Annotated in this window: 62 protein-coding genes, 1 other RNA gene and 2 pseudogenes (1 of these 65 running past the window's edge); 14 read left to right on the top strand and 51 right to left on the bottom strand. The window is 29.0% G+C overall.

Annotated elements, in window-relative coordinates:
* Both feoB and B3630_RS17010 read left to right on the top strand, forming a co-directional pair.
* On the top strand, nt 1-394 hold the 3' portion of the coding sequence (gene feoB / locus B3630_RS17015) for a ferrous iron transport protein B (RefSeq protein WP_346900244.1). The gene continues 1,631 nt to the left of window position 1, outside the view; only the last 394 of its 2,025 coding nucleotides appear in the window; the start codon falls outside the window, past its left edge; its stop codon occupies nt 392-394.
* 13 nt (nt 395-407) lie between these two features.
* Nucleotides 408-548 carry a FeoB-associated Cys-rich membrane protein gene (locus B3630_RS17010; protein WP_346884983.1) on the top strand — a complete coding sequence of 47 codons (141 nt, stop codon included), beginning with the start codon at nt 408-410 and terminating at the stop codon, nt 546-548.
* 37 nt (nt 549-585) lie between these two features.
* Here B3630_RS17010 and brxC read toward each other — a convergent pair whose 3' ends face one another.
* Complete coding sequence (gene brxC / locus B3630_RS17005; RefSeq protein WP_346900242.1) at nt 586-4,116, bottom strand: BREX system P-loop protein BrxC; 3,531 nt, start codon at nt 4,114-4,116, stop codon at nt 586-588.
* A gap of 285 nt (nt 4,117-4,401) precedes the next feature.
* Here brxC and B3630_RS17000 point away from each other — a divergent pair, with 285 nt between their 5' ends.
* Nucleotides 4,402-4,968: a hypothetical protein gene (locus B3630_RS17000; RefSeq protein WP_346900240.1), complete on the top strand. Its 567-nt coding sequence runs from the start codon at nt 4,402-4,404 to the stop codon at nt 4,966-4,968.
* A gap of 68 nt (nt 4,969-5,036) precedes the next feature.
* Here the strand turns inward: B3630_RS17000 and B3630_RS16995 are convergent, their stop codons facing one another.
* On the bottom strand, nt 5,037-6,032 hold the full coding sequence (locus tag B3630_RS16995; RefSeq protein WP_346900238.1) for a type II CAAX endopeptidase family protein: 996 nt from the start codon (nt 6,030-6,032) through the stop codon (nt 5,037-5,039).
* A 310-nt stretch (nt 6,033-6,342) separates the two neighbouring features.
* Here B3630_RS16995 and ssrS point away from each other — a divergent pair.
* A non-coding RNA gene (gene ssrS / locus B3630_RS16990) (6S RNA) lies at nt 6,343-6,535 on the top strand.
* A 170-nt stretch (nt 6,536-6,705) separates the two neighbouring features.
* On the opposite strand, the pseudogene abc-f reads toward ssrS, so the two are convergent.
* The 13 genes and pseudogenes from abc-f to B3630_RS16925 all read right to left on the bottom strand — a co-directional run bounded on the left by abc-f (nt 6,706) and on the right by B3630_RS16925 (nt 19,298).
* A pseudogene (gene abc-f / locus B3630_RS16985) lies at nt 6,706-8,682 on the bottom strand (ribosomal protection-like ABC-F family protein).
* Nucleotides 8,683-9,206: 524 nt separating this feature from the next.
* The gene (locus B3630_RS16980; protein WP_346900236.1) at nt 9,207-9,782 is read right to left on the bottom strand and encodes a GNAT family protein; all 576 of its coding nucleotides are present in this window, start codon (nt 9,780-9,782) and stop codon (nt 9,207-9,209) included.
* A 113-nt stretch (nt 9,783-9,895) separates the two neighbouring features.
* On the bottom strand, nt 9,896-10,354 hold the full coding sequence (locus B3630_RS16975) for a GNAT family N-acetyltransferase (protein ID WP_346900234.1): 459 nt from the start codon (nt 10,352-10,354) through the stop codon (nt 9,896-9,898).
* A gap of 143 nt (nt 10,355-10,497) precedes the next feature.
* Entirely contained in the window at nt 10,498-10,968 is a 471-nt protein-coding gene (locus tag B3630_RS16970) for a GNAT family N-acetyltransferase (RefSeq protein WP_346900232.1), read from the bottom strand.
* Between the two features lie 260 nt (nt 10,969-11,228).
* Nucleotides 11,229-11,822 carry a hypothetical protein gene (locus B3630_RS16965; RefSeq protein WP_346900230.1) on the bottom strand — a complete coding sequence of 198 codons (594 nt, stop codon included), beginning with the start codon at nt 11,820-11,822 and terminating at the stop codon, nt 11,229-11,231.
* Nucleotides 11,823-11,920: 98 nt separating this feature from the next.
* Nucleotides 11,921-12,076 (bottom strand): hypothetical protein, encoded by a 156-nt coding sequence (locus tag B3630_RS16960; protein ID WP_346900228.1) that lies wholly within the window; start codon nt 12,074-12,076, stop codon nt 11,921-11,923.
* Nucleotides 12,077-12,133: 57 nt separating this feature from the next.
* Nucleotides 12,134-12,874 carry a phosphotransferase enzyme family protein gene (locus tag B3630_RS16955; RefSeq protein WP_346900226.1) on the bottom strand — a complete coding sequence of 247 codons (741 nt, stop codon included), beginning with the start codon at nt 12,872-12,874 and terminating at the stop codon, nt 12,134-12,136.
* Between the two features lie 71 nt (nt 12,875-12,945).
* Nucleotides 12,946-13,401: an HAD family hydrolase gene (locus B3630_RS16950; RefSeq protein WP_346900224.1), complete on the bottom strand. Its 456-nt coding sequence runs from the start codon at nt 13,399-13,401 to the stop codon at nt 12,946-12,948.
* Between the two features lie 560 nt (nt 13,402-13,961).
* Nucleotides 13,962-16,394: pseudogene (locus tag B3630_RS16945) on the bottom strand (heavy metal translocating P-type ATPase).
* 107 nt (nt 16,395-16,501) lie between these two features.
* Nucleotides 16,502-16,870, bottom strand: coding sequence for a metalloregulator ArsR/SmtB family transcription factor (locus B3630_RS16940; RefSeq protein WP_346846881.1), 369 nt, complete (start codon nt 16,868-16,870; stop codon nt 16,502-16,504).
* Nucleotides 16,871-17,176: 306 nt separating this feature from the next.
* On the bottom strand, nt 17,177-18,091 hold the full coding sequence (locus B3630_RS16935) for a metallophosphoesterase family protein (RefSeq protein WP_346900222.1): 915 nt from the start codon (nt 18,089-18,091) through the stop codon (nt 17,177-17,179).
* Nucleotides 18,092-18,190: 99 nt separating this feature from the next.
* Complete coding sequence (locus B3630_RS16930) at nt 18,191-18,760, bottom strand: hypothetical protein (RefSeq protein WP_346900220.1); 570 nt, start codon at nt 18,758-18,760, stop codon at nt 18,191-18,193.
* A gap of 247 nt (nt 18,761-19,007) precedes the next feature.
* Nucleotides 19,008-19,298, bottom strand: a complete 291-nt coding sequence (locus B3630_RS16925) for a cytochrome b5 domain-containing protein (RefSeq protein WP_346900218.1) — start codon at nt 19,296-19,298, stop codon at nt 19,008-19,010.
* A 147-nt stretch (nt 19,299-19,445) separates the two neighbouring features.
* On the opposite strand from B3630_RS16925, the gene B3630_RS16920 reads away from it, so the two are divergent.
* Complete coding sequence (locus B3630_RS16920) at nt 19,446-19,793, top strand: four-helix bundle copper-binding protein (RefSeq protein ID WP_346900216.1); 348 nt, start codon at nt 19,446-19,448, stop codon at nt 19,791-19,793.
* Nucleotides 19,794-19,971: 178 nt separating this feature from the next.
* On the opposite strand, the gene B3630_RS16915 is transcribed toward B3630_RS16920, so the two are convergent.
* The 4 genes from B3630_RS16915 to B3630_RS16900 form a co-directional block, all read right to left on the bottom strand.
* Nucleotides 19,972-20,523 (bottom strand): AAA family ATPase, encoded by a 552-nt coding sequence (locus B3630_RS16915; protein WP_346900214.1) that lies wholly within the window; start codon nt 20,521-20,523, stop codon nt 19,972-19,974.
* A gap of 41 nt (nt 20,524-20,564) precedes the next feature.
* Nucleotides 20,565-20,768 carry a hypothetical protein gene (locus tag B3630_RS16910; RefSeq protein WP_346900212.1) on the bottom strand — a complete coding sequence of 68 codons (204 nt, stop codon included), beginning with the start codon at nt 20,766-20,768 and terminating at the stop codon, nt 20,565-20,567.
* Between the two features lie 38 nt (nt 20,769-20,806).
* Entirely contained in the window at nt 20,807-21,298 is a 492-nt protein-coding gene (locus tag B3630_RS16905; protein ID WP_346900210.1) for a GNAT family N-acetyltransferase, read from the bottom strand.
* Nucleotides 21,299-21,439: 141 nt separating this feature from the next.
* Nucleotides 21,440-21,640, bottom strand: a complete 201-nt coding sequence (locus B3630_RS16900; protein ID WP_346900208.1) for a hypothetical protein — start codon at nt 21,638-21,640, stop codon at nt 21,440-21,442.
* 296 nt (nt 21,641-21,936) lie between these two features.
* Between B3630_RS16900 and B3630_RS16895 the strand changes: the two genes are divergently transcribed.
* Nucleotides 21,937-22,263: a hypothetical protein gene (locus B3630_RS16895; protein ID WP_346900206.1), complete on the top strand. Its 327-nt coding sequence runs from the start codon at nt 21,937-21,939 to the stop codon at nt 22,261-22,263.
* A gap of 55 nt (nt 22,264-22,318) precedes the next feature.
* Here B3630_RS16895 and B3630_RS16890 read toward each other — a convergent pair whose 3' ends face one another.
* From B3630_RS16890 to B3630_RS16860, 7 genes are all read right to left on the bottom strand, one after another.
* Nucleotides 22,319-22,783 (bottom strand): hypothetical protein, encoded by a 465-nt coding sequence (locus B3630_RS16890; RefSeq protein ID WP_346900204.1) that lies wholly within the window; start codon nt 22,781-22,783, stop codon nt 22,319-22,321.
* Between the two features lie 149 nt (nt 22,784-22,932).
* Nucleotides 22,933-23,664, bottom strand: a complete 732-nt coding sequence (locus B3630_RS16885) for a class I SAM-dependent methyltransferase (RefSeq protein WP_346900202.1) — start codon at nt 23,662-23,664, stop codon at nt 22,933-22,935.
* Between the two features lie 262 nt (nt 23,665-23,926).
* Complete coding sequence (locus B3630_RS16880; RefSeq protein WP_346900200.1) at nt 23,927-24,847, bottom strand: phosphotransferase enzyme family protein; 921 nt, start codon at nt 24,845-24,847, stop codon at nt 23,927-23,929.
* 104 nt (nt 24,848-24,951) lie between these two features.
* Nucleotides 24,952-25,806, bottom strand: a complete 855-nt coding sequence (locus B3630_RS16875; protein ID WP_346900198.1) for a hypothetical protein — start codon at nt 25,804-25,806, stop codon at nt 24,952-24,954.
* A gap of 129 nt (nt 25,807-25,935) precedes the next feature.
* On the bottom strand, nt 25,936-26,682 hold the full coding sequence (locus B3630_RS16870) for a GNAT family N-acetyltransferase (RefSeq protein ID WP_346900196.1): 747 nt from the start codon (nt 26,680-26,682) through the stop codon (nt 25,936-25,938).
* Between the two features lie 75 nt (nt 26,683-26,757).
* On the bottom strand, nt 26,758-27,318 hold the full coding sequence (locus tag B3630_RS16865; RefSeq protein ID WP_346900194.1) for a GNAT family protein: 561 nt from the start codon (nt 27,316-27,318) through the stop codon (nt 26,758-26,760).
* Between the two features lie 64 nt (nt 27,319-27,382).
* Entirely contained in the window at nt 27,383-27,883 is a 501-nt protein-coding gene (locus B3630_RS16860; RefSeq protein WP_346900192.1) for a GNAT family N-acetyltransferase, read from the bottom strand.
* A gap of 444 nt (nt 27,884-28,327) precedes the next feature.
* On the opposite strand from B3630_RS16860, the gene B3630_RS16855 reads away from it, so the two are divergent.
* A complete protein-coding gene (locus B3630_RS16855) occupies nt 28,328-28,771 on the top strand; it encodes a hypothetical protein (protein ID WP_346900190.1) in 444 nt (147 codons plus the stop codon).
* 212 nt (nt 28,772-28,983) lie between these two features.
* On the opposite strand, the gene B3630_RS16850 is transcribed toward B3630_RS16855, so the two are convergent.
* The 12 genes from B3630_RS16850 to B3630_RS16795 all read right to left on the bottom strand — a co-directional run bounded on the left by B3630_RS16850 (nt 28,984) and on the right by B3630_RS16795 (nt 37,429).
* Nucleotides 28,984-29,106, bottom strand: a complete 123-nt coding sequence (locus tag B3630_RS16850) for a hypothetical protein (RefSeq protein WP_346900188.1) — start codon at nt 29,104-29,106, stop codon at nt 28,984-28,986.
* Nucleotides 29,107-29,598: 492 nt separating this feature from the next.
* Entirely contained in the window at nt 29,599-30,111 is a 513-nt protein-coding gene (locus B3630_RS16845; protein WP_346900186.1) for a GNAT family N-acetyltransferase, read from the bottom strand.
* 164 nt (nt 30,112-30,275) lie between these two features.
* Nucleotides 30,276-30,743: a DUF4829 domain-containing protein gene (locus B3630_RS16840; protein WP_346900184.1), complete on the bottom strand. Its 468-nt coding sequence runs from the start codon at nt 30,741-30,743 to the stop codon at nt 30,276-30,278.
* Between the two features lie 135 nt (nt 30,744-30,878).
* Nucleotides 30,879-31,370: a hypothetical protein gene (locus B3630_RS16835; protein ID WP_346900182.1), complete on the bottom strand. Its 492-nt coding sequence runs from the start codon at nt 31,368-31,370 to the stop codon at nt 30,879-30,881.
* Between the two features lie 77 nt (nt 31,371-31,447).
* On the bottom strand, nt 31,448-31,876 hold the full coding sequence (locus B3630_RS16830; protein ID WP_346900180.1) for an N-acetyltransferase: 429 nt from the start codon (nt 31,874-31,876) through the stop codon (nt 31,448-31,450).
* Between the two features lie 217 nt (nt 31,877-32,093).
* Nucleotides 32,094-32,555: a GNAT family N-acetyltransferase gene (locus B3630_RS16825; RefSeq protein WP_346900178.1), complete on the bottom strand. Its 462-nt coding sequence runs from the start codon at nt 32,553-32,555 to the stop codon at nt 32,094-32,096.
* Between the two features lie 137 nt (nt 32,556-32,692).
* On the bottom strand, nt 32,693-33,172 hold the full coding sequence (locus B3630_RS16820) for a GNAT family N-acetyltransferase (protein WP_346900176.1): 480 nt from the start codon (nt 33,170-33,172) through the stop codon (nt 32,693-32,695).
* Between the two features lie 245 nt (nt 33,173-33,417).
* A complete protein-coding gene (locus B3630_RS16815; RefSeq protein WP_346900174.1) occupies nt 33,418-33,804 on the bottom strand; it encodes an OsmC family protein in 387 nt (128 codons plus the stop codon).
* Between the two features lie 136 nt (nt 33,805-33,940).
* On the bottom strand, nt 33,941-34,741 hold the full coding sequence (locus tag B3630_RS16810; RefSeq protein ID WP_346900172.1) for a class I SAM-dependent methyltransferase: 801 nt from the start codon (nt 34,739-34,741) through the stop codon (nt 33,941-33,943).
* 50 nt (nt 34,742-34,791) lie between these two features.
* Nucleotides 34,792-35,322, bottom strand: coding sequence for a dihydrofolate reductase family protein (locus B3630_RS16805; protein ID WP_346900171.1), 531 nt, complete (start codon nt 35,320-35,322; stop codon nt 34,792-34,794).
* A 370-nt stretch (nt 35,323-35,692) separates the two neighbouring features.
* Nucleotides 35,693-36,808 carry a DUF4037 domain-containing protein gene (locus B3630_RS16800; protein ID WP_346900169.1) on the bottom strand — a complete coding sequence of 372 codons (1,116 nt, stop codon included), beginning with the start codon at nt 36,806-36,808 and terminating at the stop codon, nt 35,693-35,695.
* A gap of 150 nt (nt 36,809-36,958) precedes the next feature.
* Nucleotides 36,959-37,429, bottom strand: a complete 471-nt coding sequence (locus tag B3630_RS16795) for an NUDIX domain-containing protein (RefSeq protein ID WP_346900167.1) — start codon at nt 37,427-37,429, stop codon at nt 36,959-36,961.
* 189 nt (nt 37,430-37,618) lie between these two features.
* On the opposite strand from B3630_RS16795, the gene B3630_RS16790 reads away from it, so the two are divergent.
* Nucleotides 37,619-37,948, top strand: coding sequence for a hypothetical protein (locus tag B3630_RS16790; RefSeq protein WP_346900165.1), 330 nt, complete (start codon nt 37,619-37,621; stop codon nt 37,946-37,948).
* A gap of 727 nt (nt 37,949-38,675) precedes the next feature.
* Here the strand turns inward: B3630_RS16790 and B3630_RS16785 are convergent.
* The 12 genes from B3630_RS16785 to B3630_RS16730 form a co-directional block, all read right to left on the bottom strand.
* Complete coding sequence (locus tag B3630_RS16785; protein WP_346900163.1) at nt 38,676-39,002, bottom strand: hypothetical protein; 327 nt, start codon at nt 39,000-39,002, stop codon at nt 38,676-38,678.
* A gap of 248 nt (nt 39,003-39,250) precedes the next feature.
* Entirely contained in the window at nt 39,251-39,694 is a 444-nt protein-coding gene (locus B3630_RS16780; protein ID WP_346900161.1) for a GNAT family N-acetyltransferase, read from the bottom strand.
* Nucleotides 39,695-39,799: 105 nt separating this feature from the next.
* Nucleotides 39,800-40,282: a GNAT family N-acetyltransferase gene (locus tag B3630_RS16775; RefSeq protein WP_346900159.1), complete on the bottom strand. Its 483-nt coding sequence runs from the start codon at nt 40,280-40,282 to the stop codon at nt 39,800-39,802.
* A gap of 188 nt (nt 40,283-40,470) precedes the next feature.
* Nucleotides 40,471-40,770, bottom strand: coding sequence for a hypothetical protein (locus B3630_RS16770; protein WP_346870544.1), 300 nt, complete (start codon nt 40,768-40,770; stop codon nt 40,471-40,473).
* A 158-nt stretch (nt 40,771-40,928) separates the two neighbouring features.
* Nucleotides 40,929-41,483, bottom strand: coding sequence for a sigma factor (locus tag B3630_RS16765; protein WP_346900157.1), 555 nt, complete (start codon nt 41,481-41,483; stop codon nt 40,929-40,931).
* A gap of 1,199 nt (nt 41,484-42,682) precedes the next feature.
* Nucleotides 42,683-43,423 (bottom strand): sulfite exporter TauE/SafE family protein, encoded by a 741-nt coding sequence (locus B3630_RS16760; protein ID WP_346900155.1) that lies wholly within the window; start codon nt 43,421-43,423, stop codon nt 42,683-42,685.
* Nucleotides 43,424-43,804: 381 nt separating this feature from the next.
* Entirely contained in the window at nt 43,805-44,608 is an 804-nt protein-coding gene (locus B3630_RS16755; protein ID WP_346879384.1) for a RelA/SpoT domain-containing protein, read from the bottom strand.
* A 214-nt stretch (nt 44,609-44,822) separates the two neighbouring features.
* The gene (locus tag B3630_RS16750) at nt 44,823-46,061 is read right to left on the bottom strand and encodes an MFS transporter (RefSeq protein ID WP_346900153.1); all 1,239 of its coding nucleotides are present in this window, start codon (nt 46,059-46,061) and stop codon (nt 44,823-44,825) included.
* A gap of 1 nt (nt 46,062) precedes the next feature.
* Nucleotides 46,063-46,812 (bottom strand): ABC transporter permease, encoded by a 750-nt coding sequence (locus tag B3630_RS16745; protein WP_346900151.1) that lies wholly within the window; start codon nt 46,810-46,812, stop codon nt 46,063-46,065.
* Nucleotides 46,812-47,534 (bottom strand): ABC transporter ATP-binding protein, encoded by a 723-nt coding sequence (locus B3630_RS16740; protein ID WP_346900149.1) that lies wholly within the window; start codon nt 47,532-47,534, stop codon nt 46,812-46,814. The genes B3630_RS16745 and B3630_RS16740 overlap by 1 nt, the downstream gene beginning before the upstream one ends.
* A gap of 79 nt (nt 47,535-47,613) precedes the next feature.
* The gene (locus B3630_RS16735) at nt 47,614-48,261 is read right to left on the bottom strand and encodes a TetR/AcrR family transcriptional regulator (protein ID WP_346900147.1); all 648 of its coding nucleotides are present in this window, start codon (nt 48,259-48,261) and stop codon (nt 47,614-47,616) included.
* 155 nt (nt 48,262-48,416) lie between these two features.
* Nucleotides 48,417-50,588 (bottom strand): peptidase domain-containing ABC transporter, encoded by a 2,172-nt coding sequence (locus tag B3630_RS16730; RefSeq protein WP_346900145.1) that lies wholly within the window; start codon nt 50,586-50,588, stop codon nt 48,417-48,419.
* Between the two features lie 425 nt (nt 50,589-51,013).
* Here B3630_RS16730 and B3630_RS16725 point away from each other — a divergent pair, with 425 nt between their 5' ends.
* From B3630_RS16725 to B3630_RS16705, 5 genes are all read left to right on the top strand, one after another.
* Entirely contained in the window at nt 51,014-51,235 is a 222-nt protein-coding gene (locus tag B3630_RS16725; protein ID WP_346870534.1) for a lichenicidin A2 family type 2 lantibiotic, read from the top strand.
* Nucleotides 51,236-51,256: 21 nt separating this feature from the next.
* Complete coding sequence (locus B3630_RS16720) at nt 51,257-51,445, top strand: lichenicidin A2 family type 2 lantibiotic (protein WP_346846774.1); 189 nt, start codon at nt 51,257-51,259, stop codon at nt 51,443-51,445.
* Nucleotides 51,446-51,602: 157 nt separating this feature from the next.
* Nucleotides 51,603-54,656, top strand: a complete 3,054-nt coding sequence (gene lanM, locus B3630_RS16715) for a type 2 lanthipeptide synthetase LanM (RefSeq protein ID WP_346900143.1) — start codon at nt 51,603-51,605, stop codon at nt 54,654-54,656.
* 14 nt (nt 54,657-54,670) lie between these two features.
* On the top strand, nt 54,671-55,387 hold the full coding sequence (locus B3630_RS16710; protein ID WP_346900141.1) for a flavodoxin family protein: 717 nt from the start codon (nt 54,671-54,673) through the stop codon (nt 55,385-55,387).
* Nucleotides 55,380-56,348, top strand: coding sequence for a site-2 protease family protein (locus tag B3630_RS16705; RefSeq protein ID WP_346900139.1), 969 nt, complete (start codon nt 55,380-55,382; stop codon nt 56,346-56,348). Before B3630_RS16710 ends, B3630_RS16705 begins: the two co-directional genes overlap by 8 nt.
* Nucleotides 56,349-56,596: 248 nt before the next feature.
* On the opposite strand, the gene B3630_RS16700 is transcribed toward B3630_RS16705, so the two are convergent.
* Nucleotides 56,597-56,848 (bottom strand): DUF4351 domain-containing protein, encoded by a 252-nt coding sequence (locus tag B3630_RS16700; RefSeq protein WP_346900137.1) that lies wholly within the window; start codon nt 56,846-56,848, stop codon nt 56,597-56,599.
* A gap of 631 nt (nt 56,849-57,479) precedes the next feature.
* Here B3630_RS16700 and B3630_RS16695 point away from each other — a divergent pair.
* Complete coding sequence (locus tag B3630_RS16695) at nt 57,480-57,653, top strand: hypothetical protein (RefSeq protein WP_346900135.1); 174 nt, start codon at nt 57,480-57,482, stop codon at nt 57,651-57,653.
* The last annotated feature ends 18 nt before the right edge of the window (nt 57,654-57,671 follow it).

The raw sequence follows: 57,671 nt of genomic DNA, 5'->3' as shown, positions 1-57,671 counted from the left end.
AGATAGTATATTAGCTTCCATTGGAAACGTAATAGCTCCTATATTTGCACCTCTAGGCTTTGGTAACTGGCAATCTGCCGTTGCTACTGTAACAGGATTCTTAGCTAAAGAAAATGTAGTTGCTACCTTTGGTGTCCTATTTGGATTAGGTGCTGAACTAACAGAAAGTGATCCTAACCTAGTTTCAACTATGGGACAACTATTTAATGTAGTTAGTGCTTACTCTTTCATGGCATTCACCCTACTAGCTGCTCCATGCTTTGCTGCTATAGGCGCTATTAAACGTGAAATGGGCTCTTGGAAATGGACATTTATTGCTATAGGATATCAAACAGGTTTAGCCTATGTGGTTTCCTTAATCATTTATCAAGTTGGACGCTTAATCTTTTTATAAAGGAGGTGTTACTATGGCAACATTTTTAATCGGTGCTGTAGTTATAGGTGCTATGATATTAGTATCAGTAAAACAATTTAAGAAACAATCTCAAGGTGACGGTTGTGGCTGCGGTTGCTCAGGCTGCTCCCAGGCTAGCAAGTGTCATAGATAAAATAAAGCTGAGGAAATTTCCTCAGCTTTTCTTATGTTTAAACTAATCTTATTGTTGTATCTTCCTTCAACTCTTCTTTTAATCGCTTTCTTAAGTTTTCTAATAATAATTCTATGTCCTCATGATTTTTTATAGCCTTTTGATCCTTAACCAACTCCCTAACACTAAGTACTTTAGCAATGTTTCCTCTTCCAGTTTCTTTAATAATTTCATTTAACCACCTTAACTTTAGTTTATCTCCTAGGTTATACATAGATAAGATAACTGGAAAACTCTTTGAACATAGAGTTTTCTTAATGAGGTTTTCAAAGTCTTCCTTAATTTTACTTTCAAATTTATTATAGAAATCATAGCCTTTCAAGTTTTCTATAACTTCATCCTTACAAGCTTTAATAAACTCTATTGCTGGAGTTATATCTTTATTTAATAGGTCTAACACTCTATTATTATACTTTTCTATCAGTAGTGGTAGCTGAGGAATCCTGTTATAAGGCTCTTTCATCCTTAAAATATCATATAGCTCTTCTACTAGTCCTTCTACTTCACAATCATATATAAATTCCTTATTTTCTTTAAATGAATTAAGGATGTCTGTAGCAGCATCAAAGATTATTCTCTGTTCTCCCCTTTCGTTTAAGTCAACTGTATTGTTTTCTTTTCTATAAAAAAATCCCTTTATATTATCAATATAATCTATATAGTCAAGGAATTCTTCTTCTAAATCATAGAGATACTTAAAAAATTCTTGGATATCATATATATTAACTAGACCTTGAAATAACTTTTTACCTAGAAATACTATTTCATTTCCAGGATAATCTTTATTTATTGAATAATTAAAAGTCATATCCTTAATATTCTTTAGTTCTTCTTTTCCTAAATCTTTGAAATACTTCATTATAAGTTCTTCATCATTAGGTATAGATCTTCCTCCAAAGAGTTCTTTAATTAACTCCCTAGCTGCATCTATATATTTACTAGGTACCTTTTCTCTACTAATTACTATAACCTTTTCTTCATACTCTACCTTAACTAGGTAATCTATTATATCCTTGTTATTAGAAGACACTACCTCATTAGTATATATAATACTTATATATTGCTTTTTAAATAGCTTAATGAGTATACCTTGAATATCTAGGTCCTTCCACCCATATGGTGGACTTGAAAATTTAGTTAATATACTTTTTACCGTTAATTTAATATTTCTCATGGTACTAGTTAATATATAATTATTTACCTCCTCCAAGGCTAATTTATTTGCCTCATTATCTTCTATAGTTCTTTGGCTAATATCAGCTTCCACTATATTATATAGTTCTCTAATATTATCTATAAACTCTGTAATGTAGTTTATTTTGTTAAACCTTGAATCTACAAGGGTTCTTAGTCCCTCATTGATTCTACTCACCAAACCTTTTACCTTAATATTTAAGAGGGAGCCACTTACATATATATCTGACCACCTTAAAGCTTCCTCTATTAAGAATTTAGCCCTTTTTAACCTAATTTCTCTTTCCTTAGTTTTTTTAATCTTAATATCCTCCATGTGAATAGTTGATATTAGGGTACCTTTAAGCCGCAAAAAACCATCTATTTTAAGTATATTTTCAATTTCCTCTATATAATTATCCTGGTTTGATATATCAATTATCACATTATTTTCTCTATCAGATAATTCCTTAAGATAACTTTTACTAACTCCTTCTACTGAATTATAATTAGCAGTTATAATCTTAATTCCTATAGGATTTTTTTTAGACACTCTTATACTTTCATCTATTAACTTATTAAAACTAAAAGAATAAATTTTAGAATAGGCAAACTTAGAACTTTCATATATATGCTCAAAAACTATCTCACCTATCCTTTGAGCAATCTCTCCATTATCAATTGTAATATTTTTTATCTCTTTATTTATCTGTTGTTCCTGAGTTGTTAAAAATACAAATTCATCACCATTTTTTTCAACCAAAGTTTCTATGATAAGTTTACTTAATGACTCTTGTATATGCTCCTTAACTTCTTTCTTTGAGGCGTCTATATTATCTATTAAAAGAGTAGATAAGTTCTCAATATTGCTCTTTATTCCCCCAGTATATTTTATAAGGAATAATAATTTAAAGACTTTAACATCATAGCTATTTAGCTTTTCATTATTTTCAGCATAATCAATAACTGTTCTAATAGAAGGGCCTAAAAAAGTCTCTATAGTACTATAAAAAGCTGAGAATGGAACTAAAGTGCCTATGTTTTTATTCTTATACTCCACTGCCACCTGCTTATACGCTCCAAGTAAACTTCTCTCTCCTTTAGACAAACTTCTTCCAGCTACTCCGTGGCTTCTTATGCCATTAAAAACATGTTGTAATAAATTAAATTGATAAGGTACAAAGGGGTAAACCTGTGCAAAATTATCCATATCCTTATATAATTTCATGTCCACAGTATCTTTTGTGAAGGTTAAAAGATTTTTAATAAAAGATTCTCTATCATCATATAGACTTTGTAGCATCTCCATTGCCTGAGTTTTTTTTCTCAAAATACGTTTTCTAATCACTTCATCCACATTAGCAGAAGATAATGACAATCTTGTATTAAACCTTCCTTGAACCTTAGAAAAGTCATTGCCTTTACCTAAAGTAAACACATCTAAATCCTCTTGAGATGTAACTATAACCCAGCATCTACCTTCACACTTGCTACCTAAATCCTCCACCACTGTCTGAAGATTTAGCATAAGTTGAGTATCTTCTCCTAAATATTGACCAATTTCATCTATTAAAAATACCACATGATGATTATTTCCCTTTAAATCACAATACTCCCTAACCCTAGAAGAAAACTTATCTATATTTAAGGAATAATTTTCTTCACATTTACTATACCAATTTCTTGCAGCATCTTCACTCATCTTAGTAGCCTTTGATAAAGCCTCTATTAATGCATCCTCTTCATAATAAAAATCTTCCCTACCCTGAGTCCAAGGTTTTCCTGATATATGATGAAACACTTCTTTAAAATCTTCATATACCCCATCTTTAGTCATCTGTCTTTCCATATCAGCAATCCAAGGCATAGATCCACAAAAACCCTGCATTTCATTGAAAACCCTATTAAGTACATTGACAATAGCATCTCTATGGGATTCTGAAGTCTGGTCAGACTTAGAATCTATATTAAAAAGGATAGTATCTGTAGATAGGTTATTTATAAGCTCCATATTCCTTAGGGTAGAATCCTGTAGTTCCTTACTATAAAAATAATCTAAAGCACTTTTATTTCCTATGGTTTTATTAGATAAAACATATGATAAAATCTTTAAAAAATGAGATTTACCGCTACCAAAAAATCCTGAAATCCATACTCCAATCCTATCAGTACTATCTAATATGCCTGTGCTATATGCTTCAAAAAACTCATTAAAATGGCGCCCTAGCTCATCAGTAACCACATATTCTTCAAGTTCCTGCTTTATATTCTCCTGGTCACATTGACCTACCTTAATTACGTCTTTTATATCTCTATTAATTTCTTTCTCAAATAAATCCTTTAACTTCATGTTCATTATGTTCCCCCTGGTTACTATTAACTTATTCCTAGACCTAGGTTATAAATAGGCTTTTTATTTAAGCCTTATGTAAACTTGCTTTAATATTATACCATATTACAACTAGCTGTAGACATTAATATAAAGCATAAATGAATTATATGGTTAACAATGTCATTTAAAATATTATTTACATAATATATTACATATGATTTAATATAAGTATGAGAATATTTCCATATAACTTATGGAAAAAAGAAGGGTATTGGTATAGTCTATAAAAAATAAGAAGAGGTGAATAAAATGATAGAGAATGGATTTAATAAATTATCTTGGGGCTTCTTATTTATCGTGCTAGACTTTAAAATTTGTGGCTTTGATATTTTTCCTGATGTAATTGGATTTATATTATTTGCTATGGCATTTAGTCAGCTTAAAGAGCATAGCCAGCATTTTTCAAAGGCTTCAACATTAAATATATTTACATTATTACTATCTATTTTTTCAATATATAAAGTTCAAAGTAGCAATAGTAGCATTATAAACTATGGAATTTTAGGATCATTCAGTATTTTCGTTGGAATACCTTACTTTATATTAACTTTATTAGTTATATATAATCTATTAATGGGAATGAAAGAAATGCTTATAAGTAATAATAAGAATAGCTTAGCTATGGAAGCAGATGAAAGATGGACTAGATTTATAACATTAATTATTGCTAGTATATTAGGTGGTTTATTATTATTTATTCCTGTTTTAGGAGTTATATATATACTGGGTTTATTAATTTTCAGCATAGTTTTCTTAGTAAAAACCATGCAATATTTTAGTAGTTGTAAAAAAAGCTTTAATGGATATAATTATTAAAAATTTAAAGCCAATGCTCAATAATGTTAAGCATTGGCTTCTGTTATTTTTTACTTAGATATATCTTTTCAAATATGAGTTTTCTTTTTGTATTCTTTTGTAGCTAAAAATGGCAAATAAATAATACTAAAAATCACAAATGACAAAAGGATATCTTGCCACCTAATTATAACATTTGAACCATCCGCACCAAAGAGTAGAAAACCAAGATTATTGTTTAAATAATGTATCATGGATACAGCCCAAATATTTTCAGTCTTAAGATATACATATCCAAAGAAAACAGAGTAACATATACAAACTATAAGTTGAGTAACTATGCTATAAAAAGACGTCTCCGGGCTATAATAAAATAAATTTATTGGGAAATGCCAAAGTCCCCAAATTACTCCAAGTAAAATTACACCCCATCTTTTACCAAACTTGTCCTGAAGTACTGGTTGTAAGAAATACCTCCATCCGTATTCCTCTCCAAAGAAAAGAAAGTAAGTAAATAAAAAATTTAATGGTAAAATCAGAAGTAATTTAAAAATAGTCGGATACTTAAGGTATGTAAAAAAATCATCAAGGGATCCACTTATAGCACAGGATATTAAATTTGCTAATAAGTAAAATACAACAAAAAGAAGAATATAGAATAATGATTTCTTACCATTCTTTTTTATGCTAAGTCCAAATTCTGCCCTGGTTTTGCTATCTTCAATACCTAGCATAATAAGTCCCAGAAAACTTCCTGCTGTGACTAATATTCCAGCTACAATCTCTGGCTCACCATATCCAGTAAAGGTCTGTATAGAAAGTATAATTACTGATACCATTGAGAAAATCAAAAATACTCCAAAAAATTTTTTAGGTGCCCTGGTTCTTATTTCCTTGTTACATAAGAATGCAAACATAACTCCCATGGCTGGGTAATACATTTGTACAAGGGGAAATGCACCTACAGCCCCTTTAGTATATGCAAAAGCCATTAAAAATCCCATTAGTGCTGTCACTCCAAAACATACTATAAAGAATATAATAACAGTACCTTTGCCACTGTGTTGCTTATCCAAATTTTCCATAAATACTCTCCTTATATTTATTACTGTTATACTAAGATAAGTTATATGAATATTTATGTAATTTCATTATATAACTAAGTTTTTACCTCATATAACTAAGTTGCTACCTTAAAATATAATAAATAAAAAACATAAATATTCAACAATTTCATTATATCAAAATCACTAAATATATACAAATCATGGTATTTACCTTAAATTAAAGTAAAACATCAAAGGATTAATTTACCATAAAAAAATATATTGTGCATTAAACTAAAATATGATATTATAATCTCACACCAAGGAAATCACTAATAAATAAAAAGTTAAATTTCTGGAATATGCGTTAAGCTCTTATTTTGAACCTACATTTAATTTTAGGGAGTTCAATATTTAAATGAGGAAATGTACCTTCTTATGAGTCCTTTTCACGGCATTGAGGGCGATTGAGACATCTGTGAGGACACCCACCTATCGTGAGATAGGCTTCAAAATTAGAGTACCGGTATTTTGGATTTTATATTAAAATTTAAGCCAAGCTTATAGTCTTAAGCATTGGCTTTTTGTTTTATCCCATGACTATCAGCTCTAATACTCCCATCTTCTTCAAAATGGGAGTAAAGAGCAGTTACGTCCCTGGATAAAAATTTCTACAACTTTTCACTAATCTAATTACAGTTACCTATAGGTATTAATTTAAACTTACCCATAATTCCATAGCTTCATCACGCTTACTACTTAACTCTTCTTTTTTGCAGTATAACTTATTAAGCTCTTCATAATCCAACTTGTCATCAGTCATGGTTACATCAATATCCTTTATTTCATTTTCAAGACCTTCAATGATTCTTTCAACCCTAGCCTTTTCCACTTCCTTCTGTTTATCCTCATCAACCTTTTTAGGTTTCTTAACTTTTTCAGCTTTTACCACGGGCTCTTTAATCTCTTGTAGCTTAAGCTGGTCTTTTACATTTTTATAATAATCATAATTTCCAGGATAGCTTTTAAAACCATTGTCTTCAATGGCAATTACTCTTTCACTTATTTTATTAATAAAATATCTATCATGGGATATGAAGAATATAGTTCCTTTAAAGTCTTCTAGAGCTTCTTCGAAGTTTTCTATGGAGTCAATATCAAGATGATTAGTAGGCTCATCCAGTATCAATAAATTCACGTCTTCATATAATAGCTTACCAAGTTTTAGTCTTATTCTCTCTCCCCCAGATAAATGCTTTACTTTTTTAAATACACTATTCCCATAAAACATGAATTTTGATAGATATTCACGTGCTTGACCTTCAAGTATTGAAATATCTTCTCTGAAGCACTCTAGTACAGTAAACTCCTCATTTTTAAAGGTGATTTTCTGTGGTAAATATGCAGCCATTACATTAGCACCTAATTCCACTACACCAGAATCTGACTTTTCTTCATCTAAAAGCATTTTCAAGAAAGTAGTTTTACCACTACCGTTTGGGCCAATTAATGCTGCTCTTTCACCGAAATGAATCAATAAATCTACTTCTTTTAAAATAACCTTATCTTCAAAAGATTTAGAAAGCCCTTCAGCCTTAATTGTCTCATTACCAGATCTTTCACCATCTTTAAAGTTAAGCTTCATATTCTTTCTTTCAAACTTTGGTTTTTCAGTTCTTACATATTGACCTCTGGTTCGATAAAATTTATTACTTTCAGTATCACTACTTTTCATTTTATCAAGCTTTTTTTGTAGACTAGCAGCTCGTTTAAAGAATTTATTATTATCTACCCTAGCTGCCCAATCCCTTAACTCCTTTATAGCATTCTGTACATTCTTAATCTCCTTTTGCTGCTCCTTATATTGGTGAAACTGTTCAAGGATATTCTCTTCTTTTTGCTTTGCAAAGTCAGAATAATTTCCTTTATAAGTATTACTTTCCATATCCTCTATTTCTATAATCTTTGTTACCACATTATCTAAAAAGTATCTATCATGAGATACAATAATTACAATACCATTGTAGTTCTTAAGATAAGCTTCAAGCCATTCAGTTGACTCCATATCTAGATGATTTGTAGGCTCATCTAGTAGTAATATATCTGGGTTATCTATGAGCAGTTTTCCAAGTACAACTGTAGTTTTTTCACCGCCACTTAATAAATTAAATTCTTTATTTAAAAAGTTTTCATCTAATTTTAACCCCGTACAAATCCTACTTAATTTTTCTTCTGTATTGTATCCATCTTTAACTTCATATAATTCAACTAATTTGCTATACTGCTTCAAAGCTTTTTCTAAATCATTATCTTTTAAAAACTTCATTCTTTCTTCTAATTCACGCATTTTATTCTCTATGCTATAAACTTCTTCAAAAGCCAATTTTAGAACATCAATAACCTTTATTCCATCCTCATACTTAGGAATTTGTTAAAGGTATGCACAAGTAGCTTCTCTAGGCTTACAAATGAAACCTTCATCATATCCTGGACTTGTAGCTCCAGGATATCCAATACAATAATTCATTGGTAACACTCCTGCTATTAATTTAAGAACAGTACTCTTTCCACTTCCATTAACCCCTACTATCCCAACTTTTTCTCCTGAATAAATCTGAAAGGATATATTTTTAAGAACAAGATTTGCATCCATATATTTTTTTACACCATTTAATGTTAATTCGAACATAAAAATTCCTTCTTCCATCCATAATTCTAATTATGCATTTCATGGATAGGCACAAAAACACCTTAATTATTATAACTTTTTATTATTTAAAAATAAAAAACTGTAAGAAGATGGTTTCTTCTTACAGTCAGAAATACTCTAATACTATTATAATTTACTTAAACAAGATACAGGTTAAAACATATTATTATGTTATATATCCCATCATATAACTCTTCAAAGCTTTTTCTCCAATAGTTAAAGCTTATTGAAGTATTATAAATTATAGTATTTAATTTCAATAAAGTAAGTTACCTTCTAAATGCCTTATTCCATAAAGAGCACAACAATAAAACCTAAATATAATTAGGTAAATTAAAACTCATTATAAAATATATTAAATATTAAATTAATATTAGCAAATAGCTGGTTTCATAACTTACTTCCTCCTCTTGGCGTTTTTTTTATTATACCATTTTTAATATATTATGTAAATACATTTAAAAACTGTATTAGCATAGCTATTAAATCCACCAATTGAAGACCTATACTATAATTTTTTGTGCATTTTCATGGGTATCATCATATTCTTCTCTAAGTAGTGAACATATATATCTATCAACTAGCTTCCCCTTATTTTTAACACTTTTTCTCATTAATCCTTCTACTTGAAATCCTAAACTAGTTAATAAAGCTAAAGATCCTGTATTCTCCTTTTGTAAAGTTGCATATATCCTAGTTAAATTTAGTTCCTGAAATGCATAACTAATAAGCATTTGTGTTGCTTCTTTGGTATAACCCTTATTCCAATTTTTTTTTCTTATCCAATATCCAATTTCTCCATTTTCATATTGATAATTAATATTGCTTAAGGAAACAACTCCTATGAAGTCATCTGTACATCTATTAAAAATACCAAGTTCAATGCAAGAATCATCTGTTATAGATTTTAAGTATGATATATAACTTTCAGCATCTTCTAAAGTATATGGGTATGGAACTTCATGCATATATTTTGTCTGTTCAAAATCATTTATGTTTTCTTGAAGAATCTTTGCATCAACCTTAGTTGTAAGTGTTTCCAAATAAATTCTTTCACCATTTAACAAAAGCTTTCTCACAATAACTACTCCTCTTTAAATTATATTTTTCGGTAAATTATATAGTAGGCTCATATATTTATATTTAAATAATTCTCTATATACATTTTTCCCTATATAAATAGTTAAATATATTATCTATGTCCTTCTAATCTAGCCTTAATATATCCCATGTATGTCATTGTTGAACTATCAGATATTTGAGGAATTTCAAATCCACATTTTTTATATAAGTCATAATTTTCTGGAGTTGTATGCACCCACCAATTTCCATGGGGTAATTTTTCTAAACACAAGTTCACAAGTTTTTTACCTATGTCTTTTCCTCGATACTCTTCTTTCACAGCCAGATCCTGGATTGTTGCAGTCATAACTCTATCTGACACAACTCTTACCATAGCTATCATATCTTCCTTATCCCAGACAGTGAAAACCCATGATGAATTTTTAAAGCAGATTTCGTACTTTTCATCTAGCCATGACGGTTGATTTGCAGACACCCAACCAACCTCTTTATACATTTTTTTAATCGTATCCCCTTTAAGCCCATCTGCTCCTTCTCTGATAATCAATCCCTTATAATATTGATACATAATATACCTCCCCAGAATCAATTTAGACATAATTTTCTACTACTGATAGTCATTACAGTAATTATCCCAGGAATAATCTTGTACGCCTTAGAACGTCTTATGTAAAGGTTGATTTTTCCTTGCTATCAATAGAACATTATTATTTATATTAATTTTTTCATCTTAATAAACTCAAACTCTCTACCATTTGTTTTTTGCATATATTTCTCTACAAACTGGAAGCCAATATTCTCATATACTTTTATTGCTCGCTTATTAAATGAAGCAACTGCTAACATAATATAATTTTGCTTATACTCAAATTCTTTTATCCCAAAGTTAATACCTGCAGCTACAAATTCAGTTCCAATCCCTCTTCCAGTTAATTCAGGCTTTAAACCAAACCCTATCCACAAAATACTACCTTCAAAGCAGTATGAGTAATAAGCAACTAATTCACGATCATCATTAAGAACTGCAAAATAACGCCCTTCCCAATTATCCTCATTAAGAAATCCCTTTAAATCTTCTTCATCAGCTATCATATCATAGAATGAATATACTCCATTATACTTCCAATTATATGCAATCTCATTTGCGTATTCTTTATTCATAGGAACAAAAACATAATTCAAGATATCCCTTCCTCCTTTGCAATTTGTTATATAATATCTTAAAGTTGTTAATTTATAATTTTAACACTATAAAATTATTATAAGCATATCTTCATTTTCAGGTATACTTAATCCCACTTTCAATAATAGAAAAATCCCTAAAACCCCCATGACCACAACAACTAGTTTGCTAGTTAAATATTTTTATAGATAACTATGTTTGTATTTTAATAGTTATCTATTTTTTTCTCTGTATAAATAGTTAAATATATTTCACACCCTTATAGACCTAAAAGTTTTTCAGAACTAAGGTAGTCTGATGATATATATACAATTATGTTAGTGATAAAGCTATCTGCCAGCTCTATGCTCTCACCTGTAAGGGGATTTATTGCAAAATATCTTAGATTATCATTAATGATTATTTCATAATAGTAGAATTTATTATTTATAAATAAAGATTTAGGGAAAGGTTTATGAAAAGGAGTGACATCAATTGTATAAACATAATCAGCTTCAACTAAAAACTTTATACTATCATCTTTATTTAAGGATTCTTCTAAAATAGTTCTCCCTTCAACGTAGGTATATTTAGGTAATGCAACAGGTATAGATATGGCAATTAATATACTAAAAATACCAATAATTATGGTAGATATCTTTTGTCTACTGGCTATTTGAACTCTAGTATTATTACTAGTTAAGTTAAACCACCACAATATTTGAAATGGGATAAGTGTAGCAAAAAATCCATAACTTATAACAGTTTCATACTTAAAGAACACCATCACAAGAATTGAAATTTCAATTAAACACAATAAAATAACCCCTATTCTTATAAATAGCTTAGCTTTGGGATTTTTAAAGAAATTCATAACTACCTCCTCGTATTATTCCCCTTTGAACATACTTCAAAGAAACTTGGCTTTAAATGGATACAATTTTATAATTAAAATATAGGATTAAATTCCAACTATTTTTTAAGCATAGTAATATCTTCATCAATATTTCTTATAACAGCGGAGTCACCCCAGGTATTTGGAAGAAAAGAAATATATAAGGTTCCAATATTAAAAATTCTTCTGAATGGAATAAAGAGCGCAATAGAGCCTATTTCTTTTTCACTCATTGCTCTAATCTTGTTATATCCATTTAAAAATTGATTCTTACGTTGTTCTCTCTTTTTTTAATTTCCTACATCACATCCCATGCCAAAAGGAAAAGCATACATAGATATGTCATATGCTCTCCATCCATTACCACAGAAATCAAAATCAAAAAGACTAGGATTGTTGTTATCATCAACCCGTATATTTCCACTATAAATATCCCCATGGCAAACACCGTATTGTGGTCTTTCCATAGTTAAACTAGCCAATTTTATTTTTGTATTTTTTGCAACTTCTTCTAAAAAGTCTATGTCAAAATCATATATAGTAGAGAATTGTCTTATAGCAGCCATAGAACTATCTATAAAAGAATGTTCATCTATATTTGATCTATTAATTTCAAAGTCACATTTATCCCAAGCATTGTGAATTGAGGCAATATAACTTCCTAATCTTTCATTTAATTCAGCGGTTTCTCCTATTTGATTAAAATCGTATCTTCCAACTGATGTATATAGTACTCCATATCTTGTTCCATTTATTGTATTGAATTGTGAAATAAAATTTCCGTTACCTTTAATAACTGGAGATGTGATTTTAATACCTGATAATTTAAGATGATTAAGTAAATCAATTTCTGATTGAATTTCTTTTATACTTCTTATCCCTTGACTGTATACCTTAAAGAAATACTCTTTATTATCTACAATAACTTTATATATGTCGTGAAGCCCTCTATAAAATAATCGACATTTTATATAATTGCCAAGTGCACTGGAGGACAATACAGATACCTCAAATGGGAAAAAATTATCCAACCTAAAACCATCTCCCTTCAATTAATTATACGTATAGTATATATTTAAGAATGTCTGTTAAATCATCTGTATCAACTGCATATAATGCATTCAATTTTTTGATCTGCCCCAATGTAGTTAAGAATTTTTCCAGTAAATACTCCTTCAATCACTTCATATTCACTCCCATAATAATCATCAAATCCCCAGATATCACATACAACTTTAGCTACTTGCTTTGGACCAACAGTAATGACAATGCATTTAATATTTTGTTTGTGCAATGCTTCAACTACACTTTTAATATTTTTTAAAGGCTTGGCAACCTCCAAAAATGATTGAGCTATTTTATATTCTTCAAGCCCCAGAAGTAATTCAGCTCTAAGGTAGTCTGCTGATATATAGTCAATCATTCCTTTGTCTTCCTGTTCTTGAATGAGAGAGTGCTCTTTTTCTTTACCATTTAAAATGCATGGCAACATAACGGAATGAATTTCTCTAATGAGAGTATCATCCAAGTCAAAACAAACAAGTTTCAAATTTTTCATTCTAAATACACCATCCTAAAGTATAAGTTATATAATTTCAAACTTATTATAACATAATTACAATAATATGTATGACAATATATTAAAAAGCACCTCATTAAAGAAATGCTTTAATGTAGTATATAATAAAATTATACATTAATATTATTATGATATAGCTATACTTATAACTTCTAATTCCCATTGACCATTTTTATAAACCGTTTTAATATATCTAATATTTAAACTTATACTATAAATAAATCTAAATTATATACGGATTTAAAAGGTCACTAGTTCTCAATAGGTTAAAATAACATATAATCTTCCATTATAATCCATACTAGTATAATCAACAATTAAGGATAATTCTACCTATATGATCTTTAAGAATTGAAAAATATAATTTAAAAAACATATTTTTAATATGGACATAAATTATTTCCATCAAATTGCATAATATATTTGAATTACAAAACAAAAATACCGCATATTCATATTGAATAATACGGTATTATAGATACAGTATTTATTTATATATTTGATACGACATATAAGAATATTGAGAATTAAGAATTAATTTATTGCTCTGTTTTCATCGCTCTCATAGAGTTTAGTACCGCAATTAGTGTTACACCTACATCACCAAATACAGCCTCCCACATAGTTCCTAATCCAAGAGCTACAAGTACTAATATTATTGCTTTAATACCTAAAGCAAATACAATATTTTGCATAACTATTGTTCTTGTTTTCTTAGCTATTTTTATTGCAGATGCAATCTTTGAAGGTTCATCAGTCATTATTACAACGTCAGCAGCTTCTATTGCCGCATCTGAACCAACACCACCCATAGCTATACCGATATCTGCTCTTGCTAAAACTGGAGCATCATTTATTCCATCACCAACAAATATTAACTTGCCTTTAGAGGATTTTTCTTTATCTAATACTTCTACTTTTTCAACCTTTTGATCTGGCAATAACTCTGAATAAACTTCATCTAACCCTAATTGATTGGCAACTTTAGTTCCAACAACTTTATTATCTCCTGTAAGCATAACAGTTTTTCTAACACCAATTTCTTTTAAAGCTTTAATTGCCTTAGCTGAATCTTCTTTCACTTCATCTGAGATAACTATATATCCTGCATACTCTTTATTAACAGCAACATGCACTACAGTACCTATTGTTTCAACTTGTGCATAGGATATATTTTCTTTATTCATTAACTTGTAATTACCTGCTAAAACTTCTTTTCCTAAAACAGTAGCTTTTACACCATGTCCTGAAATCTCTTCATAATTTTCGATTGATTCATTAGCGATTTCCTTACTATATGCTTTAACAATAGAAGTTGCTATTGGATGATTAGAAAAGCTCTCAGCAAAGGCTGAATAAGTGATAAGTTCGTCCCTTGATACATTTCCTTGAGGTTGTATTTCTGTCACCTTAAATACACCCTTAGTTAATGTTCCAGTTTTATCAAATACTACAACTTCTACATTATTTAATGCCTCAAGATAGTTTCCACCTTTAACAAGTATTCCATTTTTTGAAGCTCCACCTATACCACCAAAGAAACCAAGGGGAATAGATACAACTAAAGCACATGGGCAAGATACTACTAAAAAGGCTAATGCTCTATATATCCACTCTGAGAAGGTAGCTCCACTTATAAATAGCGGTGGTAATATAGCTAATGCTAATGCAGAGAAAACCACAGCCGGGGTGTAATATCTTGCAAATTTTGTTATAAAGTTTTCTGTGGGAGCTTTTTTACTACTTGCATTTTGAACTAAATCAAGTATCTTAGCAATAGTAGAATCTCCAAATTCTTTTTCTACTTCTATAGTTAATAGTCCATTTTTATTAATAACTCCGCCTAGTACATTATCTCCTATTCCTACCTCTCTAGGAACTGATTCACCAGTAAGTGCAGAAGTATCTACCATAGAATTTCCTTCAATTACTTTACCATCTAGAGGAACCTTTTCCCCAGGTCTTACAACTATAATATCACCTATATTAACATCTTCTGGTGATACCTTTTTAATTTCACTACTAATTTTTAAGTTTGCAAAATCCGGTCTTATATCCATTAATTCTGCTATGGATTTTCTTGAGCGATTTACAGCCATACCCTGGAATATTTCACCTAATTGATAGAATAGCATAACTGCTACACCTTCTGGGAACTCACCAATAGCAAAAGCTCCTATAGTAGCTATACTCATAAGGAAGTTTTCATCAAAAATTTGACCTCCTCTAATATTTTTCAATGCTCTTAACACAACTTCTCCACCAACAAGGAGATAACTAACTAAAAATAATGATAACTCAACATAAAAATTAAATTTAAAAGCTGTAGCAATGGCAAAAATTGCTGCGCCAACTCCAAGTCTTACAAATTCCTTTTTACTATTTTCATGCTCATGCTCATGCTCANNTTTTTTTTTTTTTTATTTTTATTTATTATGATCATGAGATCTTTGCTTTCTGTTCTGATTTCCTTCTTCAACATATACTTTTACATCGGGTTCAATCCTTTTAACAATTTGTTTAACCATTTCAACAATGTTATCTTTATCGCTATTGTTTTCCACTTCTAGAATAAGTTTTTGAGCTACAAAATCAACTATAGCACTACTAACATTAGTAATATTTTGAGATTCCTTTTCAATTTTTGATGCGCAATTTGCACAGCATAACCCCTCAAGAATTATCACTAATTTATTTGACTTTCCTATAGTCTTTTCCTTAACCTTTACATGCGATTCAATTTTGTTTATGGACTCTATAGATGAAGCAATTAACTCATTAACTTTACTTATTTCTTCTAATTCCATAGTTAAAGTTTTAGTGACAAAGTTTACTGATGCATTGGCAATTCCATCAATACTATTTAGCTTTGCCTCTATTTTTGATGCACAATGTGCGCAGTCTAACCCTTCTAAAATAAATTGCTTTTTTACTTTTCCAACGTTTTTCTTTGTCGCTGTTCTCAGTTCCATAATCGTATTTGATTTATTACTTGATTGAGATTTTATTTGTAATGATTTATCTTCTTTAACGTCAGGTTTTAAAACTTTATTACTCATTCCCACGCCCCCTAAATTCCTTATTTCTCATATAAATGTTCTAATCCTTGATCAAATATCCCCTTAACATGATCATCATCCAAGGAATAGTATACAACTTTACCTTCTTTTCTATTCTTTACTAACCTAGTCTGTTTAAGAACTCTCAACTGATGGGATATTGCTGATTGGTTCATTCCAAGTAGTGCCGCAATATCACAAACACACATTTCTGCTTGGAATAATGCACAAATAATTTTTATTCTTGTACTATCTCCAAAAACCTTAAATAAATCTGCTAATTCATATAAATCTTCTTCATCTGGAATAGTTTCCTTTACTCTCTTAATCACATCTTCATGGATAGTATTACAATTACAGGTACTAATTATTTCATTTTCGTTATTCATTTATATATCACCTCATCAGAATGTATGCACACATGTTCATATGTTTATATATTCAGTATATGTACCTTTTCTATATTTGTCAATTATTTTTATTATAATTTTGAAAATATTTTCAAAATAAAAGAGAATGTTTATTTATGTTATATGAAAGATTTCTAATACATCATTATTAAATTTATAAAGGTCATATTTACTAATTGATTTGCATTATATGCAAATTTAATAATATATAAAAATTGAGAAATAAAAAAACTACCGTAAAATTCAAAATTGAATTTTACGGTAGTTTAGGAAATCATAAAAATGCTATATATCCTTTAAAGAAGATACTCTTGGTAGTATAGAACGACCATTCCACCTATCGCCAATGCCCAAGTCTTTTGGGGTGACATTTTGGTAGCTTCCATTTATGCCTTGTATATGTATGCTACCATCTTTGTTAATGGTAACAATGGCATATAGCCCCTCATTATATAATACTAAGTCTTTTATAAAGGGATAATCTTCATGTATTTCCTTTGAGTAATGGAAATGCTCATATTCAGGACCAACCCATATATATGATATAGCATTAAGACCAAAGTAATATGTTTGTCCTATTTTTTCAAGAGAATCTCCATGATCATGCCCATTCACGCATAAAAGCACCTTTTTTCCTGTATCATTTACTCTGTTTATTAAATCTCTAACTTCACCCTTGTTATATACTCCTCTTTTAGCAAATTCATTTTCAAAACTATGGTGTGAAAAAATAATGTAATACTCACTATCATCATTGAACTGCTCTTCCAGCCAATTAAATTCATAATCTGGAAGAATTGGATATATGTCCTTTGTCTTATCATAGTTTCTTTTACAATAAGGTATATATCTATTATCAGTTTTTATAAAACATGTATCTAATACAATGAACTTAATCGTGTCCATTTTAAATGAATAGTAACTATTGTCCATTTTTAAAAATTTCATAACTTCTTCTCTTGAAACTGAATCAGAATCATGATTACCAATAGTATGATAATAAGGCTTCCCTATACTATCAAGGATATCAAGTAAAAATCGATTTTTTTCTTTAGGCATACAAAAATCCCCAAGCTGTATAACAAAAGCAATATCTTGATTCTTTATATTAGTAATGAAGTTTTCAAGCCTTTCATAACCATCATGGATATGATCATAATGTAAATCAGTAAATACTGCAAATTTAACGCTATCTATCAATATATCCTCCTTCATACCTCAATATAGAGTTATGTGATAATCACCAGGTGAAATTCCTTATAACTATACATTTACAATTACTATATTTTAAATGAGTAACTAAAATTTATATTTAAAATATTTACTAATGAAGTTAGCCATAGGATTTTTTTCATCTTCATCTCCTATGTAGTCTAAATCTGAATCATAAAAATATAAATAAGCTATACTTTTTTTATCTTCAGATACTCCAATCATTCCAAAGGATTTAGGAAATTCCGTATTGGAAGTATCATTTTTGTCTACAACCCTAAAATCATAGCTTCTTAAAGAAAACTCATATTCTGGAATATAATATTTGCTTTCATCAAAACTAGACTTAATTTTTTTATCTAAAAAAGTATATTGTTCATCTATTTTTTTCTTTTCACTCTCAAAGGTAATATCATCATATTTTACAATTAATGCAACAGAGTCAGATTCAAAAATCAATAGAGACTTATGTGTATATCTATATTTGATATCCTCATATTCAGACAAGTCCTCTAGCTCTGGCATAATATCTTTCGAATTTGAATCGATTGTTTTCCCAGTATTGAGATAATTATCAATTTTTGAACTTGAATTACTGCAACCAGTAATACAAAGAATAAAAGCAATTATCATAACAATTAAATATTTTTTTCTCATTTAAAATCACCTCTCTAAGAATAAATAATCCTAAATTCTTAAAATGTCATTTGATAAATTTTATTTCTTAAAACTTACAATTCCTTACCTACAGCATAAAGATAGCCAATTTATCCCATGACTATGAGCTTTTACTCACATCTCTTTAAAAGTGGGGTAAAGAACTCCATTTATTATAGCATAATTAGTATGAAATGTATATTAAATCAAAATGGCCTTGATTTTTAATCAAAGCCATTAAATAATTTTATTTCTTAAGTACTCCAACTTTAGGTAATTTATCAAGTTTAGTCATTGTATGACAAGACTTAAATTCACTTGTTAAATCTTTACCTGCAGTATTACCAAAATGTTTTCCACCAGCCCACTCTCCTACTTTACTCACATCATATACTATACCTTCAATTGCTACATAAGCAGGTTTTCCGTTACTTCCATCATACTGTGATAGTTCTTCTAAGGTAAATTCTTTCTGTTGTCTATAGTAATTATGTCCTATAAGTTCATCAATAGTTTTTAAATCATAATAAAGTGCCATATATACCTCTAAAATATTTATATATATAGCATATGATTATAATTGAGAAGTTGTTCAATTATTTCCATAAACAATATTTGAATAGTAATTAGATTATTACAAATAATAATCCTCGTAACATAAAACAATTTTAAGGAGGATTCCATAATGGGAATAGTAACTAATTCAACAGACAATTTTCAAACATGTATTGATGAATGTAACAAATGTGCACAAGCATGTCATGAATGCTTTACAGCATGCCTAAATGAGTCTGATGTTGCAGCAAGAAAGAACTGTATAAGCATTCTTACTGAATGTGCATGTATGTGCCAAATGTCATCAGCAATGATGTCTATGAATGGCCAATTTACAAAGGAACACTGTCAACTTTGTGCTACTGTTTGTGATAAATGTGCTCAACAGTGTGAAATGTTTAAAGATGACCATTGTCAAAAATGTGCTACTGAATGCAAAAAATGTGCTACTGAATGTAGAAACATGGCTAGTATGTAATAACCTCTAATATAGAAGCCAGTAGTATAAAACTACTGGCTTTTGTACTATTTAAAATTATCTTTAAAGTAAAACTCTCATTAATTTTAAGCTAATTACACATATCAACTTCTTCTTACAAATAGTACATCATTTAAGAAGAATATGAATTAAAGTTTATATTTATTCTAATCAGATATTACAGTCCAAATTGATCTTTTATTATCTGCGCAACAACTTCTGCCGAAAGATTGGTATTGTCGATTTTTATATAGTTATCATAAGGAATTTCACCATCATTACTTACACAACGATACTTGATATCATCATTTATAAGTCGTTGATTTGACATTTCTATATCTCGTTTTGAGGTTTTATTTTTCAGACGATTTTCAGTAGCATTTCTTTCTAATCTGATTGCTTGAGGAGCAACAAGCTCCACATAACATATATCTGCATTATGTTTTCTGAAAATATCACAAACATATTCAACATAATCCCAATCAGATTGCTGATCAAATGCCCACATATATGTGAAAATTAATCCATAGTGCTCTGAATTTGCAAATTCTTCAAAAATAACTTTTCTCATGCTAGCGATAGCTTTTCCATTAAAATATCCGAATATCTCCAGTACAGGTTCAATCATCATATGATTGTGAAATAAACGTAAATCAGTAATTTTAGCTAGTTCTTGTCCCACTGTCATTTTGCCAACAGCACTGTCTCCGATTATAAGTACTAATTTCAAAATATCACCTCTTTTTTCAAAAATAAATATTCTTTTTCATCCTATTTTACTTCTATTCCACCCCATTCAACAACTGTAAATCCCTTTCTTTCAAAAGATAAACTTTTACTACCTCCTGCGCCAGTTAAAAGTATAACCTTATCTTTCAATATATTTTTAAAGGATATATTTTTTCTATAAGCATCATAATCTCCTTCTTTATAATTGTTACCTAATTTCATTTTTGATTTTAAATACTTATCCATATAATAAGAAAGCAACTTAATTCCATTTCATATTACGCTTATTTTAATATATCGTACTTCATGTTATAGTATGACTGAGAACCATCACCCAAAGGCTGTTCTTCTTCTCCAACAATGTAGAAGCCATAACGTTGGTAAAACTTTAACGCACGTGTGTTTCGTTGCTGCACATCAAGTTTAATACAATTTACCTGGTTTTTTATAATGCCCTTCATTTTTTTAATGGTATGATATCCGTATGCTTTACCAATGAGTCCATATTTTAATACAATCAAATCCAAATGGCATTCATTCTCGTGGATTTGATACATAATCCAGCCAACCTTATTACCTGTTTCCATATCCAAGATTATATAGTTTTCCTTACGGGATAAAAGTTCGAATCGTTCTTTCCATTCGTCTTCAGGAGTATTGTTTTCAGCAAAATATAGTTCATACTCCTCATTTTCTNNTTCATACTCCTCATTTGTAAATAAAGAACGTATAAATTCAACATCATTCACCGTAGCTACATTAAAATTAATACACATTAACTTCTCTCCTCATAAAATATAAATAATTTTCACCTTTGTTTACATATACGCTTTAACCCCCTATTGGTATATCTTCAAACGCCTTAAATGTCATATAACTACCTGCATCACGATTACATAAAATAGTAAACATCAGATTCATATGGCAATAGCGGTAAAAATCTTACATCCAGATGCTGTTGTAAATCTCGTATTTATATGATTTTTAATGTGTTCACTTATATTAGCTTCTCCCATAGCTTCTTGTATGATTTTTTTTTCACTAATCGAAAGGAATATGACTCCAGAAAAATCAGGGTTCTTGTTTAATATTTGTGATTTAATAATATGAGCATCCAATATTTTCACACTCCACTTCAAATTTTACAATTATATTTACAGTATTTTACAATTCAACCTCACCTATTCATATATAAATTTTACCATTAAATTTATACCATGAAAAACAATATATATTAATATAAATATTTCCTAATAATATATCATCAAGTTTACAAATAAGGATTTTAAATTTTATAAGTACTGAAGGTTCTTGCATTGCGAACTACTCATCATATTTAACCTATCTTTCTAAATCACAAATCTGTATATTCTCATTTAAATTACACAAACTAATCCTGAAAGGTGGTTATTATATGAAAAAATTTACTATTATAATATTAATTTTAATAACACTCATATTTAGTTCATTTACTACAACACCTGCATTTGCTCAAAATGTATTTAAAGAAGGTTCTTATAGAATATCCGATTTTAATCCTTCAAAAGATGGTTTATATTATGTTCAAAATGTTTCAAATAGTGGTGCTTATGCTATTGTTTTTAATGAATCCCTTATTGCAACGCAAGTTTTATATCTAGAACCAAAATCCCCAAAATATAATTTTCTTCCTCTTAAGTCTGAAGATAGAGTTGTACTAGTTGGTGATGGTGAAGTTCATATTGATATACGGACACAATAAAGTGTCCTTTTATTTGTTAATATCTTTACCATTTTTACACTGTTTAAATTGTGTATTAGAATACTTTTTTATTTAAATAGAATTCCTCTGTTTTACCATTAAATCCATCAGCATACTTAAATGCTACTGAAGATATATCCATGTATACACTATCTTCTTCCGAATAACATTCTTCGTTGATTTCATTATCAGTAAATCCAATCTCCTGTAATATTCCTATATTTTTATCATTTCTTAAAACTAAGATATATTCTATCTCTCCACATGCTGCTGAAACTTCTTCTATTTGCATTTGATTTAATGAGTCTATTGCCCTAAATTTAATAGCATCTTGATATTCTGCTTTTTCACTTTGAAAATCTGGAATATACTCTCCGTTAGATGCTCCATATTCTTCTTGTGTTATATCCCAACAATATTCACACATACTCGCTCCAATATCAGCCATAAAAGGTCTTGGTCTTAATATTACACTTTTCTCTCCACAATAATCACATTTACCAATTTTATAAATACTCATTTCAATACTTCCTTTTAATCTACCATTTTGTTGACCTCACCAACATGGTTATTTCACACTATCTACAAATTGTAACGTAACTAATAAATAACTAATTTTATGCTTTTACACATTACTAAATAATACGGTATCTAAATTTTATTAAGAATTTATAATTTTTCACCAAAGGCATATAAAACAAACTTTGTATGTGGTATGCCTCCTGATTCTTTCATTTCTCTAAGTTTTTCAAAAACTTCTGATTTAAAGTCTTCAAGCATATCTTTTGGTATCTTTTCTAGTGTGCTTATAGCACCATGAGTCCAAAGTTTATCCCACCATTCTTGTTCATCCTTGTATAGAAAAACTTTTTCTTTACTTATAACTCGTATATTTTTAAATCCAGCTTGATTCAAAATTTTATACAAACCTTCTTCTGTATCAAATTCAGGGATATCCTCTGATTGATATTCATCTAATTCATCTTCAAATACAGGTAAATATTTATCAAATAATTCATTTAGCCACATAAATTTTTCATCTTCATTTCTAAGAAATGTAGTGAATGAGAATCGACCACCATTTTTTAGGACTCTCATGAATTCATTAAAGGCAACTTTATAATTTGGCAAGAAGAACACTCCAAATCCACAGAGTATATGCTGAAAAGTTTCATTTGGAAATTCTAATTTTTCAGCATCCATTACCATTGCATGTACATTTTTTACACCTCGACGTTGCTTTTCTAAATCAATTTCATTAACCATTCCTTCAGCTATATCAATACCTGTAACCACTCCACTCTTTCCAACTTTCTCTGCTGCTGAAAAAAGTGAAGCTCCTTTTCCCGATGCAACATCTAAAACTCTTTCGCCTTCCTTTACACCTGCAAATTCAACCAATCTCTCTCCAAAATATGTGAAGTATTTTGGACCACTACCAGCAAAAACTGCTTATACCTTATTAAATATATTAGTTATGTCTTTTTTTATTTCTATACTTTTGTCTTCCATAAATTTCTCTCCTACCAAATAAGTTAATCAATTATTTTTTAATACTAAATATAATAAACTCATAATATATGTTAAACCCATGTATTCAAGCTTTTCTTGCAGAATTTCTTCAGTATCTTCTCCTTTGACCACAACCCCTTTTGTATAATTATTAATCTTTAAGATATGGTAAAAATATATCATTACACCAACGTTCCATTGATTTCTCAATCCATGGCTGATTATAAATTTTTTCATGTTGACAAATGATAAATAATAGTACCTGTAAGCTTAAACATGTTTGAATAGCTTTTTCATCAACCTTTATACTGCAATAGGATTCATAACCATTCAAAATTTCTTTATTTAATTTGTCATTATTGATATGACTGAATAGTGATGCTAAATCCATTTCTGAAAGACAATATCCTGACAATGAGAAATCAATTGGAACTATTGCTTCATTACATAAAAGGAGATTTGATTTTCCAAGATCAGCATGAACAAAAGAAAATCTATTTTTATCTTTATCCATCTTCATCTTAATTTTTAATAAAGTATCTATAATAATTGATCCATGTTCCTTACCATAATGCTTAGCTGCTATTGCATACCTGGCCTCTTCCGATAATTTATCAATCATTTCTGCTCCATATATATATCTATTTTCTATCTTTACCTTACTCATAGACTTATGAACACTACCAATCATCATTCCTAGCCTGAAGGCTAATTCATTGGTAATTTCCACATTTTCTAAAGTCTTACCCTTTACCCATTCCAAAACAGTAACAGGACTTCCATCTCTTAAAGTGGTAATAGGGTCTCCACTTTTGTTTCTAACTACTTTTTGGGTCCCTAATCGATAAGTATTTTCCAGATAAGTAAGTACTTCCATTTCACTTTCTACAAACTTATCCTGTGCAACTCCAAGACGCAAAAAATCCACTGAAAAACCCTTTGATGGTTTATGTATCCTAAGAACATATTGTCCATTATCATCAGTAATACAATATGTCATATTTTCATTATGACGCACAAATCTTGATGTCGGATTTACAAAATTATATTTTTCTATTGCTTCTTCAATCATAATTTTTTCTCCTGAATATTCAGTATTTAAGGACGTTAATTATTTTATAATCGCTTAATGTTGTATGAATATTGCTAACCTTTATTAAATAATAATTTAGTAAACTAAAGTATACATCTATAGCATCTATATCTTTCTTTAATTTCAAAACCTGCATTCAACACAAAATTTAGTTCATCACTATTATCTTCATCAACGAAATATAATATCTCTTTTACGGAACCAAATTCATTATATAATCCCATCAGCATTTCATTGATTAAAATACTTTCAATACCTTTATTTTTAAATTCATTATTAATAAATAAACCAACAACGTCTGATAAGTCTTTGTTACCCTTAGTAAAAATGCTTCCATGAATCTCTTCGTCTTTTCTAAAAGCAAGTACTTGAAAGCGGTCCATATCATTTTTCAAATTTGCGCTATTGTAATAAATTCCTAAAGGAATAGCATGTTTGTCATGAAATATAGCATATTCTTCAAAATTATCTTTAGTAATTTTATCTACGTTATCATGCCTTTGATTCCAATGAGTTTTTAAATTATATAAGTTTGCCACAATACTAGATTCGATACATTCTATATTCTTTTTCTTAAAATATTGGTTTGCATTTTCGTTAGAAAATGGTACACCTATAAATAGCCGATATCCAGACATTTCCTTACTTATGTAATGAATCATTTCATCTGCAACTTTGTGGTAATCTTCTCTTATTAAAAACTGTAGTGTTTGTACATATTTTTCATCAGGTATCCAAAAATAAGTACACACCCCCCATAATACATCATTTTGATAATAGGCTATTATATTACGATTCTTCTCATTTAGAGCCTTTTCAAGTTCTCCTTTAAGCTCCTCTATTGAGTTTATCCTTGGATAACTTGCATGTATATTGTCCTGACTTAATTCCCATATAAAATCAATTACTTCCTCAGATGTATAAACGTTTTTTATCATTTTTATCCCTCATTATTAATTATTTTGAAATCCTATTTAAATATATTTATTAATCTAAACTCTAATTTCCTATTGAAATGTCACATAAAAAATTGAAGTTGTAAATTGCTTGTTACTTCACTTGTAATATTAATATAATAGTTTCACTAATTCATTATAAGATGAACTACCATCAAGTATATTCTTATATGTGCTTATCCAGTAAGGTATCAATCCAGCTCTATGAGCTACTGCTTGCGAGGCAATATTAGATGATGATGCACAGTATATGGGTAAAATGTTTTTGCTCAATATTTTATGCATTAAATGATTTACCAGTACTGTAGCCAAACCACCTGTTCTATAATTACCTTGTACATCTATACCCATTTCCCACATATTATTGTATTCCTTAGATGCACCAGCAAGTCCTATGATTTCTCCATCCTTCATAGCAAAAAATACAATTGCAGTAGATGCATGTCCACATTCATCAAACTCTAATGAATTATTAAATCCTTTAATTTCTCTTAATTTATTTATCTCATTTCCTTCTAAATAAAAATATTCGTATTGTGGTAATAAATCACATAATTTCATCTCTTTCATATCAGGAATATAATAAATTGATTGACCATATATTAAAGGACATTCAAATACCTCATCTCTTGATTTCCCAACTAATAAAGTCTTCACATTTTCCATAATTTCATCTGAAGCTGATACAATAATTGTTTTTTCAATGCTCGTAATCTCCAAAAATGGATTTTGTTGAAATTCATTTAATTTAATTGGTTTATGAAAAATTATTCCGTTATGATCAAAGATTTCTTGTTCACAATTTAAATGTTTTCCAAGATTCTCTTTCACAATTTTTTTAATTTGCATCTTATTCATTTCTTCATCTCCTAAGTTTTATCTATGTATCTATTATTCGAATAATCTTATTTATATAAGAAACAAGAACTGATACTACTCAACTATTGGATTTAATAAAACCATATGCAAATGGTCCTCCCATTTCCCATTTATCTTTTGATATTTTTCAGATAAACCTTCATTTTTGAAGTTAAGTTTTTCTAAAACTTTTAATGAAGATATATTTTTAGGCATTACTGTAGCTTCAATACGATGAAGTTTATATTCATCAAACATAACAGCTATTCCTTTCTTTAATACCTCTGTTATGTATCCTTTATTTGCTTCACTACAATCAATGCTATAACCTACATAACATGATAAGAAAAACCCTTTAGTTATATTACTAAAACAAATTGTTCCAATTATCCTTTCATATCCTATATCTTCTTTTTTAAAAATCCATAGTCTTAATTGTTTACCATCAATTATTTCAATTAATTCCTGTTCAACTGCATTTTTACGATTTCCTAATTTATAAAAATTCTCACTTCTTAATGGATCAAACTGACTCAAATATTCTCTATTTCTATTAAAATAATCTAATACTAGTTCAGCAAATGAACCATCTATAACTTTTAAAACAAGCCTTTCTGTTTCATATACTTGATACATAGTAATCCCCCTTATTTTTTTGCATACTCCATAGGTTCTTATGGTTTTCATAGTTCTCTTTTGGTTAAATATTAATAATTTTCAAATTTTTCAACATAGATATATTTTCATTTTTTTCATCTCTAACTTCATATTCTAAACTTTTATATAGTGAATAAGCAGGTTTATTGTATTTAAAAACATTGAGTAATATTTTATTAAACCCCTTTTGTATTGCTTCTTTTTCAAGCATAAGCAAGGTCTGTTTTCCATAACCTTGTTTACGGTACTTCTCAAGTATTAGGAAATCGCAAATGAACCCTATATCTTCCTTATACTTTTGATACCAGATAAACCCCAAACTTTCATTGTCCTTATTTACAATCACATAAATATAATTATCTTTCGTGCCCTTTCCTTGTGGGAGCAATTCATTAAAACTTTTTTTTGCATCCTCCAGTGCATTTTCTTCACTAGATAGACCCGCCTTTATTAAATCTTTGGAATAATCTAGAATATCCCACTGAGCAAATCTATCAAATTCAGCATCACTCATTTCTCTAAATTGTATATTGAAGTCTTCCATGTTCTTCCTCCTTAAGTATAGTTTTAATTATACTAATTATAACATGATTTACAATATATTATATATTTATTTATCACACTTAGGGATAGCTGAAAAAAATACCTTTAAAGATAGGATTTTAAACTTTTCAAATCAGATTTTAGGGATGATTAAAAATTTAAATAGATTGGATAGTGAACTGAATTAAATGGTTGAAGCAATGATCTTGCTATGATAAAATATAAAAATAACCACTAAGCAAAATATTTGCAAGGTGGTTGTGTCCCTAAATTACCCTGTGGGATGTTTTTATATTTGTAATTATTAGGGTTAATGAAAGAATAGCAAGAATACAAGTTTTAATGGGAAATAATTATTTTAAAATGAAATTTTAAAAATAGAGTATAAATATAGCGCTTCATATTGAATGGATTCAAAGATGACGTATAGATTAAGGAGTAAAATATGAATAATTTTGGAACTATATTAGCCGTTATAGGTGCAGTGGTATTTATTATAGCAATTTGGATATTGTTTGGATGTCTTTACTTTAAGAAAAGAAATTTTAAAACCGGTTTATTGCTTTTGCTTGTTTCTTTGCTGCTTGTGGCAGGTGGGGTTTTTATTGGTGTACAAGGTGAATGGAGCAATGCAGCAAAGGGAATTCCCTTGTCTGAAGAAATCATTGAAATTATTGAAACTAAAAGCGTAGAAGAAACCACGCAAGAACAGCAAGCAAAAGTAGGTAGCAGTGTATTTTTAAAAATCAATGAAGATGATTGGGCTAAATATGAAGATAAAATAATGTCATATTACATTGCCTGGCAAAAAAGCTTAAACCCTCAGGCAGAAGATGAAGCTTTAAAAATCGAGTTTAAAAATTTGAGAGGGAAAGCCCTTTTAAATTAAGCGATTATCTAAAATTAATGCAAAGCAAAATTTATGGATGCACAAGATGAAGATAGTTAAATTCTTGTTAGGCTGGGACGCAGATAGATAACCTTTTTCTATTTTCATATGAAATCCATGTTTATAATTTTTACAGTTGCATTTTAAAAAAGACACCCTATTCTAAAATACTATGTATTTTAAAATAGGGTGTCTTTATTCTTAAGCTTTTCCTAGACCTCTTCAGTAATATTAAGTGATACAGCACTAGGAGATGTCCAATTTCTAATTCCCTTATTAAATCTTTGAGTATGCCTCTCTCTTGCAGTGTTATAATCATTTCTTCTATGAGCCATTATTTCTTCATCTTTTCCATAACTATTTTATCACCCATGGCACCATTAAAATCATTATTTATTAACCGACTATAATTTTCCAAGTATATAGAATGTGGTGAAGATCATTAAAGCAATAGCAAGTACAATTCCTACAATTAAATTTTTTAATTTTTATTTCCAAGAGTGAAGAATATGCTATAGTTTCAAACTAAAATTAAAATCTCTTAATATGAAAATGTCTGTAGCAGGAGTAGTCCCAAAATTACTACTCCTGCTATGCCCGAAAATCTATAGAAAAAAACTTTAGGGTCATCCTTGTCTAACTCTTGTAGAATAAACAAAGTTCTAATAGTGTTCATAATTTTCAAAGGTTTGATAATTATAAATATACTTATTAATATCAATATAATACAAAGAACTTGCTCAAATAACATAAATACACCACCTGTAGTTTTTAATCTACCTAATTATTTATATTTATTGAATAATATTAGAATATTACCATCCACATTATACTGTTCGGTTACTTAAATAATCCTGTTTAGTTAATTCAACAATTTCATCTGAAACTCGTTTAAACCCTATTTTCTCAAACACTTTTTCTGCAGATTTTCTGGATTTTGAAAAATCATCAAATACCTTATCTGCTCCTAACTCATTGAAAGCAACATCAATTAATAGTCTTAAGGCTTGTTCACTGAATCCATGGCCCCTATGTTTTGCTTCAACTATTATATTAACGCAGTAAGCTTTTTTTTCACTGACATATCGTAGAGCAACCTCACCAACAGGTATATTCTTGTCAATATTAACAATATATGCATAATATCTTTCTGGAATATTATTAACCCATCGAAAAAACCAGTCTCTCCAAGTATTTTCCTTAAAATCTATACAACCTGTACCATCAGTATCTCCATACCCTATATTGTAAGTCATTGTTTCTCTATCTGATAAAAGTTTTCTTCTATAATCTAACTCTTCAAATTTAGGTGTTTTTAATTCCACTTTGTTATTTTCCATTTATGCTCCCCCATATTAGATAAATTAGTGTAACGTTTTATGCATTTTTTATTTTATAAATTATTTGCATATTAAGGTTTCTACAGTGTTTTGTATAATATGAAAATTACACTTCTCAATTATTTCTTACAGACATTACATCATTTAAGAAGAGTGTGAATTAATTATACGCCCATATCATCTATAAGCCATGGTGAATTTTCATCTTTTCTTATAACAAAATACCACCAATCATATATCTCACTATTTTGGGGACTCGCTCCATCATTTTTATACTTTACTTTATAAACTTTGAGGTTATTTTCTGTTGTTCCATTTATACTACCTCGTCCATTACGCAAATAACCTTCTTTAACTTTTTCGTTCATTTCCTCTTCAATGCTTATTATCTTAGTGCTTTCCAAATTATCAAAGCCCCAAACTACATTTGGAGCGTTGAAATGCTCTGTTAAAGTAGTTAATAACTTATCTTTATTTTTTTCATTTTTATACTTAAAATAATTCTCTACTACAGTTTGAGCAGAATCACCTTTAGTTTCAGTTACCCTATTGCTCTCACTTGAGCATCCGACAAGAAGGATCAAAGTAATAATAATAATAAGCATAACATTGAACCTTATATTTCTCTTCATAATACATTTTCATTTGCAAACATAGCTTTATATACTTATTGTAGCATAATTACAATAAAATGTATGTATATAAAAAAGCACCCCTACATAGAGGTGCTCTAAATATTATCTTTTACTATTTTTTATATTAAATAATTATTTTAACTCTTCCATAATCTTTTTAATATCAAAATCCTTATCCTGGATTTTATAATATTTTTCCTTATGTTGATCTTGTTCTTGAAAACCAATTACGTTATCATCATAAAATGTAATATAAAATATACCTTCAGTATAAGTAGTATATTCATCTTCATCATAGCTTGCTACAAATTCAAGACTATATTTGTACCACTCCTTAGGCCTCCTAGCTTTTTTATAAGACAACTCATCAATTATACTGACTAACTTATCTACTTCGCCATCTTTAGTATTATCTATCCAAGTAAAATTATCTAGTAAATCTGAATCTATTTTATTTTCTTGTCTATAGGTATAGTCAAATGCACGTACTTGTTTATAGGTGTAGTCATAGTTGGTTTTTGACATTAAGTTATTTGTAGGAAAAATATATGGTATGTCAATCCATACAATTGTAGCAAAGAAAATGAAAATAACTATTCCCCAAATGATTTTTTTCTTATTCACAAATAATCCTCCTAATTTAAAAGCGTGTTGCATAAAAGTTTTTGCAACACGCTTATTTCTGTCGATTGTATATTAAACTATTTTTCACCAAAAGACATAGTATATTCCATTTCTTTTGTATCCTCATGAATACGTTCATCTACAACTATAAAATCGTTTTTATCATAGAAGTTTATTGCTCTTTTGTTTTTTGTAAAGACATCTAATAGGAGATATGAATACCTAGATTTACAATGATCTATCAGTTTCTGTCCTATACCTTCTTTTTGATATTCTTTTTTCACAAAAATTCCTGCTATATAATTTTGCTCTACAATTCCTATAAAACCCTTTATAATATTATTTTCTTCATAAACATAAATATCAGCTGATGGCAACACCTGTTTTACCATATCAAAGTTTTTAACCCAGTATTCTTCCGATATAAAACTGTGAGCATTAGTGTTAGTTTCAAGCCAGATTGCCATTACATCATCTAATTTACTTATATCAAATTTTTTAATCATTCTATTCTCCTTTATTTTTAAAAATATTAAAAGTAAGAGTAGAATACACTCATGGAGTTCACCCTTTCTATTGCTTTTCTAATAATATATTTTATAGTATTAGAAAACTCTATTAAGTTAAATAAATACTATTAACTATATTACATCATATCATATTATTTAGTATTTCTTATTATATTTTTTTATATCTTCAATAATATAACCAATAAACTTTAATTTATATTGTTCTATGGATATACATTCTTGTCAGATTTTTTTCACTCTGGGCTTGGACCATACACAGAAACTCCCAACCATATCGCTCATAAAAAGACGTGTGGTCTGTAACAAGATAAAGTGTATCAATATTTTTTTCTTTCATATCATCACATACATAGTTCAGCATTTTACCAGCAATTCCTTGACAGCGATAATCATCTTCCACATAAATAGCACATACATTAGGAGTTAAATCTTTTCTGTTGTGAAAATCATTTTCTATTACACCAAGTCCACCTACAATTCTATCTCCTATTATTACTATATACCATTGTGGAACAGGATTTTTATTTTTCATACATTCATCTATGCTTTCAAGGTATGCTTCAAGCGGAATATTCCACTTCTCATGAAACCAATTTGCCGCGTAGTTTTTCAATTCAGGGCGTTCCTGTATTTTTATAATTCTATAATCGCTCATTTTTCACTCCTTATAAATTATAATTTGACTTTATAAAATAAACTTCTTGTATCTTTTATACTTTACTTTTACAATTCTTATTTTTAGCTTCTACTAATTCATAATCTTCTTTCTTTATATTACACTTTCCTTTTTTATTAGTTCAATAATTCATAATAGTATGAAGGCACACCATCCTCTTCAAACTCCTCAATCATTCTAAATCCCACACTTTCTAAGGCACCTTTAGATCTTGTGTTATCTTTATATGTGAATGCACACAACTTGCTGACATTGTATTTTTTAAATACAATTTGGCAGAATTGTGTTAACGCATTCTTACCAATTCCTTTACCCCAATATGTCTTATCAAATATAACTATACTTACAAATGCCTGTTTCTCATCAGCTTCATCGATTCCATAACACCAGATATCACCTATGTATTTATCATTAAAATAAATAACCTTTCCAAAACTCCTTGCACCAGGCTTTAATGATTCCTCATACATCTTAACTGCTTGGTCTAATGTATTCCTTTCAAAGGGAAACATAGTTTCTACTTCTTCATACTGGGATTTTCTCCAAAATATTTTTACATTTTCAAGTGTGCGAGGTTTTAATAATAAATTTTCCAATTTTATATTCCTCCTATTATAATACCTTTCTCTTGATTTACACCTTATTTCATATATTTTCTCAGATATTTTCCTGTATACGATTCATCACACATTACAATATTATCATGGGTTCCTGCTGTTACTATCTGACCACCATTTTCTCCCGCATCTGGGTCCATATCTATTATATAGTCTGCGGTTTTTATAAAATCCAAATTATGCTCAATTACCTTTTTAATGGCATATTATCTTATACTCACAGCTTAGTCAACATTACTTTTTACCATGTTCCAAACAGGACATAATGACTCTTCCATCAGTTTTATGGTCCTTTCAATCTCGTCGGTTTGTACGTCCTTTGATACAATTTCAAATATTAAATGTATACTTTTAAAATATGTCGGATAGGTTGTTCTTCTTTCACCTGAAGCAACTACTTTTAATTCAGATACAGTTTTGTTCATCTTCCTAAGCAATAAAGCTAAGGTCATACCACTGCAGGTTGCCAGACTCATAAGAAATAGCTCAAGTGGCATATACCCATCACCATCCACAGAATCAATAATTATCTCCTTATTATAACGGGAAACCCCTGAAAATTTCACCTTGTCATTTATAAGATCTGCTGTTACTGTCAAATTATTACTCACAATAAAACCTCCTAAAATTACGTTTATACTATTTGAGAATATTTCATGTTTTTTTATAACTATGCATTAACCCACAAGAAAAGTCCAGTATATTTACTACTTTATTGTATCTATTTTCATACACTTGGGATAACTTTTATTGCTTCCTACATACTAATAGTCCATGATTACTTAATCCTAGTATACTTTTTTCTCTACAGCTCTTTAGCATATAATTCTTCCATGCCTCATACTGTTCCTCACTTAATTCGTTTACAGGATCTCTTAACAGTGAACATAATCCATCAGTAGCTACATGGCTAATAATTTCAATATTAAAATTTTCGATAAATGATTCAATCTCAGTAGGCGTTGTAAAGAAGCCAACCGGTAAAAAACAATCAACTCCACCTTCTTTAGTTACACCCGAACTTAATACTTCATTTATGAATGTATGTGTAAAAAATTGTTTTTGATATGCCATAATTACATGAATTATATAATGTTTATTAATATATGCTATTGCTAAAACGCCACCAGGTTTTAATACTCTTAAGGCTTCATGAATACACTTTATTCTATCATTTTCATCTTTAAGGTGATACATTGGTCCTAAGCAGGTTACAACATCAAAACTCTCTGATTCATATTGGCTTAAATCTATAGAGTTCACTACTTCAGCTGATAAACTAATTTCATCACCATTTTCTTTCAGTTTTTCCTTAATAATCTCTACATGTTTGGGTACAATATCTGTAGCTACTACTTCATTTCCTTTTTCAGCATAATAAAATGAATATGCTCCTGTACCAGCACCCAACTCAAGAATTTTGTTGTGTGGCTTTATTTGCTCGTTTAAAATAGTAGTTGTAACAGTAAACTCTATTTTTCTAGCATTGTTTAATGTAAGTCTATTTTCTTCATCATATCTTTCATAAAATTCAGTAATTAAGCTCATAATTTCTACCTACCTTATTTAAGACAATTATCAAATAAATATAAATTATTTTATTTCATCTCGTAATGGAGTTCAACAAATTGATTGAATCTCCTTATCCCCTTTAAGTTTAGTTCTAACTCAAAATCAATTTTTTTAAATAAAGGTATTCCATTACCTATTAGAGTAGGTGATATAGTAATAATAAATTCGTCAACTAACCTTTCTTTAATAAAAGAATTTAGAAGAACACCACCGCCAACAAGCCATATGTTTCCTCCATCCAGTCTTTTGATTTTATTTGTAAATTCCACAACATCTTGATTAATAAATTCTACATTTTCATTTTTACCTTTTTCTGATTCAGAAAATACATAACACTTTTTATTCTTATAAGGAAATTGCCCTTTTTCTTTTTCAATGATCCAGTCATAAGTTCTTCTACCAATTAGAATAGTATCAACTGTATTGTAGAATTCAGAATATCCATTATCTCCTTCGCCTTCAGTTTTAAACAACCATTCCAAGGAATCATCTTCTGTCGCTATGTAACCATCTAAACTTGTTGCGATATATAGAACTAATTTTCTATTGTTGTACATCTATAAACCTCCATATTTATAAAAATTAATCTAATTTTAAAACACAATTAGTGAACAGTAATTTACAATTATTCATATACAATCATAATTATAATACTTATTATAGAATAATTACAATAAAATGATTTATAATACAAAAACACCCTTGCAGAAATATGCTAATTCATAGTGTAACACCCTTCGTATATATTAGAATCATTAATTATCAAGGAAGAGAACCTATTCTTATTTTACATTTAGGCTATGTTAATGAACGGTGTTGATAATATAGTATATAATAATGGAACTCCTTTTCAAGAGTTCCATTATTTCACGATTTACTAATATTGCGATTTTAAATATTATGTTTATCGCTTTACATTATTTGTTTCTATTGTAATGACTCCTCAACTATTCTTTTGTTAATAGAATAATTACATCCAAAATTAGAGTCATCAAACAATTCTATTCTCGATAGTAAATCAATATCTTTTATATTACTCCAGTTAATTTCGCTGCTTAATTCTTTTAATATAATTTCAGAATCAAAACCAAGATAACCCCTACTATAATAGTTTATAATTTTAGGTTCTACATAACTTGTTAAGCCTATACAATTATGTTTCTCTATTATCTTAATGTATAAGTCACATAAAGCTGCTTCCCGTTCTTTTCTTTCAGGTGAAGCTATAACCTTCTCTATTAAAGCAGATATAGCACTCGATATTTCAAGCCTTTTGAAAGCAACTCCAAACCACTTGCTATAGGGATAATATTTTTTTTCATAATAAAAACATATCTTCATAAGCTTATTTATTATTCTATTTGTAACAATACTTTCACCTATTCTATCATCCTTTTCTGCACATCTACCTATAAAGGCTTGCTCCTCATTAATTGATTTCCATAGTATAAATAAACGTAAGAGTAAAACATCCCTAGGGAAAAATTGAATAGCTTGTCTTGCTTTAGTTAAATCTCCAATTCCATCATAAAATACTTCTCCACTTGTTAGTTCTAGTAAATGCTGTATTGGGAAGGATAGCCAGTCCTTAAAATCTATTTCTCTATCTTGATTAATAACTATATCATTGTTAAAAAAAGAATTTACCGTGTGTATTTCTACAAAATGGTTAATAGGATATGTATTCTTATATTGCATATAACCATTATTAGTCCATCCTTCAACAGCCTTGTAGTTAGTTGGAAACCCCTTATATTCAAATGGCAGGTTATATTTGAAGAGGGTATCTAACTTAGTTTTTACATCATTAAAGTTTTCTTCCTCTAAAAAAATTTGTAATCTGGGCCCCCAAACATGGTCAGTGGATTTATAGTCATCAAACCCCAATACATCTGAGCAATGTCCAACGAGCGCTGCTGCATATCGAAGATACGTATATTGCTTATCTATTAGTGGTTTTATAATATCAAAATAAAATTCTTTATTTAATTTTAAACCCGGAATAAATTCATTTTCACTTTTACATACAAATATATCGCTCATGTTCCTACTCCTTTTATCAATTAGTGAATAATATAATACTATTACGCATCAATTTATAATCTTCTGTAAATTTAACCTCTTTATTTACATTTGTTCAGTAACTACAAACTTTAATTACTGCATATTCTAAAAATATTTTTAATTATAAAGTTAAATTATCATTGATGAAAAATATTCATTAATTATATGTCTATGTGTTTCAGCAACATTTAATTTTTCTAACTCCTTGTAAGTAAAATACTTTAATTCTTCCGATTCCTCACTGCATATCAATTTACGATTTTCTGTTAAATTTATTATATAAGCAGCAGATATTATTCTAACAATATTTCCATCTGGATATACAGCGATTCTTGATGGGTCTGAAAACATTTTCCAAAAATCTAAAGACTCTTCTGATAATATAATACCTGTTTCTTCATTAATTTCTCTAATTATTCCTTCCTCTAAACTTTCATCAATTTTCAGACCTCCGCCTATTAGTGCCCAGCGGTTGCTATCTGATCTTTTTTCTAATAATATTTTATTATTATACTTAATAATTGCACAGGCACCTATATGGTTTGGCTTATTAGGCTTTGGTGCATTTTCATTTTTATAATAAAATTTTGCTTCAATCATATTGTTCCATCATCCAATATTTAAAATCTACAATGTTATGCACTATAACACAATTATTCATTTATAATCATAATTATAATACTTATTTATAACATAATTTATTTATGCTAGTTAATTTATTTTCCTAAGTTGCAAATTTGCATATTATTAACTCCATTACACAAACTAAAGACGAAAGGAGATTTTTATATGAAAAAGTTTACTGTTATATTTCTAATTTTAATTACATTAGTATTAAGTACTTTTACTTCTACACATGTATTTGCTGAAAATATATTTAAAGAAGGTGTTTATAAAGCAACTGATTTCAATATATCCCCAAATGAATCTTATGTGGTTCAAAATGTTTCAGCAAATAATAGTGTTTTTCTTACTCTTTATGATGAAAATCAAGTTATAATACAATCTATTCGTCTTCAACCTAAGTCAGCTAAGTATAATTTAATTCCTCTTAAACCTGAATATAGAATTGTTATAGTTGGTAATGGTCAAATATTTATTGATAAAGGGACACAATAGGGTGTCCTTTTATTATTAAAAACTTTTAATTGAATATATCCAACATAATATTTATTATTCTTTTTTCTAAAAAGAATAATAAATATTACTGATTTAAATCATTGAGCAATCATTTCAAATTATCTATACTAGGTTAACCATAAACTTCTTCATCATCTATATTAATACTCCAATACCTTACCATAGCTATCATATCTTCCTTATCCAAGACAGTGAAAACCCATGATGAATTTTAAAAACAGATTTCATACTTTTCATCTAGCCATAACGGTTGACTTGCAGACACCCAACCAACTTTATTGTACATTTTTTTAATGATATTTCCTTTAAGCCCATCTTCACCTTCTCTAATAATCAATCACTTATAATATTGATACATTAAATTCCACCTTAAAATTAATTTAAATGAAATTTTCTAAAATTTTTCATTTACAATCATAAATATAATACTTATTATAGCATGATTACAATAAAATATATTTATATGTAAAAAGCACCTCTATATAGAGATGCTCTAAAATAAACAGCTTTGATTTTAAATCAAAACCATTAAAACCGTTAAATAATTTTATTTCTAAATAATCCTGACATTTATCAAAATTTATTTATATTTATCAATGTCATTAATTTTTATATATTATTTGTACAAGACACTCTAATACAACAAATCCATTTAATGATAAGTATAATTAGTTTGTAATAACTATATAAAAAATATATACTCGAATTATTTTATGCCTGCATCAATATGTACTTCACCGTCACCAACTATTACGATTTTATATTCAGATTCAAGAGAAACTAAATAATGTCTTGATGATTTAGGTTCTAGATATAAGACTTGTGTGTTAATGTTATTTTCATTAAAAACAATAACACAAACACTATATGCTGATATATTTTCAACATGGTAAGAACCATCTTTTGAAGGATTAAAATCCGATATTTCATAAAAACCCTCTTTATACATATTTCGTGAAGATGCATAAGTTGTAATAGATGTACCCAATATAGTAGTTACTAAAATTAATAAGATTACAATAAATTTTTTCATATAATAGTCACCTCTCGGTGATATTTTATGTAGTATTAATAATAATATACAATTATTCCTTCACATTCTTATTGCAACATATTTTCAATAAAATGTATGAAAATATTAAAAGCACCCCTATACAGAGATGCTCTAAAATAAACGTCATTACAAATAAGTTATTTAATTATATATCTATTCCACCATAAAAAAAGATGAGATTTAAAAACATGAAAACTCTCTGACTTCACCTTGCTTAAACACTTATTTTAAATTGTATACTTAAATATAAGTTCTCCATTAACATCCTTTTCATTTATATACTCAAATCCAATGCTTTTGTATAAACTATAAGCTAATGTATTTTGCTCAACTATACTTAAGTAGATAGTATTAACATCATATTTTTTTGAAACTATATCAATAAGTTTGGTCATTGCAATTCTTCCAAATCCTTTTCCCTGGTATTTTTCATCTATCATTATTCTATCAATCCAAGTATCTTTATTAGGCCCGAAGGATCCATACATTGCAAATCCAATTACTGCCTCGTTATCATATATAGCTACAGGATTCCACTGACTACAAGTACTTGCTTCTTTCAAGCATTCATCTACAGTTTCAATAAATTTCTCTTGGTTTGACTTTAATTTTATTTTTCTAACAATATTTTCATTAGTATTATCTATATCCTTAAAATATATATTATTCATATAATTACTTATCCCCCAAATTCAAAACATTTAAATTTATGCATATTAACCAATGAATTAACTGATTAATCTTCTTTCTTATCTTAATTCAATCTGTTTATAATATTATTTTTCCTTCTTAAAAACAAAAGATTTACATTCATCATCAAATATGTTTTCCTTTAAAAATGTAAATCCACATTTTTTAGTATAAAATTTATGGTTTCTTATTGAATAATCTGGCGTTTCAACTGTCCATATTTTAGCATTTACATATTTTCGCTCTATATCATTCCAAACTATAGTTCCAAGATGATGTCCTCTGTAATTTGGATCAATAAAGAGCATTTCCAAACTATATTCATTATTGGCCTTAATTCCAACTGTGTAAGCACCAACTATATTACCTTCATAAATAACTTTATAACTTTCAAAATCTGTGCGCTCATTGAGCCATTTAATCAAACTGCCATCATTATACCCTTTAGGTCCATCCTCTTTTATATTTCTGTGCATTGATGTATCTTCATTAAATGCAGAAGTCATGATTTTTGTTAATTCTTTATAGTCATCAGTATGTATCTTTTGATACAAAATCTTGTTATTCATTATAACTTCTCCTTCTTATTATTTATTTAGTACGTTAATACGTTTTTCCTACAATTATTAACTTATATTATAAACTTATTGTAACATAATTTTTATAAAGTGTATATTTATGTACAAAAAGCATCCTATTAAAGAAAAGTTCATAAAATTAAGTGGCTACTTTTCTCTGGAAGTAACCACTTTTTAGTTTAAGTAAATGAAACTACTCTACCAACAGTTAAGATAAAAATTATAAATCCTGTCATTATGATGGTTATGGCTACTGTAAAGACTCCTCTAAATAATTGAAACCAGCTAATAGCTTCCGAAAATCCAAGTAGCCCTAGTAATAGTGTGACTATAGAAAGTATCATAACTATAACTAATGGATGCACTTGCAATAGATCCATTGTAAAGTTAATTACCTTATTTGATTCTATTGATAAAAAGAATAATATTACACATACCAACGATAAAATGAATGAGTAAATATTTAACTTTAATTTCATACTGAACCTCCTAGATATTCCTTGATATTGCAATGTGCTTATATAGCACACTGCAATAATCTATTATAATTTACAATTTTACCATATTATAAGTCCTATGGTATTAACTTAAATTTAAATTTCTATATACATTCAGTAAAACCTTATAAATAGAGTTCTTAGCTTCTCTGAAGCTTACTAACAGAATTCTTCGCATCAGTGTTTCTGCCCATGTAAATTAGACCTTCAAGGTTGTTTTTTATAGCTATAGCTACATAGGAAAGGAGGTTACCTTTGGTTATATCATAGCCATGGACTGCTTTACATAGTGCAATAGTCCCCACTTGAATTATGTCATCTAGGTCATAGCCCTTTGCGCTTATAGCTACAGCTTGGCTAGATATTAAAGCCTTGAAAGTTTTTAAAAGCTCTTCAAGGGCAGTATCCTCCCCTGCTTTTGCCTTTGTAACTAATTCTTGAATTTTAGCATAATTATCCATAACGAAAATCCTTTCTATAAGGCAATTTTCTTCTACATTTTCAACAACTTCAATCTCATTAGACCTAAATTGAAAGCCATGATCCTCCATTTTCTCATAAGAAATATGCCTAATTCTCTCTTTATAATTATTAGTATAAACTTGTCTTTCTATCTCCATGACAACTTTAATAAACTCATCAGGTACAAAAACCTCCTGAACTTCACCTGTAATAAATTCATACTTAATTTTCATATTCATCTCTCCTAGCTTCAAATTTTTTTGAAACTTTTATGAATCTATTCAAAGCCTATGTGGAGATGCTTATAAACGGATAAAAAAAGCCTTCCACAGTGAAAGGCTTTAAAAACTAACCCTATAAGGATTAAATTCTGTTAAAATAAAAAATAGCCAAACGACTGCTAATTTAGCAACCATCCGGCTATTCGGTAGTTAATTCTCCATTGCTCGGTATGTTTTATTATACTTCCTTATTGAATTGTAATTAATCTTTATCTTAACTCATTATATATGAAAATTCTATTTTTCTTAATTTAATATTGTTCTTTACCCCCAAAAGTTTTCTACACTTATTACACTTTATCTCTATCATTCCAATATAGCTATTTTCCACATCGAATAATCTATTATTGCAAATTGGGCATCTCACCTGAATCAATTACATCTAATCCCCCTCTCTATACTAATTTTCCCATTTAAAATACTTAATCATAATATAGATAAGCTCTCATTTACCTACATTTCCCCTTAATATAACCTAACATATCCTTTACTTTACGTCTTTTCTACCAAATACTTTTATCATTAACACGAATGCCATAAAAGCATAGTTACATTATATGGCATTTTGAGGAGGCGGTCAAGAGGTAATTTGAAGTATTTTGAAAATTTATTGTTTTTATCCATTATTGAAATTTAACTTCATCCATTATATTTTAAGCAGAATATAGTCTACCCTCAGAGTAAAAAGGTGAAGAAATCGTGTATCTTTGATTTCTTCACCTTTCTATGTGCACTTTATTAAATTATAGTTTAATATAATTCTTTTATTATCTCCCTGTGCTTTAGGGTGTTCAACTTAATTTTGTGCCTTTTAATATTGATTATTTTTGTCTTTTTTGCCATTAGTACGTATTTCATAGAATATAAAAACTGTTATTAAAACAATGTAATTTGTTTTAATACTTGTGTCATTAAATATTTTCTGAAGTATTAAGGGTAGGATGACAAAAATACTTAACATAATTGCAAAATCTCTAATTAAATAGAGAACACGTTTAAACATAAAAATATCCTTTCAATGCCGATATAACATGACTTATTATAATTTTATAGAAATGAGGTAAGTATTAATATATCAACCTACCTCATTCTTTTAGACGTTTCTATTACTAATATAATCCGAAGATAGTTAGTATTCTACGATTATATTTTTACCAAGGAAATTTCCCAGTCCATGTATTTGTAGCGTTTCCTAAATAAGTTCTATGACCACTATCATAATAAAAATTATTATTTGCTCTTACTTTTGTTACCATATTGCTTGTATTTCTATAGTAAGAAACAGTTCGTCTATAGTAGACAGTTGGAACACGCTCACTAACTATAATACCTGCTACTGCACCTACAACGCTACCAGCTACTATTCCTAGTCCTAATCCACCTGAAACTAAGGATACTAATATTCCTGCAACAACAGAATATGTGAAGTTTTGAAAATGGGTGCTACCATTATGAGCATTGACAAATTCCCAACCTGATCTTGCATTTTTTATAGGTTCACTAGTAACTGTATCTTCAACAACCATAATGTCAGTTGTCTGTTTGCCATCTTCAAGTTTAGTAATTTCAATGTTATTATCTTCATCCATACTTATAACAGTATCATATTTTTCTATTAATATATACTCATTATTATCATCTTTAACAAAGACCTCAGTATGAATATTATCAAAATCTTCAGTTGAAGTTTCTAATACTTTATACTGTTTACCATATTCTTCATATGTGTACTCTGTATTGTCAGACTCAGTACTGATAAAATTAAAATTAATTTTGTCGTCTACCCTTAATTCTGATTCAGCATTAGCATATAATGTCTGAGCCAAAATTGTAGAACACATGATTATTAATGTTAGTAAAATAGATATGGTGCTTTTGAGTTTTTTGAACATATTTACCCCTCCATATAATATATTAACTAGCTTTAATATATCCATAATATAATAATTAATATTTTCAAAGTTAACTACTGCAGTAAGCCAATTTGAATTGATTCTCTTCAAACGTAACACATTATACAAAACATGTCAAATATTAGCAACACTTTCATGTCCATATTTATATACTAACACCAATTTTAAAGAACTTGTGAAAGCATCAGAAAAAGTGGACTAACTTTTTAAAGTTGGTCCACTTTTTCTCACTTATTTTAAAAAATATTTTTATATTTTTGTCTAATTAACTGTTCACCAGCTAGTACTTTCTCTCTCAATAATTTAATCCATTAATTGTTATAGGACATACCACCTGACAATTATTAGTGTGAGTAACATTTATTTATTTATAGTTACCTGTCTTTTTAAATCCTCTATCTCTTTATCCTTAAGATCTATTATCTTTTCATACTTTTGTTCCATTTCCATCAAGTTTTTACTTAGCATATTTATAAAGGATGCCATCTCATCGGAACTTCCTGCTATACGGTTAAATAGCAAAAGATTTAATTTTAAGACCTCTGGAATCTCTTTGTGAGAATATCTAAGTTGATGGTCAATCTCTCCATAACCTTCTTCAAATATGGTTCTTACTTGGATTTCGGCTATAACCTTTTGATTAGTTGGAAAAAATTCTATAAGATAATGGACAGAACGGTATCCTGATTTTCTAGAATTAATTTGTATATTTAATTCTTCAAATATTTTTGTATCATCCCCTTCTCGAACATTAGCAGTTATCTCAACAACCTTCCAAGTTCCCAGAATATAATTATGTATATCTTCCCAATCATCCTTGAATATATGTATGGCTCTAATACCTATCAAATCATTTATCTCTTCTTTATAGTTAGAAACAGAAAATTGAAAATCCTCTCCATACTTTGATTTTCTATCCTCTGTCTTTCTAATAATCTTTTCAATAAGCCTTTCAGAATCCTTTACTCTAGATTTTACCGTATGTATTTTCTTATGTGCCCTAAGTGTATTTGCTATAAATTCTGCTTGTGTCTCATAAGTCTCTTTATACATATTGAAATCCATATATATTTCTTCTAAAGTGTCCCAAACTATTCCACTCTTTATAATCTCTTCATTCTTAAGATGATATTTACTTAAAAAAGTTTCTTTATCTAAAATCATAAACCTTGCCACCTTCAGTTTTACTTATTTTGTCCATAATAAATACATTTTATGATATTTTAAACTTATTGTAACGCAAAATGATAAAAGATAGCAAATTGTATTGCCCATAGAAAAACGTAAAAAATAGCATTATAAAGTCCCTACTAAAATAAGCTTTACTTTAGTAGGGACTTTAGGTTAGTTTTAGAGGGATTGCTCATAATAAGAATTATCATAATGCATCTATGTTTTTAAATATTTCCTTTGATATAAGGGAGACGGCTGCAGACAGAACTGCAACCACTAGCAGAATAATACCTATATGATTTGAAAATTGATCAAAAGCTACTCCATATATGGTTTGACCAATCGGTTGTGCGCACATTGAGAGAGAAATCATCACTGCAATTACTTTTCCAACAAGATCTGGCGGCGTTTTAATTTGAACTGCTGCAATCATTTGTACACTGAACATTGTGGCAAGTGCCATGATGATAAAACTTGATGCTGTAATTACCGCATAACTTACCATGTTTGCCATGCCCAGTAGCAGTGGAATCGCCATGACCCCCACAAATAAGCTGCAAAGAAACATCAAAATGTGTGAAATTGTAAGTTTTAGTTTTTTGCTGAATACAGCGGTGAAGATTCCCCCGCAAAGTCCGCCAAGTGCCATGATTCCCTGTGAAAACCCAAGCAGCTCATCACTGATTTTAAGTGTGCTAATAATTAGAATAGGCATGCCAACAATCAGCATTGATGATAGCACCAGATTGAAAATCGTAGCCAGACCAATAATTTTAATGAGGACTGGTTTTTCTTTTTTCATATAACTTGTGCTGTCAAGAAAGTCACTTTTTATAATTGCAGATAATTTCATTTCATTATTTCTTTTCTCAAAGGGTATGTGTATAAAAAGCTCCATTATAGCAGAGGAGACAAAGCAAGCAATACTAATGAGAAGTATGGGTACAATGCCAAAAGCACCAAATAGCATGCCACCAATAATAGGTCCTAAAAGCCCTGCCAGTGCACCTACTTGATTGACAACCGCACCTGCTGATAAAATTTTATCTCCTGAAACCAACAATGGAATACTTGCTTGCACCGTTGGCTGATAGGTGCCACTAATGCCATAAAGCAACATTAAAACAGCAATAAACAGCGGAACTATGGGCAGTTTTCCAAGAGCCATAAAGAACAGAAAAACAATGCTGGCCGTTAAAAAATCAAGTGTCACCATGATGTTTCGCTTGTTCACTCTGTCGGCCAAAATACCTCCCAAAAATGAGAGAAAAATCATGGGAAGAAAGGAGGACGCTGTTACAATTCCAAAAAGAGATGCTGAGCCTGTTTCTCTCAAAAGATATAGAGGAAGCGCAAATCTCAATATTGCATTACCAAACATTGAAATGATTTGCCCGATTACTACAAGTGTAAAGTTCCTATTAAACAGTTTTGTTTGTTCCATATTATAATGCCTCCATCTTATTTACTTTTGACAACAGCTCTATAAATACTGCAAGACCTAATGCCAATAAAACAACCATTCCTATTAGCCTGATTTGCAAAGAATTTTCAGGTATAAACGACATCATATTGCCAAATGGAATAATTAACAGAAAGGATGTTACTACAGTAGCTACCAACGACTTCCTCCAAAACCCTATACGCATTGCTATAAGACCTATTGAAGCGGCCAGCAGTGCTGAAACTCCCGTTGTAACAAGCAGGTTTGGCCACATTTCACCTGTAAACATATTGGGTAAAATGTGAAAAGTATTTGAGAAAAAAGCAAATATACTGATTGCAACAATATTACATATAGCTACTGCAATGGCAGTAAAGCAAAACACAAAGCTGCATTTTGCAAAGAGAATTTTGCTTCGCTTTATTGGGTATGAGAACAATAGAATTGCTCTTTTCCCAGTATATTCTTCAACTGTAAATTTAGCGTGCATGATAGCAGATAAGACACCGAATGCAGCAACAAACACTATGGAAATCAAAGATATAAAATTATTCCATTGGCTAAACATACTCAAATCTGTAGGCAGGGAAACGCCACCTCTAATTTGGATCATCTGTTGTGATTGTTCAATTTGTGGTATATAGGCTGTTAAAAAGCAAAATCCAAATCCAAAAATTAAGATAAGAAAGGATGCCACAATGTAAGAACTAATTTTATTTTTTTCAAGTTCTAATTTTATAAGTTTTATCATTATAATTTTTCTCCTCTCATTTTTTCAATGAAGAAATCTTCAAGATTGTTTTCATGCTCTGCAATTAAGTCCTTCACATTAGCTTCAAGGGTTAACGTTCCATTTGCAATGACCGCAACTCTTTCAACGGTTTGTATAACTTCGCTTAAAATATGGCTTGAAAGTAAAATTGTAACACCCTGGTTTTTAAGAGAAACAAATAAATCTCTCATTTCCTTAATTGCAACAGGATCAAGTCCATTAATGGGCTCGTCAAGGAGCAATACCTTGGGATTATGTATCATACTTCTAGCAATGCCTAACCGCTGCCGCATGCCAAGAGAAAATTTTGATACTGGCTTATCACCCACATCACCAAGGCCAACACGTTCAAGGGATTTATATATATCTGCATCTATCCCCATATATCTAAGATGAATGGACAAATTTTTGGCAGCATTTAGATGCTCATAAAAATATGGCACCTCAATAAGACTACCGATGTTACGGAGTACCTGGTGTCGTTGGGTCCAAGCATTTTCAGCTAGAACATATGCACCACCCTCAGTTGGCTCAAGCAATCCGGCCATAAGCTTTAAGAGGGTTGTTTTTCCCGCTCCATTTACGCCTAATATGCCATAAATCTCACCCTTCTTAACTTTCATTTCCAGACGATTTAATACGGACTTGCCATAAAATTCCTTACATAGTCTGTTTGTATGCACTGCAAATTGATGTTCCATAAATTTCTCCTTATTCATATACCGACGTTCGGTATGTGTTTTGCTAAAAATATTCTGCCCCCTGAGGAGCAGTTATTTTTTAACCATTGTAGCGACTACTGTACTCAACATATTGTAAGATAGTCTCTGTATCTAAAATATCAATTCCTATTCCATTTAAAAGCACACTGAAAAATTCCATTTTCCTATGCATTTCTTCAGGTGTAGATTTTGCAATGGCAGGGTTCACCCAAATGTTCATTAGCGTGATGATCACCTCAGCGAGCTCTTTTGGATAAGCAGTTTTAATTGAACCATCACTTATTCCCTCCTTGATGATGGGTTCAATATAGCATGGGACAATTAATTCATAGATTTCTATAACTTGTTTCATCACAAATTTTGGATCACCCATAATTTTGTCTGTCATTGCTATAATCGCATTACTACCTGGATTAGCGTATCCGCCTTTAATCATTGTTTTTAGCTTTTCATAGCCAGTCATTGTCTTGTCATCCCGGAGTTTATTGAAATAAGCCGTGTTTTCATTACCAATTTTCTCACATACTGATTGAAAAATTTCCTCCTTGGATTTAAAATGATGATAGATTGCCCCCTTGGAAAGCCCCCCTAAATTGTTGATAATATCTTGAATTGAAGTGCGTTCATAACCTTTTTCTATAAAGAGCTTTAAGGATTCCTCTAAAATTAGGTTCACTGTTTCTTCTGGATATTTATTTCGTGCCATACAGCATCCACCTCCATACATACCGTTGGTATCTATGTTATCATTGATGATTTTTCTTGTCAAGCATCAACATACTATTAATCCAAATATAATAAACTATAGTATTTCTCATTCATATGGTTCTATGAGATTTATAGATTGCACCTAATAAGAAATTATTCTTTTTCTGCTGCAAACATTTCTGCATAAATACCTTGATTTTTAATCAAACTCTCATGATTACCGCACTCCATTATAGTTCCACCTGAAATAACAATGATTTTATCGAATCGCTTAACTAAATTTGCTTTATGTGATACTAATATACATGGAATTGATTTTTTTAAGATATTGTCAATTATTTTAGTTTCTGATAAAGAGTCAAGGGCACTGGTTGGTTCATCTAATAGTAGCATCTTAGTGTTTCTAAATAATATTCTGGCTAGTATTATTTTTTGTTTCTGACCTCCAGATAAATTCATTCCTTGATCTGATATCGTAGTAGATAATCCCATTGGTAATTCTTTTATCAATGTATCTAAAGTTGAATCATAAATAACTTGTTGTAAAAAATCAGAATCATAATTTTCTTCTCCAAGGGTAATATTGTAAAGAATACTCTCATTAAATATAATAGGATTTTGATTAACCATTCCTATAGCATCTTTAATAGCCTCTTTAGAGTATTTATCTATAGTTACATTATTAATATAGACCTCACCTTCAGTAGGTTCTAATAAATTATCGAGAATTTTTAATAATGTACTCTTCCCAGAACCACTTGAACCTACCACAGCAATTTTATCATTTTTATCGATGGATAGATTAATGTCATTTAATATTAGCCCATCAAATATTGAATGTTTAAAAGATATATTTTCTAACCTATAAGAATCAATGTGATCAATTGTTTCTAGCATGTGTGTATCTGAATTAAGCTGTTTTGTAGAGTTTATAGCAAATATTTCATTTATCTTTTTAAACTGTATCTTAATAACAGTCATCTGTATAAATGTACTCATAACCCCATTCAAGGGTGAGAGAAAAGATTGAGACAAAGTTATAAACCCTATTAATTTTCCAAGGGTTATTGAAAATACTCCTTGTCCATAAATTAATGTTGTACCAATCAATATTAAAATAATAGGAGTAAAGTAATATATTGAACTTATAAAACTACCTAAGACAGAAATTTTTATATCCTTCTTTAAAGTAAGATCCCGTTCTAGCTTGAATTTTTCTGACCATCTCTTTAGAAAAATATTTTCTAGGTTTAGAGATTTTATTGTTTCCATTCCTTCAAAAAGTTCAATAATAATATTTTGAGTTTGATTCTGCAAAATCATTTCTTTGCTATTAAAATTAAATAGCATTTTTGTGTAAAATAAGGATGAAAAAATAATAATAGCACCTATTCCAACAGTTATGAAAGTAAGAATTGGAGAATAAGAATACATTATAAAGAGATATACAACTACTAAAATAATTTCAATTATTGATTTTAAAAATTGTTGGCTTAGTAATTGCTGAATGTAACTTATTAAATTTGCTCGATAAATCCAATCACCAGAGGCACGATTTATAAAATACTTAAATTGGATTTCTGAAATCTTCTTAATTAGCTTATCTATCATTTTTCCATTAAAGTTGTATTTTAATTCTGCCAACAATAAGTCATTTAAAAATTGCATCAGAGTATAAATTATAAAAATTATAATAAACCCAGGCACTATTAATAAAGTTCTTTGAAGTAGTGATCTTACAGCATTATTGCCATCAATGAGAAGTCTAATAAAGGTAGGCACAATTATTGAAAATAACTGTAAAATTATCATTGATACAAGTAAGAATATTAGTGATTTTTTTTGCTTCACAAAGAAATTCATAATGATTTTTTGCAAAGTCTCTACATGTGATTGTTTCTGTTTTTTCCCTGTATCAATAATCATATCAGTTGGTTCAAAACTAAGAATAACCTGGCTAAATGATTCTTCAAATTCCATTTTTGAAACCTTCAAAACTCCCTTATCAGGATCAAATAATGTTACTTTATTTTTAATACTTTTAACCACAACAAAATGATTATTATTCCATAGAATAATAATTGGATGTTTAATTTTTGACGACATCAAATCATCTGAGTTAATTTTATAGGCTTTACCTTTTATCCCATGATCAGATATGATCTCAATTAAATTGTATAGACTCAAACCTCCCCTAGGAACCCCATAATGATCCCTTATTTCATTTAATGTAGATTTAATGCCCCAATAATTTAATATCATTGTTATACAAGCAATACCACATTCACTATGTTCAGATTGTTCTACTAAACTTAACTTTCCCATATTTGTGTCCATCCCTTTCCATTAACTTAAAGAGCTAAATAAATAAAAAAGTACCCTTATTTATTTAAAAATTATGGTTGTATTATCCCAAATATATGTAAAATTGTCAATGTAATCTTCTTTTCCTGCAAGTAATATATACTGTACTTTTTACATGTTGAGCATTTGTTAAAAATTAAACATTTCTCTGATGAAAAATAAATTATTTAATTTAGAAGATTTATATGGCTATTATTTAGAAAATCTTGTAAATACAATAATCCAATTTTAATATACCATATTATATATAAAAACAAAAATGTAAAATATTAAATAATATGTAAACAATATTGAAATTATAAAACCTTCGTGATATATTTAACATGTAAATTCAAAAGTACATGCATGTTAGATGAATTTAACAAATTAAAGGGGGGGAACTAAAAATGCAAAAAATATCAAATGAAATTTGTGGAAAGAGCTTAAGGGAAATGTCACAAAATGAAATGCAAGATATATATGGTGCTTCATCTGAAACAAATGGTACACCAGCTACTGTTGTTAGTGCAATATCAAAATTTGTAACAAAAAGCTCAAAGGCGTGCATATCTGCATCTGCATCTGCTATAAGTGGTATTCTTTCATATAACAAAGACTGCTTAGGCTAATAAAAAATAAGGAGACTGGTTATGGAAATGAAACAAGATAAAATTGTTGGAAAGAGCTTAAAAGAATTGTCAGAAAAAGAATTAATGGACGTTTATGGTGGACGTGGAATGTCAGAACCTCAATCTACCATGGTATGCTCTGCATTAATAACTTTTGTAGGCTCATACCTTGGTTCTGCAGTGACTAAATGCGGTAAGGACAATAAATAATAATTAAAATATAGAACAATCATAAGTAAGAGGTGTTGGCTCACCATCACCTCTTACTTATGTAATAATATAAAATTTATAACTAAATAAAAGTACCCACTTTTAGCATTGTGTAGGTTGTGGAAGTACGTAACTAAATAGGTAAGGAGAAAATATTATGTACTATAATTTTTATAATGCACTTACTATAAAAGAAAGATATTCAATAATAGAAAATCAATTAAAATATAAAAATAACTTTAATAAAGAGGCTTTTATGCTTTGGCGAAATGATATGTCTATATTAAGTAATGCTGAATTTTCAAAGATGCTAGAAGTAAATAAGTATAATCAAAATATTTTTTCATTTGCTGTTGAGAAAAACCCAAATCAGGAATTAAAAGAATTATACATAGACTATACAAAAAATTCTGATTGGTATAATAAGCTCATTGAAATACATGAATTATCCAACTCATGTATTGATTTTGATAACACAAAACTTTCATATTTATTAAGATATTATATAATATATGCTGATAAAGAAATCAGAAGTAAGCTTAAACCAGAAATAATCAAATTTATTAAACAAGAATCAATTCAGTCTATTCTATTATCCTTTTTTTCACAAATTAGTGACATAGGAATAAAGGCTATTACCCTTGAAATTAATATGCAAAGAGAAAAAGGCCTTCTTCTTGGAGATACTACTGAGGACAGATATAAATATTTTATTAGCAAATATGAAAATGCAGAAGACATTCTCAATTTCTTTAACAAATATCCAGTATTAGCTCGTGTTCTTGTAGAAATGACCACAATGTTTATTAAGAATACCATTGAAGTATTTGACCATATTAATGAAGATAAAATAAAACTACAGAGACATTTTCATATAGATGAAAAAGATTTTATTATTGATACAATATATTACGGACTCGGTGATTCGCATAATGGAAATAAAACCGTAATGACATTAGGTTTTGAAAATAATAGAAAGATATTGTACAAGCCAAAGAATTTACATGTAAATATTGCATTTTCTAAGTTATGTGATTATCTTAACCATAGAGCTCCAATTCTACCTTTGAAAACTGTAAATTCTCTTGCTGTCAATGATCATGGCTATGAAGACTTTATTGATCATATAGATTGCCAATCAGAAGAGGAAGTAAAAAGATATTATATAAGATTTGGTTATTTATTAGGTCTTATGTATCTTCTTAACGGTACTGATATGCATATGGAAAATTTAATTGCCCATGGCGAACATCCAGTTATTATTGACTTAGAAACAATAGTGCAGCAACCTACATTATTCAATGGTAAGGATAATGATAAAACTACACAGCTAATCAAACAAAAGGTATTTGAAAATATTGATAGAATAATGCTATTAACTAGCAGACTTAAAAATAGTGATAACAGTAAGGGAATAGATATTAGTGCTTTATCTGGAGCGGAGAAAACTCTTGATGAAAAGGTACTACAAATCACTAATCTTAATACCGATGAGATTAGATTTGTAGAAGAAACTGCTGTACTACCAGGAAGCCAAAATCTCCCACTAAAACAGATTGATTTTAAAAAATATAAAAATAACGTAATTGATGGCTTTACTACTATATGTAATTATTTTATAAATAATAGAGAAGAAATTTTAAATTCAGATGTATTTAAAAGCTTTAAAGGGTTAAAGGTAAGGCAATTATTACGAAATACTAATCAATATGCCAAGATATTGGGTCACTCCTATCATCCTGATTTTTTATCTGATATGTTAGATAGAGAAAAAATATTAGAAAACATGTGGAGTATTGAATTTAACAATCCAACATTTATTATTAGTGAAATTGAAGATATGATGTTTAATGATGTTCCCTATTTTTCTTATTACACCCATGGATTAGAAATATATAGCTCAAATAGAAATCTAGGAGAGTTTACTTCAAAAACTTCATATGAGTATCTTATAGAGCATATTCTAAGGATTAATAATGAAGATATCTTGAAACAAGTTTCCTTAATAGAATTAGCATATGGAAACTATGATATACCAAATAAAATTAAGGAATATGAAATGACAGTACAATCCTTTAAAGAAAATTCATCAACTGAAAATACTTTCTTAGAATGTGCTATTAATCTTAGCAAAAAAATATTATCTGAGCGCATTAAAAGTGAGGATCTCCTTCTATGGATGACAGTAAACACAAGTAAATATGAAGAAGATTCCTATAATGTTATATCGGCAGACTTTTATGATGGTGTTTATGGAATTGCATTAGCTATGTACTATTTATATAAAGTAACAAATGAGACCAAATACTATAGCTATTTTGAAAAAATAATTGATGAGTGTAATACGGAAGATCAAATAATATATGTTGAAAAAAATATTGGATATACCAGCACCTTTAGTTTTATACACATGGCATCCTTCTTAGAAAAAGGAGACTTACAAAAAAGTAAAATTAAAGGTTATATAAATAAGTATTTAAAAAAATTAGAAAATAATATTGAAATTGATGTTGATTATCTTAATGGAGCAACTTCCCTTGTAAATTCTTTAATTAGATTATATGATAACTCTCATGATACAACATACTTATCCCATATTATCACCTATGCTGAAAAAATATTAGCATGCTTTAAAAAAGATGAGGTAAAGGATTTTCAAGCTGGTTTTGCACATGGCTTAGGACCTATTTCTTTAATATTCTATAAATTGTATAGTATTACAAAGTCAATAAAGTACCTTAATTTTGCAGCCGATATATTAGATAAGGACAAGCATCTCTACTCCAATTATGAAGAAATGCCACTATCATGGTGTAGAGGTTTAACTGGTCTGGCAATTTCTCGTATTGAAATTTGCAAAACTATGAAAAAAGCAAATTTAGATTATACTGAAGTTTTAGAAGAAATTGAAAAAATCAATGACTATGTTATGAAGTCAGCCATGTTCCAAAATGATTGTTTATGCCATGGTAATTCAGGTTTAGTGGAATATTTCTTGACTAGGTATTCTTTAACATGGAATTTACATGATTATGACATGGCAAAAACAATAATGAACAAGATTATAACAACCCAAAAGGCAAAGGGTAAATTCCATTTGAAACAACTTGAGCATATTTCTTCAATAGGATTATTCACTGGAGAAACTGGTATTTTGTTTGAGCTAATTCGTTTGATTAATCCTGAAATTGTTCCTTCAGTATTAAGTTAGAGAGGTGATATTATATGAAAAATATAGTAACACTAATAGGTACACGTAATTTAAATACTCGGACCTATAAATATGTTGAAGAGATTTTCAATGAACTCAATGTAGAAGGCGAATACAATAATACTATTTTAAACCCAACAAAATATTGCCTTAATCCTTGCTCAGGATGTAAAAATTGTTTTAGTAATGGTATTTGTATTTTAGATAATCTTAAGGATGATAAAGGTAGTGAACTTAAACAACTACTTTTATCTGCTGATTTAATAATTATTAGTTCACCGGTGTATGCCCATAATGTAACCTCTGATGTTAAAGTAATTTTTGACAGACTTTCTTATTGGTTGCACATTTTTAAATTGTTAGGAAAGCCAGTTATAATACTAACCACAACAGACACAAATGGTGAAAGCTTTGTTAATGATTATTTAACTAAAATGTTTCAGTATATGGGAGCAGTAATTATTTCAAATGAAACTTTCTTTGCATATGATACACAAGAGGAGATTTTTCATAAGCTCCAATCAATAAGAAGTATCATAAAAGATGCTCTTGAAGGAAATATTGTTTTAGAATCCTCTCCAATGCAAGAGGCTATGTTTCAACAATTAAAGTATACTTATTTGTTTTTCCCTAAAGAACATTACGAATATAAATATTGGGATAGTCACGGATATTTTAATGCAAACAGTTTTTCAGAACTTTTAGTTAAGGATAACAGCCATAATGAATAAATTTTTCAACTATACAAGTTTTCTTTTAACATTAATATTATTAAATTTAATTAGTTTTTTTCTACGGATAACAATAATAAATGAAATAACCCTTTACTATTTGTTATTTTTAATCGCCGTTACTTTCCACGAACTTGGACATTTTGCTTTTGGTAAAATCATAGGAATGAAGCTGAAATCACTTTATGCTGGGCCTATAAAAATTTGTATTGTGAATAACAAGGTTAAACTTAAAGAAAATAGCATTTTTGCCTTAAGTAATGGCTTATGTCAAATGTTTAAATGCATTGATAAGAACCAGGTATCAAGGAATTTTTCACTCTATTATTTAGGGGGCATATTTACCAATTTATTATTATTTATTCCTGCCATTCTTATAAGTAGAATAGAAACTGAATTTTACTTTAAAACAGTTATTACCACCTTTGGTATAATGAATTTTGTTATTGCATTAGCAACATCACTGCCCTTTGAAGGAAACGATGGATGGATGGCACTTTTATTACTAAAAAATGATAAGGGCATTAAAAATAAAGTTTGGCTTCAAAATATATATTTAAGTGATATTGATGCTAGTGAGTTAACAGAGGATGAAATAGATAATTTATTTCAAGTATTTAATAACCATAAAGATATAAGTGATATTTTTACTTGCGGTAGCCTATTAGCATTACACTATATAAAAAAAAGTAATTATGACTTAGGGAAAGATTACTTTATAGAAATTATTAACATTATGAAAAAGCAAAATAAAACTAACAGGATGGAAGCAAAGAGTTATATTGAAGTCATAGATTTTCAATTAAAATTGCTTACTTTACTAGAGGAAAATATAGATATAGAAAACTTCAATGATTTTGACAAATCACAATTAATAAAAACAGCAAAAGAATATCAAAGAGCGACTATAGACAATCGATTTAGAGAGTACATTGATACTATTCTGTATAGGATAAGGTAGCTTTAGAGACTCTATTGTATAAGCCAATGATAATTTTATATCATTGGCTTAATTTCAGTCTTTTAAATCTATTCCAGGAATCGTAGTAATAAAGTGTGAAATTATTTCTGTAAATAGCTTTCCATGATAATGATTTTAAAGGCATGGTGATTATCATATAATCCCATGCCTTTACTCCAATTTCTCTATTTAAGCTTATTAAATACAATACAAATAAAATAAATACTTCTACTTATTTATATCATTTGTTATACTTTAGTAAGCTTAAAATACTCTTCTAATTCCTCCACGGAATCTATATCAAAAATATCCATACCAATTCTATCAATGGTATTAATGGGTAAATTCATTATCTTATTCTCATACTCTGCTGGTAGATTTTTAAACTTCTTTAATAATTGCTTAATTAACAGTTCTGCTTTGCCTTTATTAATTCCTTTTTCTATTCCCTTTTCCATGCCCCTCTTTTCAACCTCTGGATCATATAATGTTTTTGTCATTCTATTCACTTCATTTTCTAAAATTTCATCCTTAATAAAATTTCTATTTAAGTTAAACTGACCTCATCTACATTAAAGTTTTCTTCAAAGACTCCATTTAATAGGTTAATTAAAACCTTATTAGAGGTGGAAAACAAAAACTTTAATACCTAATCTAGTTTAACTTTTTCCTTTGTTGATTCCAAGTTTGCACCATCCTTTATGATTAAATTATATATTAAAAAGAGCTCAAATTAAATATATTTTATAGCTATATATTAATTATAAACACAAACATTTGTTCTTATTCATTTCAATCCGTTATTTCTACAGTTTTTCAATAGGTTCCATAGCTCATCCTATAATTAGTTCTGTAAATGGCGTTGATACTGTTGATACTAATGCTGTAGTAGGTATCTCCTATCTAAGAGAATATTTGTAATATATTTCATCACATGTTATAATGCTGTTTATAAGTACATAATGGAAAAGGAGTTAATCAATGAGAATAAACAAGCCTAGAATTGCTAATAAAAAACGTTTAACACTTTTCATTATTCTGACATGTGTTGTGTTTTTTATCTTTATACATACAAGCCCAGTAAGAGTGGCAAAGAATTATTTTTTTTGGCATAGTTCTTGCGGTGCGTCAATGGTAAAACCAGTAGAAGTAGAATATAGGAATAATAATTTAGATGCCTCAGTGTATTTACAATACAAGGATAATTTTGAACATTATAGATCTTCTAATGCTCGGGCTTCACTGGGAACATATAAAAGTAAATTTGGATTATGGTTCGTTACACCAAATAGTGTATGTGAATAAAAGGGGGCGTCGCAAAAT

Origin of the sequence: Clostridium sp. UBA7503 (genome assembly GCF_002477055.1) — a bacterium.
Lineage (GTDB): Bacteria > Bacillota > Clostridia > Clostridiales > Clostridiaceae > Clostridium_J > Clostridium_J sulfidigenes.
Note: the sequence above shows the minus strand (reverse complement) of the source record. Positions and strands in the feature narration are given on the sequence as shown.

What these genes read in the sequence shown, in the direction of transcription:
- B3630_RS16890 (WP_346900204.1), bottom strand. Translation starts at nt 22,783, where the DNA reads ATGAGTATTTATAAAATTGGTAAATGTGATTATTGTGGAGAGAAAAGT.
- B3630_RS16895 (WP_346900206.1), top strand. Translation starts at nt 21,937, where the DNA reads ATGAAAAAATTTACTATTATAATATTAATTTTAATAACACTCATATTT.
- B3630_RS16780 (WP_346900161.1), bottom strand. Translation starts at nt 39,694, where the DNA reads ATGAATAATATATATTTTAAGGATATAGATAATACTAATGAAAATATT.
- B3630_RS16910 (WP_346900212.1), bottom strand. Translation starts at nt 20,768, where the DNA reads ATGGATAAGTATTTAAAATCAAAAATGAAATTAGGTAACAATTATAAA.
- B3630_RS16795 (WP_346900167.1), bottom strand. Translation starts at nt 37,429, where the DNA reads ATGATTGAAGCAAAATTTTATTATAAAAATGAAAATGCACCAAAGCCT.
- B3630_RS16855 (WP_346900190.1), top strand. Translation starts at nt 28,328, where the DNA reads ATGAATAATTTTGGAACTATATTAGCCGTTATAGGTGCAGTGGTATTT.
- B3630_RS16995 (WP_346900238.1), bottom strand. Translation starts at nt 6,032, where the DNA reads ATGGAAAATTTGGATAAGCAACACAGTGGCAAAGGTACTGTTATTATA.
- B3630_RS16755 (WP_346879384.1), bottom strand. Translation starts at nt 44,608, where the DNA reads ATGATTTTAGATAAAGAAACTTTTTTAAGTAAATATCATCTTAAGAAT.
- B3630_RS16720 (WP_346846774.1), top strand. Translation starts at nt 51,257, where the DNA reads ATGGAAATGAAACAAGATAAAATTGTTGGAAAGAGCTTAAAAGAATTG.
- B3630_RS16705 (WP_346900139.1), top strand. Translation starts at nt 55,380, where the DNA reads ATGAATAAATTTTTCAACTATACAAGTTTTCTTTTAACATTAATATTA.
- B3630_RS16805 (WP_346900171.1), bottom strand. Translation starts at nt 35,322, where the DNA reads ATGTACAACAATAGAAAATTAGTTCTATATATCGCAACAAGTTTAGAT.
- B3630_RS16865 (WP_346900194.1), bottom strand. Translation starts at nt 27,318, where the DNA reads ATGTATCAAGTATATGAAACAGAAAGGCTTGTTTTAAAAGTTATAGAT.
- B3630_RS16760 (WP_346900155.1), bottom strand. Translation starts at nt 43,423, where the DNA reads ATGTTCAAAAAACTCAAAAGCACCATATCTATTTTACTAACATTAATA.
- B3630_RS17000 (WP_346900240.1), top strand. Translation starts at nt 4,402, where the DNA reads ATGATAGAGAATGGATTTAATAAATTATCTTGGGGCTTCTTATTTATC.
- B3630_RS16975 (WP_346900234.1), bottom strand. Translation starts at nt 10,354, where the DNA reads ATGTATCAATATTATAAGGGATTGATTATCAGAGAAGGAGCAGATGGG.
- B3630_RS16870 (WP_346900196.1), bottom strand. Translation starts at nt 26,682, where the DNA reads ATGAATAAGATGCAAATTAAAAAAATTGTGAAAGAGAATCTTGGAAAA.
- B3630_RS16750 (WP_346900153.1), bottom strand. Translation starts at nt 46,061, where the DNA reads ATGGAACAAACAAAACTGTTTAATAGGAACTTTACACTTGTAGTAATC.
- B3630_RS16860 (WP_346900192.1), bottom strand. Translation starts at nt 27,883, where the DNA reads ATGGAAGACTTCAATATACAATTTAGAGAAATGAGTGATGCTGAATTT.
- B3630_RS16740 (WP_346900149.1), bottom strand. Translation starts at nt 47,534, where the DNA reads ATGGAACATCAATTTGCAGTGCATACAAACAGACTATGTAAGGAATTT.
- B3630_RS16845 (WP_346900186.1), bottom strand. Translation starts at nt 30,111, where the DNA reads ATGGAAAATAACAAAGTGGAATTAAAAACACCTAAATTTGAAGAGTTA.
- B3630_RS16925 (WP_346900218.1), bottom strand. Translation starts at nt 19,298, where the DNA reads ATGGCACTTTATTATGATTTAAAAACTATTGATGAACTTATAGGACAT.
- B3630_RS16745 (WP_346900151.1), bottom strand. Translation starts at nt 46,812, where the DNA reads ATGATAAAACTTATAAAATTAGAACTTGAAAAAAATAAAATTAGTTCT.
- B3630_RS16735 (WP_346900147.1), bottom strand. Translation starts at nt 48,261, where the DNA reads ATGGCACGAAATAAATATCCAGAAGAAACAGTGAACCTAATTTTAGAG.
- B3630_RS16940 (WP_346846881.1), bottom strand. Translation starts at nt 16,870, where the DNA reads ATGAATAACGAAAATGAAATAATTAGTACCTGTAATTGTAATACTATC.
- B3630_RS16830 (WP_346900180.1), bottom strand. Translation starts at nt 31,876, where the DNA reads ATGATTAAAAAATTTGATATAAGTAAATTAGATGATGTAATGGCAATC.
- B3630_RS16825 (WP_346900178.1), bottom strand. Translation starts at nt 32,555, where the DNA reads ATGAGCGATTATAGAATTATAAAAATACAGGAACGCCCTGAATTGAAA.
- B3630_RS16800 (WP_346900169.1), bottom strand. Translation starts at nt 36,808, where the DNA reads ATGAGCGATATATTTGTATGTAAAAGTGAAAATGAATTTATTCCGGGT.
- B3630_RS16850 (WP_346900188.1), bottom strand. Translation starts at nt 29,106, where the DNA reads ATGGCTCATAGAAGAAATGATTATAACACTGCAAGAGAGAGGCATACT.
- B3630_RS16965 (WP_346900230.1), bottom strand. Translation starts at nt 11,822, where the DNA reads ATGAATTTCTTTAAAAATCCCAAAGCTAAGCTATTTATAAGAATAGGG.
- B3630_RS16930 (WP_346900220.1), bottom strand. Translation starts at nt 18,760, where the DNA reads ATGAGAAAAAAATATTTAATTGTTATGATAATTGCTTTTATTCTTTGT.
- B3630_RS16810 (WP_346900172.1), bottom strand. Translation starts at nt 34,741, where the DNA reads ATGAGCTTAATTACTGAATTTTATGAAAGATATGATGAAGAAAATAGA.
- B3630_RS16960 (WP_346900228.1), bottom strand. Translation starts at nt 12,076, where the DNA reads ATGAGTGAAAAAGAAATAGGCTCTATTGCGCTCTTTATTCCATTCAGA.
- B3630_RS16920 (WP_346900216.1), top strand. Translation starts at nt 19,446, where the DNA reads ATGGGAATAGTAACTAATTCAACAGACAATTTTCAAACATGTATTGAT.
- B3630_RS16790 (WP_346900165.1), top strand. Translation starts at nt 37,619, where the DNA reads ATGAAAAAGTTTACTGTTATATTTCTAATTTTAATTACATTAGTATTA.
- B3630_RS16775 (WP_346900159.1), bottom strand. Translation starts at nt 40,282, where the DNA reads ATGAATAACAAGATTTTGTATCAAAAGATACATACTGATGACTATAAA.
- B3630_RS16765 (WP_346900157.1), bottom strand. Translation starts at nt 41,483, where the DNA reads ATGAAAATTAAGTATGAATTTATTACAGGTGAAGTTCAGGAGGTTTTT.
- B3630_RS16950 (WP_346900224.1), bottom strand. Translation starts at nt 13,401, where the DNA reads ATGAAAAATTTGAAACTTGTTTGTTTTGACTTGGATGATACTCTCATT.
- B3630_RS16730 (WP_346900145.1), bottom strand. Translation starts at nt 50,588, where the DNA reads ATGGGAAAGTTAAGTTTAGTAGAACAATCTGAACATAGTGAATGTGGT.
- lanM (WP_346900143.1), top strand. Translation starts at nt 51,603, where the DNA reads ATGTACTATAATTTTTATAATGCACTTACTATAAAAGAAAGATATTCA.
- B3630_RS16785 (WP_346900163.1), bottom strand. Translation starts at nt 39,002, where the DNA reads ATGAAAAAATTTATTGTAATCTTATTAATTTTAGTAACTACTATATTG.
- B3630_RS16875 (WP_346900198.1), bottom strand. Translation starts at nt 25,806, where the DNA reads ATGATAAAAAACGTTTATACATCTGAGGAAGTAATTGATTTTATATGG.
- brxC (WP_346900242.1), bottom strand. Translation starts at nt 4,116, where the DNA reads ATGAACATGAAGTTAAAGGATTTATTTGAGAAAGAAATTAATAGAGAT.
- B3630_RS16695 (WP_346900135.1), top strand. Translation starts at nt 57,480, where the DNA reads ATGGTAAAACCAGTAGAAGTAGAATATAGGAATAATAATTTAGATGCC.
- B3630_RS16840 (WP_346900184.1), bottom strand. Translation starts at nt 30,743, where the DNA reads ATGAAGAGAAATATAAGGTTCAATGTTATGCTTATTATTATTATTACT.
- B3630_RS17010 (WP_346884983.1), top strand. Translation starts at nt 408, where the DNA reads ATGGCAACATTTTTAATCGGTGCTGTAGTTATAGGTGCTATGATATTA.
- B3630_RS16770 (WP_346870544.1), bottom strand. Translation starts at nt 40,770, where the DNA reads ATGAAATTAAAGTTAAATATTTACTCATTCATTTTATCGTTGGTATGT.
- B3630_RS16700 (WP_346900137.1), bottom strand. Translation starts at nt 56,848, where the DNA reads ATGACAAAAACATTATATGATCCAGAGGTTGAAAAGAGGGGCATGGAA.
- B3630_RS16710 (WP_346900141.1), top strand. Translation starts at nt 54,671, where the DNA reads ATGAAAAATATAGTAACACTAATAGGTACACGTAATTTAAATACTCGG.
- B3630_RS16725 (WP_346870534.1), top strand. Translation starts at nt 51,014, where the DNA reads ATGCAAAAAATATCAAATGAAATTTGTGGAAAGAGCTTAAGGGAAATG.
- B3630_RS16880 (WP_346900200.1), bottom strand. Translation starts at nt 24,847, where the DNA reads ATGATTGAAGAAGCAATAGAAAAATATAATTTTGTAAATCCGACATCA.